The sequence below is a fragment of the Geodermatophilus sp. CPCC 205761 genome, from assembly GCF_051383655.1.
Lineage (GTDB): Bacteria > Actinomycetota > Actinomycetes > Mycobacteriales > Geodermatophilaceae > Geodermatophilus.
Map to the genome: position 1 here is coordinate 225,979 of NZ_JALPKQ010000001.1, position 55,386 is coordinate 281,364.

The 55,386-nt window shown below is 74.3% G+C and carries 56 protein-coding genes, 1 tRNA gene and 1 pseudogene (2 of these 58 cut by a window edge); 31 read left to right on the forward strand and 27 right to left on the reverse strand.

Translation table 11 applies throughout. The features are described 5' to 3' along the window. The 3 genes and pseudogenes from MY526_RS01160 to MY526_RS01170 all read left to right on the forward strand — a co-directional run. Positions 1-145, forward strand: the end of a protein-coding gene (locus MY526_RS01160) for an FAD-dependent oxidoreductase (protein ID WP_436703036.1). It extends 1,430 nt beyond the left edge of the window; 145 of the gene's 1,575 nt are visible here — the last part of the coding sequence; its start codon lies off the left edge, out of view; its stop codon occupies positions 143-145. A 91-nt stretch (positions 146-236) separates the two neighbouring features. Continuing rightward, positions 237-455: pseudogene (locus MY526_RS01165) on the forward strand (DUF6221 family protein); the annotation flags it as partial. A gap of 20 nt (positions 456-475) precedes the next feature. Continuing rightward, on the forward strand, positions 476-622 hold the full coding sequence (locus MY526_RS01170) for a DUF6221 family protein (RefSeq protein ID WP_436703037.1): 147 nt from the start codon (positions 476-478) through the stop codon (positions 620-622). 61 nt (positions 623-683) lie between these two features. Here the strand turns inward: MY526_RS01170 and MY526_RS01175 are convergent, their stop codons facing one another. From MY526_RS01175 to MY526_RS01210, 8 genes are all read right to left on the reverse strand, one after another. Beyond that, positions 684-2,147: an aldehyde dehydrogenase family protein gene (locus tag MY526_RS01175; protein WP_436691369.1), complete on the reverse strand. Its 1,464-nt coding sequence runs from the start codon at positions 2,145-2,147 to the stop codon at positions 684-686. Continuing rightward, positions 2,144-3,391: a fumarylacetoacetase gene (fahA, locus tag MY526_RS01180; protein WP_436691370.1), complete on the reverse strand. Its 1,248-nt coding sequence runs from the start codon at positions 3,389-3,391 to the stop codon at positions 2,144-2,146. Before fahA ends, MY526_RS01175 begins: the two co-directional genes overlap by 4 nt. Beyond that, positions 3,388-4,593 (reverse strand): homogentisate 1,2-dioxygenase, encoded by a 1,206-nt coding sequence (locus tag MY526_RS01185; RefSeq protein WP_436691371.1) that lies wholly within the window; start codon positions 4,591-4,593, stop codon positions 3,388-3,390. Before MY526_RS01185 ends, fahA begins: the two co-directional genes overlap by 4 nt. 57 nt (positions 4,594-4,650) lie before the next feature. Then, a complete protein-coding gene (locus MY526_RS01190) occupies positions 4,651-6,237 on the reverse strand; it encodes an FAD-dependent monooxygenase (protein WP_436703038.1) in 1,587 nt (528 codons plus the stop codon). Positions 6,238-6,245: 8 nt separating this feature from the next. Next, on the reverse strand, positions 6,246-7,208 hold the full coding sequence (locus tag MY526_RS01195; protein ID WP_436691373.1) for an MBL fold metallo-hydrolase: 963 nt from the start codon (positions 7,206-7,208) through the stop codon (positions 6,246-6,248). Between the two features lie 179 nt (positions 7,209-7,387). Continuing rightward, positions 7,388-8,878, reverse strand: coding sequence for a glucose-6-phosphate dehydrogenase (zwf, locus tag MY526_RS01200; protein ID WP_436691374.1), 1,491 nt, complete (start codon positions 8,876-8,878; stop codon positions 7,388-7,390). Positions 8,879-8,948: 70 nt separating this feature from the next. Further along, complete coding sequence (locus tag MY526_RS01205; protein WP_436703039.1) at positions 8,949-10,061, reverse strand: alpha/beta hydrolase fold domain-containing protein; 1,113 nt, start codon at positions 10,059-10,061, stop codon at positions 8,949-8,951. Positions 10,062-10,133: 72 nt separating this feature from the next. Beyond that, positions 10,134-11,114 carry an ornithine cyclodeaminase family protein gene (locus MY526_RS01210; protein ID WP_436691376.1) on the reverse strand — a complete coding sequence of 327 codons (981 nt, stop codon included), beginning with the start codon at positions 11,112-11,114 and terminating at the stop codon, positions 10,134-10,136. A gap of 129 nt (positions 11,115-11,243) precedes the next feature. On the opposite strand from MY526_RS01210, the gene MY526_RS01215 reads away from it, so the two are divergent. Further along, positions 11,244-11,408 carry a hypothetical protein gene (locus MY526_RS01215; RefSeq protein ID WP_436691377.1) on the forward strand — a complete coding sequence of 55 codons (165 nt, stop codon included), beginning with the start codon at positions 11,244-11,246 and terminating at the stop codon, positions 11,406-11,408. A 75-nt stretch (positions 11,409-11,483) separates the two neighbouring features. Continuing rightward, positions 11,484-11,930: an SRPBCC family protein gene (locus MY526_RS01220; RefSeq protein WP_436703040.1), complete on the forward strand. Its 447-nt coding sequence runs from the start codon at positions 11,484-11,486 to the stop codon at positions 11,928-11,930. Between the two features lies 1 nt (position 11,931). On the opposite strand, the gene MY526_RS01225 is transcribed toward MY526_RS01220, so the two are convergent. Further along, complete coding sequence (locus MY526_RS01225; protein ID WP_436691379.1) at positions 11,932-12,786, reverse strand: class I SAM-dependent methyltransferase; 855 nt, start codon at positions 12,784-12,786, stop codon at positions 11,932-11,934. Positions 12,787-12,859: 73 nt separating this feature from the next. Here MY526_RS01225 and MY526_RS01230 point away from each other — a divergent pair, with 73 nt between their 5' ends. Both MY526_RS01230 and MY526_RS01235 read left to right on the forward strand, forming a co-directional pair. Continuing rightward, entirely contained in the window at positions 12,860-13,483 is a 624-nt protein-coding gene (locus tag MY526_RS01230; protein WP_436691380.1) for a PadR family transcriptional regulator, read from the forward strand. Positions 13,484-13,514: 31 nt separating this feature from the next. After that, positions 13,515-15,026, forward strand: coding sequence for an adenylate/guanylate cyclase domain-containing protein (locus tag MY526_RS01235; RefSeq protein ID WP_436691381.1), 1,512 nt, complete (start codon positions 13,515-13,517; stop codon positions 15,024-15,026). A gap of 3 nt (positions 15,027-15,029) precedes the next feature. Here the strand turns inward: MY526_RS01235 and MY526_RS01240 are convergent, their stop codons facing one another. Both MY526_RS01240 and MY526_RS01245 read right to left on the reverse strand, forming a co-directional pair. Next, the gene (locus MY526_RS01240; protein ID WP_436691382.1) at positions 15,030-16,100 is read right to left on the reverse strand and encodes a potassium channel family protein; all 1,071 of its coding nucleotides are present in this window, start codon (positions 16,098-16,100) and stop codon (positions 15,030-15,032) included. A 70-nt stretch (positions 16,101-16,170) separates the two neighbouring features. Next, positions 16,171-17,916, reverse strand: a complete 1,746-nt coding sequence (locus MY526_RS01245) for a class I adenylate-forming enzyme family protein (RefSeq protein ID WP_436703041.1) — start codon at positions 17,914-17,916, stop codon at positions 16,171-16,173. Between the two features lie 82 nt (positions 17,917-17,998). On the opposite strand from MY526_RS01245, the gene MY526_RS01250 reads away from it, so the two are divergent. Next, positions 17,999-18,850 carry a patatin-like phospholipase family protein gene (locus MY526_RS01250; RefSeq protein WP_436691384.1) on the forward strand — a complete coding sequence of 284 codons (852 nt, stop codon included), beginning with the start codon at positions 17,999-18,001 and terminating at the stop codon, positions 18,848-18,850. Between the two features lie 45 nt (positions 18,851-18,895). Here the strand turns inward: MY526_RS01250 and MY526_RS01255 are convergent, their stop codons facing one another. Both MY526_RS01255 and MY526_RS01260 read right to left on the reverse strand, forming a co-directional pair. Then, on the reverse strand, positions 18,896-20,467 hold the full coding sequence (locus MY526_RS01255; protein ID WP_436703042.1) for a long-chain-fatty-acid--CoA ligase: 1,572 nt from the start codon (positions 20,465-20,467) through the stop codon (positions 18,896-18,898). Between the two features lie 56 nt (positions 20,468-20,523). Next, on the reverse strand, positions 20,524-21,168 hold the full coding sequence (locus MY526_RS01260) for a TetR/AcrR family transcriptional regulator (RefSeq protein WP_436691386.1): 645 nt from the start codon (positions 21,166-21,168) through the stop codon (positions 20,524-20,526). A 106-nt stretch (positions 21,169-21,274) separates the two neighbouring features. Here MY526_RS01260 and MY526_RS01265 point away from each other — a divergent pair, with 106 nt between their 5' ends. Genes MY526_RS01265 through MY526_RS01275 form a run of 3 tightly spaced genes read left to right on the forward strand, consistent with a single transcriptional unit; the run spans position 21,275 to position 24,356 of the window. Further along, on the forward strand, positions 21,275-22,495 hold the full coding sequence (locus MY526_RS01265) for an acyl-CoA dehydrogenase family protein (RefSeq protein WP_436703043.1): 1,221 nt from the start codon (positions 21,275-21,277) through the stop codon (positions 22,493-22,495). Beyond that, complete coding sequence (locus tag MY526_RS01270) at positions 22,492-23,481, forward strand: acyl-CoA dehydrogenase family protein (protein ID WP_436691388.1); 990 nt, start codon at positions 22,492-22,494, stop codon at positions 23,479-23,481. The genes MY526_RS01265 and MY526_RS01270 overlap by 4 nt, the downstream gene beginning before the upstream one ends. After that, complete coding sequence (locus MY526_RS01275; protein ID WP_436691389.1) at positions 23,478-24,356, forward strand: enoyl-CoA hydratase-related protein; 879 nt, start codon at positions 23,478-23,480, stop codon at positions 24,354-24,356. Before MY526_RS01270 ends, MY526_RS01275 begins: the two co-directional genes overlap by 4 nt. Positions 24,357-24,410: 54 nt before the next feature. Here MY526_RS01275 and MY526_RS01280 read toward each other — a convergent pair whose 3' ends face one another. Further along, positions 24,411-24,926, reverse strand: coding sequence for a MarR family winged helix-turn-helix transcriptional regulator (locus MY526_RS01280; protein WP_436703044.1), 516 nt, complete (start codon positions 24,924-24,926; stop codon positions 24,411-24,413). Positions 24,927-25,014: 88 nt separating this feature from the next. On the opposite strand from MY526_RS01280, the gene MY526_RS01285 reads away from it, so the two are divergent. The 6 genes from MY526_RS01285 (at position 25,015) to MY526_RS01310 (ending at position 31,263) form a co-directional block, all read left to right on the forward strand. Next, positions 25,015-25,575: a YceI family protein gene (locus tag MY526_RS01285; protein ID WP_436691391.1), complete on the forward strand. Its 561-nt coding sequence runs from the start codon at positions 25,015-25,017 to the stop codon at positions 25,573-25,575. A 125-nt stretch (positions 25,576-25,700) separates the two neighbouring features. Beyond that, positions 25,701-26,054: a hypothetical protein gene (locus tag MY526_RS01290; protein WP_436691392.1), complete on the forward strand. Its 354-nt coding sequence runs from the start codon at positions 25,701-25,703 to the stop codon at positions 26,052-26,054. A 101-nt stretch (positions 26,055-26,155) separates the two neighbouring features. Then, positions 26,156-28,048: a translational GTPase TypA gene (gene typA / locus MY526_RS01295; protein ID WP_436691393.1), complete on the forward strand. Its 1,893-nt coding sequence runs from the start codon at positions 26,156-26,158 to the stop codon at positions 28,046-28,048. Positions 28,049-28,266: 218 nt separating this feature from the next. After that, on the forward strand, positions 28,267-29,481 hold the full coding sequence (locus tag MY526_RS01300) for an aldose epimerase family protein (protein WP_436703045.1): 1,215 nt from the start codon (positions 28,267-28,269) through the stop codon (positions 29,479-29,481). Positions 29,482-29,721: 240 nt separating this feature from the next. Further along, positions 29,722-30,219 carry a DUF5994 family protein gene (locus MY526_RS01305; RefSeq protein WP_436691395.1) on the forward strand — a complete coding sequence of 166 codons (498 nt, stop codon included), beginning with the start codon at positions 29,722-29,724 and terminating at the stop codon, positions 30,217-30,219. A gap of 63 nt (positions 30,220-30,282) precedes the next feature. Next, positions 30,283-31,263 carry an NAD-dependent epimerase/dehydratase family protein gene (locus MY526_RS01310; RefSeq protein WP_436703046.1) on the forward strand — a complete coding sequence of 327 codons (981 nt, stop codon included), beginning with the start codon at positions 30,283-30,285 and terminating at the stop codon, positions 31,261-31,263. A 13-nt stretch (positions 31,264-31,276) separates the two neighbouring features. Here the strand turns inward: MY526_RS01310 and MY526_RS01315 are convergent, their stop codons facing one another. From MY526_RS01315 to MY526_RS01340, 6 genes are all read right to left on the reverse strand, one after another. After that, on the reverse strand, positions 31,277-32,209 hold the full coding sequence (locus tag MY526_RS01315) for a sulfite exporter TauE/SafE family protein (protein WP_436691397.1): 933 nt from the start codon (positions 32,207-32,209) through the stop codon (positions 31,277-31,279). Positions 32,210-32,498: 289 nt separating this feature from the next. Beyond that, entirely contained in the window at positions 32,499-33,503 is a 1,005-nt protein-coding gene (locus MY526_RS01320) for a sulfite exporter TauE/SafE family protein (protein WP_436691398.1), read from the reverse strand. A gap of 251 nt (positions 33,504-33,754) precedes the next feature. Continuing rightward, a complete protein-coding gene (locus MY526_RS01325) occupies positions 33,755-35,170 on the reverse strand; it encodes a DHA2 family efflux MFS transporter permease subunit (protein WP_436691399.1) in 1,416 nt (471 codons plus the stop codon). 6 nt (positions 35,171-35,176) lie between these two features. Further along, positions 35,177-36,178, reverse strand: coding sequence for an anion permease (locus tag MY526_RS01330; RefSeq protein WP_436691400.1), 1,002 nt, complete (start codon positions 36,176-36,178; stop codon positions 35,177-35,179). A gap of 6 nt (positions 36,179-36,184) precedes the next feature. Further along, positions 36,185-36,802 carry a DUF47 domain-containing protein gene (locus MY526_RS01335; protein ID WP_436691401.1) on the reverse strand — a complete coding sequence of 206 codons (618 nt, stop codon included), beginning with the start codon at positions 36,800-36,802 and terminating at the stop codon, positions 36,185-36,187. Between the two features lie 105 nt (positions 36,803-36,907). Next, entirely contained in the window at positions 36,908-37,456 is a 549-nt protein-coding gene (locus MY526_RS01340; RefSeq protein WP_436691402.1) for a sigma-70 family RNA polymerase sigma factor, read from the reverse strand. Positions 37,457-37,539: 83 nt separating this feature from the next. Between MY526_RS01340 and MY526_RS01345 the strand changes: the two genes are divergently transcribed. Genes MY526_RS01345 through MY526_RS01365 form a run of 5 tightly spaced genes read left to right on the forward strand, consistent with a single transcriptional unit; the run spans position 37,540 to position 42,511 of the window. After that, a complete protein-coding gene (locus MY526_RS01345) occupies positions 37,540-38,184 on the forward strand; it encodes a zf-HC2 domain-containing protein (protein WP_436691403.1) in 645 nt (214 codons plus the stop codon). Then, positions 38,181-39,965 carry a copper resistance CopC/CopD family protein gene (locus MY526_RS01350; protein WP_436703047.1) on the forward strand — a complete coding sequence of 595 codons (1,785 nt, stop codon included), beginning with the start codon at positions 38,181-38,183 and terminating at the stop codon, positions 39,963-39,965. The genes MY526_RS01345 and MY526_RS01350 overlap by 4 nt, the downstream gene beginning before the upstream one ends. A 31-nt stretch (positions 39,966-39,996) precedes the next feature. Further along, the gene (locus MY526_RS01355) at positions 39,997-40,794 is read left to right on the forward strand and encodes a YcnI family protein (protein ID WP_436703048.1); all 798 of its coding nucleotides are present in this window, start codon (positions 39,997-39,999) and stop codon (positions 40,792-40,794) included. Further along, positions 40,791-41,444, forward strand: coding sequence for an SCO family protein (locus MY526_RS01360; protein WP_436703049.1), 654 nt, complete (start codon positions 40,791-40,793; stop codon positions 41,442-41,444). Before MY526_RS01355 ends, MY526_RS01360 begins: the two co-directional genes overlap by 4 nt. Then, complete coding sequence (locus tag MY526_RS01365; protein WP_436691407.1) at positions 41,441-42,511, forward strand: hypothetical protein; 1,071 nt, start codon at positions 41,441-41,443, stop codon at positions 42,509-42,511. Before MY526_RS01360 ends, MY526_RS01365 begins: the two co-directional genes overlap by 4 nt. An 18-nt stretch (positions 42,512-42,529) precedes the next feature. Here MY526_RS01365 and MY526_RS01370 read toward each other — a convergent pair whose 3' ends face one another. The 4 genes from MY526_RS01370 to MY526_RS01385 are packed head-to-tail and all read right to left on the reverse strand — an operon-like array spanning position 42,530 to position 46,779. After that, complete coding sequence (locus tag MY526_RS01370) at positions 42,530-43,339, reverse strand: NTP transferase domain-containing protein (protein ID WP_436691408.1); 810 nt, start codon at positions 43,337-43,339, stop codon at positions 42,530-42,532. Beyond that, positions 43,329-44,450 (reverse strand): CDP-glycerol glycerophosphotransferase family protein, encoded by a 1,122-nt coding sequence (locus tag MY526_RS01375; protein ID WP_436703050.1) that lies wholly within the window; start codon positions 44,448-44,450, stop codon positions 43,329-43,331. The genes MY526_RS01370 and MY526_RS01375 overlap by 11 nt, the downstream gene beginning before the upstream one ends. After that, positions 44,447-45,229, reverse strand: coding sequence for an HAD family hydrolase (locus tag MY526_RS01380; protein ID WP_436703051.1), 783 nt, complete (start codon positions 45,227-45,229; stop codon positions 44,447-44,449). Before MY526_RS01380 ends, MY526_RS01375 begins: the two co-directional genes overlap by 4 nt. Positions 45,230-45,258: 29 nt before the next feature. Beyond that, positions 45,259-46,779 carry a mannitol dehydrogenase family protein gene (locus MY526_RS01385; RefSeq protein WP_436691411.1) on the reverse strand — a complete coding sequence of 507 codons (1,521 nt, stop codon included), beginning with the start codon at positions 46,777-46,779 and terminating at the stop codon, positions 45,259-45,261. A 629-nt stretch (positions 46,780-47,408) separates the two neighbouring features. Between MY526_RS01385 and MY526_RS01390 the strand changes: the two genes are divergently transcribed. The 4 genes from MY526_RS01390 (at position 47,409) to MY526_RS01405 (ending at position 49,113) form a co-directional block, all read left to right on the forward strand. Beyond that, positions 47,409-48,086, forward strand: coding sequence for a M23 family metallopeptidase (locus tag MY526_RS01390; protein ID WP_436691412.1), 678 nt, complete (start codon positions 47,409-47,411; stop codon positions 48,084-48,086). Between the two features lie 24 nt (positions 48,087-48,110). After that, positions 48,111-48,524 (forward strand): helix-turn-helix domain-containing protein, encoded by a 414-nt coding sequence (locus MY526_RS01395; RefSeq protein WP_436691413.1) that lies wholly within the window; start codon positions 48,111-48,113, stop codon positions 48,522-48,524. Positions 48,525-48,544: 20 nt separating this feature from the next. Beyond that, entirely contained in the window at positions 48,545-48,958 is a 414-nt protein-coding gene (locus MY526_RS01400; RefSeq protein ID WP_436703052.1) for a VOC family protein, read from the forward strand. Positions 48,959-49,040: 82 nt separating this feature from the next. Further along, a tRNA-Ala gene (locus tag MY526_RS01405) sits at positions 49,041-49,113 on the forward strand. 237 nt (positions 49,114-49,350) lie between these two features. On the opposite strand, the gene MY526_RS01410 is transcribed toward MY526_RS01405, so the two are convergent. Further along, positions 49,351-50,391, reverse strand: coding sequence for a response regulator transcription factor (locus MY526_RS01410; RefSeq protein ID WP_436691415.1), 1,041 nt, complete (start codon positions 50,389-50,391; stop codon positions 49,351-49,353). Positions 50,392-50,584: 193 nt separating this feature from the next. Here MY526_RS01410 and MY526_RS01415 point away from each other — a divergent pair, with 193 nt between their 5' ends. After that, on the forward strand, positions 50,585-51,583 hold the full coding sequence (locus tag MY526_RS01415; protein ID WP_436691416.1) for a LysR family transcriptional regulator: 999 nt from the start codon (positions 50,585-50,587) through the stop codon (positions 51,581-51,583). Here the strand turns inward: MY526_RS01415 and MY526_RS01420 are convergent. After that, on the reverse strand, positions 51,526-51,909 hold the full coding sequence (locus MY526_RS01420) for a hypothetical protein (RefSeq protein ID WP_436703053.1): 384 nt from the start codon (positions 51,907-51,909) through the stop codon (positions 51,526-51,528). The two genes, MY526_RS01415 and MY526_RS01420, sit on opposite strands and share 58 nt — an antisense overlap. 78 nt (positions 51,910-51,987) lie before the next feature. Then, entirely contained in the window at positions 51,988-52,410 is a 423-nt protein-coding gene (locus tag MY526_RS01425) for a hypothetical protein (protein ID WP_436703054.1), read from the reverse strand. 169 nt (positions 52,411-52,579) lie between these two features. On the opposite strand from MY526_RS01425, the gene MY526_RS01430 reads away from it, so the two are divergent. The 4 genes in view from MY526_RS01430 to MY526_RS01445 are tightly spaced (at most 1 nt apart) and all read left to right on the forward strand, a layout consistent with a single transcriptional unit that may run on beyond the window. Beyond that, positions 52,580-53,728 carry a glutathione-independent formaldehyde dehydrogenase gene (locus MY526_RS01430; protein ID WP_436691418.1) on the forward strand — a complete coding sequence of 383 codons (1,149 nt, stop codon included), beginning with the start codon at positions 52,580-52,582 and terminating at the stop codon, positions 53,726-53,728. A 1-nt stretch (position 53,729) separates the two neighbouring features. Then, on the forward strand, positions 53,730-54,305 hold the full coding sequence (locus MY526_RS01435; protein ID WP_436691419.1) for a type 1 glutamine amidotransferase domain-containing protein: 576 nt from the start codon (positions 53,730-53,732) through the stop codon (positions 54,303-54,305). Further along, positions 54,302-54,790 carry a hypothetical protein gene (locus tag MY526_RS01440; protein ID WP_436691420.1) on the forward strand — a complete coding sequence of 163 codons (489 nt, stop codon included), beginning with the start codon at positions 54,302-54,304 and terminating at the stop codon, positions 54,788-54,790. Before MY526_RS01435 ends, MY526_RS01440 begins: the two co-directional genes overlap by 4 nt. Beyond that, a protein-coding gene (locus tag MY526_RS01445; RefSeq protein WP_436703055.1) for a zinc-dependent alcohol dehydrogenase crosses the window boundary here: on the forward strand, positions 54,787-55,386 show its 5' portion. The gene runs 576 nt beyond the window's last position; only the first 600 of its 1,176 coding nucleotides appear in the window; the start codon lies at positions 54,787-54,789; its stop codon lies off the right edge, out of view. The genes MY526_RS01440 and MY526_RS01445 overlap by 4 nt, the downstream gene beginning before the upstream one ends.

The window sequence follows — 55,386 nt, forward strand, 5'->3', positions numbered from 1 at the left end:
GGGTGCGGTCCTCGTCCGTCCTGACGGGTTCGTGGCGTGGCAGGCCCCCGTCCCGTCGGGCAGTCGGGCGAGGTCGCTCGGCGCCGCGGTCTCGCTGGCCACGGGTCGGGCGGAGGCAACCGACGTCGCCGGCCTGTCGGCCTGAGTTCCGCCGGCTCACGCAGCTCCATCACGGAGGGCCCGGTCACCCGACCGGGCCCTCCGTGCGTCTGCGCCCGTGGCGGCAGGATGAGCACGTGAGCGCCCTCGCCGACTTCCTGCTGGCCCGCATCGCCGAGGACGAAGCGATCGCAGTCCAGCTCGCCGAGCTCTGGGCCAAGGTCACCGACGCCGACCGCGCCACGCTCGACCCCGGGGTGCGCGAGGGCATCGACTCGGTCTTCGCCGTCGCCGACGGGGCACCGGCCGACGGTGTACCGGACCGCCTCCTGGCCGAGTGCGACGCCAAGCGGCGCATCGTGGCCGGGTACCGAGGGTGGGAGGAGCGGCTGTCGGCCACCCCGGGAGCGACCCGCTCCGTCGCGAGCTGCACGCAGCCTGGGCCGCGACCGGCGACGTCCTGCGCCTGCTGGCTCTGCCGTACGCCGCGCACTCGCGGTACCGCGAGGAGTGGCGGCCCTGAGGCACCGGGCGCACCGGCGCGTGACGACGTCGACCGTCGCGCCGCTCCACGCCGTCGTCGGTCAGCCGTTGATCACCTGCGGCACGGCCACCGACTTGAGGCCCTCCGCGCCGAACTCCAGCCCGTAGCCGGACTTCTTGACCCCGCCGAAGGGGATCATCGGGTGCACGCCGCCGTGGGAGTTGATCCACACGGTGCCGGCCTCGAGCCGGGCGGCCACGGCGCGGGCCGCCTCGCGGTCACTGCTCCACACCGAGGCCCCGAGGCCGACGTCCAGCGCGTTGGCCATGGCGACGGCGTGGTCGAGGTCCTCGTAGCGGACGATCGGCAGCGCGGGGCCGAACTGCTCCTCGGCCACCAGCGGGTTGTCGTCGTCCACGTCGCTCACGATCGTGGCCGGGTAGAAGTGGCCGGGGGCGTCGGGGTCGGGGTCGCCGCCGAGGAGGACCTTGGCGCCGGCCTCGCGCGCGGCGTCGACCAGCCGGGCGACGATCTCGTACTGCGCGCGGTTCTGCAGCGGGCCGAGCACGTTCTGCTCCTCCAGCCCGCGGCCCATCGGCATCTCCCGCGCGGTCTCGACGAGGGCCTCGCAGACCTCGTCGTAGACGTCGGCGTGCACGTACAGCCGCTTGAGCGCGGCACACGTCTGGCCGGTGTTGATGAAGGCGCCCCAGAACAGGTCCTGCGCGATCGCCCGCGGGTCGACGTCGGGCAGCACGATGCCGGCGTCGTTGCCACCGAGCTCGAGGGTCAGCCGCTTCACGGTGTCGGCCGAGCTCCTGATGATCGCCTGGCCGGTGGCGGTGGAGCCGGTGAACACCAGCTTGTCGACGCCGGGGTGCGCCGACAGCCGCGCGCCCACGTCGCCGCCGCCGGCGACGGCCGTGAGCACGTCGTCGGGCAGCACGCCGTTCAGCACGTCCACCAGCGCCAGCACGCTCAGCGGGGTGTACTCCGACGGTTTGACCACGACGGTGTTGCCCATCCGCAGGGCGGGGGCGACCTGCCAGATGGTGATCATCATCGGCCAGTTCCACGGTCCGATGGCGCCCACGACGCCGACCGGCCGGTAGCGCAGCTCGGCGTGGGTGTCGGCGTCGTCGAGCACGGTCTCGACCGGCAGCTCGGTGGCCGCGGTGGCGCGCAGCCAGGCGGCGCAGGCGCCGACCTCGAAGCGGGCGTTGGGGCCGTTGAGGGGCTTGCCCTGCTCACGGGACAGCAGCTCGGCGAGGGGTTCGGCCGCCGCCTCGACCGCGTCCGCCGCGCGCAGCAGCAGGTCGATCCGGTCGGCGTCGGTGCGGGCGGCCCACGCCGGCTGGGCGGCGCGGGCGCGGGCGACGGCGCCGTCGAGGTCCTCGACCGAGTGGCCGGGCGCGCGGCCGACGACCTCGCCGGTCGCCGGGTCGAGGATCTCGCGGCCGTCGGGGTCGGTGACGCCGGCCAGCAGGGTCTCGTAGGTGGTCATCGTGCCCTTCGGTGTGGTGGGGGAGGCGTGCTGCGCTTCGGGAACGGCGGGCAGGCTCACCGCGCCGCCTGCACGCGTCCGGTGACCTCGCCGAACGACAGCCGGGTGCCGTCCGGCCCGGGGGCGGTGGCGCTGATGACCACCTCGTCGCCGTCGGCGAGGAACGTGCGGGTGGAGCCGTCGGCGAGGGTCAGCGGTTCCTTGCCGCCCCAGGACAGCTCGATGAACGACCCGCGCTGGTCGCGCTCGGGGCCGGAGACGGTGCCCGAGGCGTAGAGGTCGCCGGTGCGCAGGGAGGCGCCGTTGACCGTCATGTGCGCGAGCTGCTGGGCCGGCGTCCAGTACAGCTGCCCGAACGGCGGGCAGCTGATCAGCTCGCCGTTGAGCCGGACCTCGAGGGTGAGGTCCAGGCCCCAGGGGGAGTCGGTGTCGTCGAGGTAGGGCAGCAGCGGCACGTCGCGGGCCGGTGCCGCGACCCGGGCGGCTTCCAGCGCGGCCAGCGGCACCACCCAGGGCGAGACCGAGGTGAGGAAGGACTTGCCGAGGAACGGCCCCAGCGGCACGTACTCCCAGGCCTGGATGTCGCGGGCGGACCAGTCGTTCACCAGGCAGACGCCGAAGACGTGCTGCGGGAAGTCGGCCACGGGCACCGGCCGGCCGAGCTCCGACGGCGTGCCGACGACGAAGCCGACCTCGGCCTCGATGTCCAGCCGCTGGGAGGGGCCGAACGTCGGGGCGTCGTCGGCCGCGCCCTTGCGCTGCCCGCTGGGCCGGACGACGGGGGTGCCCGAGACCTGCACGGTGCCGGAGCGGCCGTGGTAGCCGATCGGCAGGTGCTTCCAGTTCGGCGTCAGCGCCGCGGAGTCGGGCCGGAACATCGTCCCGAGGTTCTCCGCGTGGTGCTGCGAGCTGTAGAAGTCGACGTAGTCGGCCACCTCCACCGGCAGGTGCATCGTCGTCTCGGTCCGCGGCACCAGGTGCGGCTGCACCGTCGCCCGGTGCGCCTCGCCGGTGAACCACTCCGTCAGCTGCGCCCGGAGGTCCGCCCACGCCTGCGGGCCGCGGGCCATGAAGGCGTTGAGCGAGCCGGTGGCGTGCACGCCGTCCCCGGTGGCGGCGGCGAGGTCGAGGACCGAGTCCCCGATCGCGACGCCGGTCCGCGGCGCGCTGCCGGGTGTGGAGAAGACGCCGTAGGGCAGGTTGCCGAGCCCGAAGCCGGTGCCGGGAGGGAGGTCCAGCCACGGCCTCGGGGTCCCCGCGGAGACGTGGAGCGCCGGCGGAGCGTCTTCGTGGGGGTTGCTCATGCCGAAGGCCCCCGCCCCGACCACGTCCAGGCGTAGCTGCCGTCGTCTGCGGCGGTGCCGGCCTCGCCGAGGTCCAGCGGGCGGAAGGTGTCGACCATGACCGCGGTCTCGTCGAAGAACTCCACCCCGAGGGACTTCTCCACCGCACCCGGCTGCGGGCCGTGGGCGTGCCCGCCGGGGTGCAGGCTGATGGAGCCCTTGCCGATGCCCGAGCCCTTGCGCGCCTCGTAGTCGCCGTCGACGTAGAACATGACCTCGTCGGAGTCGACGTTGGAGTGGTAGTAGGGCACCGGCACCGCGAGCGGGTGGTAGTCGACCTTGCGCGGCACGAAGTTGCAGACCACGAAGTTGGCGCCCTCGAAGACCTGGTGCACCGGCGGCGGCTGGTGCACCCGGCCGGTGATCGGCTCGTAGTCGGCGATGTTGAACGCGTAGGGATAGAGGCAGCCGTCCCAGCCGACCACGTCGAACGGGTGCTCCGGGATGACGTGGACGGTGCCGGCGAGCCCGCCGGGGCCGGGCCCGCGGTGCTTGACGTACACCTCGACGTCGCTGCCCTCGGCGGTCAGCGGCTGCACCGGTGCCCGCAGGTCGCGCTCGCAGAACGGGGCGTGCTCGAGGAACTGACCGTAGCGGGACAGGTAGCGCTTGGGCGGGGCGATGTGGGAGTTGGCCTCGATCGCGTAGGTGCGCAGCGGCTCGGCGCCGGTGGGGATCCAGCGGTGGGTGGTGGCCCGCGGCAGGATCACGTAGTCGCCCTGGCCCACGTCCAGGGCGCCGAACACCGTCTCCACGGTCGCGGCGCCGCGCTCGACGTACACGCACTCGTCGCCGGTGGCGTTGCGGTAGTACGGCGAGGTGGCCGAGGACACCGCGTAGGAGATGCGGACGTCGGCGTTGCCCAGCACCAGCCGCCGGCCGGTGACCGGGTCGGTGGCCTTGTGCTCCTGGTCGGGGAACAGGTCGTGCAGCTTCAGGTGCCGGGGCACCAGCGGGCTGTTGGCGGTCAGGGTCTGGTCGGGCAGCTCCCACGGCCGGGCGTCGACGATCGCCGAGGGGATCCCGCGGTGGTAGAGCAGGGAGGAGTCCGAGGAGAAGCCCTCCTCGCCGATCAGCTCCTCGGAGTACAGGCCGCCGTCGGGACGGCGGTGCTGGGTGTGCCGCTTCGGCGGGACGCTGCCCACCTGTCGGTAGAACGCCATGGGGTGCCTCCTGCGGAGAGGGCAGAAATGGCCATTTCTGCCCCTGGGTCGGTCGGGTTACGCGGGGACGGGGCTGGGGACGGGACGGGCGAGCAGCCGGGACACCGCGGGGGCGACGTCGGCGGCGCGGGTCAGGACGGCGGCCACGTGGCCGTCGGGGCGCAGCACCCAGATCTCGTCCGGGCGGACGTCGAGGGCCTCCCGGAGCGTGGGGCCGGGATCGAGGTCGCGAACGCGGTGCACCGCAACGGGCACGTCGCCGAGCGGGACCTCGGGCAGCGGCGCGTCGTCCCCCACGAGCACGGTGACGCCGGACCGGGCGAGCTGGCGCAGCCGGACGACGTCCGGCCGGCCGGGCACGGTGACCGGGCAGTCGGGCACCAGGACGCCCGGCGCGGGCACCGGGACGTCGCCGCGGGCGGGCCGGCCGGGGAAGGGGCGGCGCTCGTCGGGCGTGGTCAGCGGGGAGTCGACGTACCAGAAGGGCTCGGCCAGCCGGCCGGAGTCGACCTCGGCCCGGGCGGCGGGATCGGTCGCGGCCCGTTCCAGGACGTCGAGCCGGTGCCGGGCGTCGGCCTCGCTGCCGGGCACCAGGAACCGCATCGTCGCCCCGGTGACCTCGATGTTCTCCAGCGCCGCCGCGTGCCGCTCGTCGTGGTAGCTGTCCAGGAGCGACTCGGGCGCCCAGCCGCGGAGGACGAAGGCGATCTTCCAGGCGGCGTTCTCGGCGTCGAGCACCCCGGAGTTCAGCCCGCGGGCGCCGAAGGGGGAGACCAGGTGCGCCGCGTCGCCGGCGACCAGCACCCGGCCGACCCGCATCCGGTCGACCACCCGGGAGTGGAACCGGTAGACCGACTTCCACACGATCGCGTGGTCGCGGTCGCCGATCACCTGCCGGATCCGCCGGTCCAGGCCGCCGGAGGCCTCCTCGGCGGCCAGGTCGAAGTCCGGCGGCACCTGCCAGTCGATGCGGAAGGTGGAGTCCGGGCAGGGGTGGATGAGCACCTGGCGGCCGGGGTTCCACTCCGGGTCGAAGTAGAAGCGGCGCTCGGTCTCCCAGCCGGGGAGATCGGTGCGGATGTCGCAGATGAGGAAGTAGTCCTCGAACGTCTCGCCCTCGAAGGAGAGGCCGAGTGCGGCCCGCACCTCGTCGCTGCGCGGCCCGGAGCAGGCGACGGCGTAGGACCCGCGCACGGACTGCCCGTCCGCGCAGGTCACCGTCACGCCGGTGTCGTCCTGCCGGATGCCGGTGACCCGGTGCCCCCAGCGGACGTCGATCAGCGGCTCGGCCGCGATCCGCTCGTCGAGCAGCCGCTCGGTCTCGCACTGCGAGATGTTCACGAACGGCGGGAACGGGGACTTCCCGCGGTCGGCGAACTGGAAGTTGAACAGCTCGCGGTCGTGGTGGAAGGTCCGCGCCGTGGTCCAGGTGACGCCGCGGCGGGCCACCTCCGCGCCCACGCCGACGGCGTCCCACACGTCGATCACGTCGCGCTGCTGGCAGATCGCCTTGCTGCCGATCATGTCCCGTTCGGGGCGGCCGTCGAGGACCACGACCGGCAGGCCCCACCGGGCCAGCAGCAGCGCGGTGGTCTGGCCGACCGGACCGGCGCCGATGACCAGCACGGGGGAGGTGGGGGTCATCGAGGGCCTCATCCCTGCAGCTCGTCCCAGACCTGGCGGTCGCGCTCGGCGGTCCAGATGACCGGCCGCTCGATGCCGGAGTACTCGTCCCAGAGCCGCTGCACGTCGAAGGGCAGGCAGTGCTCGAAGATCGGCCAGTTGCCGTACTTGGGGGCGAGGGCCTCGTGGGTGGCGGCGAAGGCGTCCTTGAGGGTGCCGCCGGAGCGGTGCGCGTCGCCGACGGTGCGCTGCATGGTGAGCAGGAAGTCGCGGGTCTGCTCGATGGCGGCGTCCACCTGGTCGCGGCCGCGGGCGATGGCGCCCCGGCCGCCGATGAGCGTGCGCGCGCCGAGGGCCTTGACCCGGTCGAGGGTGCCGGCGGCCCAGTCGAAGTGGAACGCGTCGCCGGTGTAGAGGGCCGCCTGGGACTCCACCAGGTCGCCGGCGAAGACGATCTCCTGCTTGGGCAGCCAGGCGACGATGTCGCCCTCGGTGTGCCCGCGGCCCAGGAACTCCAGCACCAGCTCGCCGCGGTCGCCGCCGAGCTCGATGGTCAGCTTGTCGCGGAAGGTCATCGTCGGCCAGGTCAGGCCGGGGATGGACTCCGGCTCCTCGAACAGCCGCGGCATCCGGCCGTACTCGCTCTCCCAGTCCTGCTGGCCGCGCTCCGCGATCAGGTCGCGGGTCTGCTCGGAGCTGACGATGATCTCGGCGTCGAAGGCGCTCGCGCCCAGCACGCGGACGGCGTGGTAGTGGGACAGCACCAGGTAGCGCACCGGCTTGTCGGTGTGCTCGCGCAGCTTGGCCAGCCAGCGGCGGGCGGCGACCGGCGTGGCCAGCGCCTCGAAGCAGACGAGGAAGTCCTCGCCCTCGATGGCGCCCAGGTTCGGGTCGCCCTCCGCGGTCAGCGCGTACACGCCGTCGGCGAGCACCTCGAGGGTCTGCTCCTTCACGCCCAGGTCGGCGGAGGAGGCGAAGGGCTTGGCGGCCATGGAGGCTCCTGATCCGGTGTCGTTCGATAAACGAGCGGTACGTTCTCTTACAGGTACAACGGTACGCAGGGGTGGTGCGCGACACAAGGGGCGGTGTCGACTGTTTGTGGCTGGGACGCCGACGCCCGGGCCGCCGAGGGATCTCGGCGGCCCGGGCGTCGCTGTGAGCGTCTCCGGCGTCAGGTCGAGTGCCGCCAGCGGCGGCCGGAGCGGGAGATCAGTGAGTTGGCTTCCGGCGGACCCCACGTGGCCGCCTGGTACAGCGGGATGGGCCGCTCGTCGCGGGCCCAGTACTGCATCACGGGGTCGACGATCCGCCAGGACCGGGCGACCTCGTCGGCGCGGATGAAGAGGGTGGGGTCGCCGATCAGGGCGTCGAGGATGACCCGCTCGTAGGCGTCGGGCGACTCCTCCTCGAAGCTCTGGTAGGAGAAGTCCATCGACGCCTTCTGCACCCGGAAGGCGTGCCCGGGCACCTTCGCGCCGAAGCGCAGGCTCAGTCCCTCGTCGGGTTGCACGCGCACGACGAGGGCGTCGGGCTCCAGCCCCTCGGCCGTGCCGGGGAACAGCGGGAGCTGCGGGGGGCGGTGGAACTCCATGGCGACCTCGGTGATCCGCGCGGGCAGCCGCTTGCCGGTCCGCACGTAGACCGGCACCCCGGTCCAACGCCAGTTGTGCACCTCCAGCCGCATCGCCACGAACGTCTCGGTCGCGCTCAGCGGGTCGACCCCGGGCTCGTCGCGGTACCCGGGCATGAGGTCCTCGCGGGTGCCGCCTCGGGTGTACTGCCCGCGCACCGCGTTCGCCGCGATCTCGGCCTCGTCGTCCAGCGGCTGGATCGCCCGCAGCAGCTTCACCTTCTCGTCGCGGATCGCCTCGGCGTGGAACGAGGTGGGCGGTTCCATGAGGAAGAGCGAGAGGACCTGCAGGACGTGGTTCTGGACGATGTCGCGCATCGCGCCCGTGGTCTCGTAGAAGCCGCCCCGCTCGCCGACGCCCAGGGTCTCGGCGACGGTGATCTGCACGTTGTCGACCCAGGTCCGGTTCCAGATCGGCTCGAAGATCGAGTTCGCGAAGCGCAGCGCGAGCAGGTTCTGCACGGTCTCCTTGGCCAGGTAGTGGTCGATCCGGAAGATCTGCTCCTCGACGAAGGCCGACGAGAGGTCCGCGTAGAGCTCCCGGGCACTGGTCTCGTCCCAGCCGAACGGCTTCTCGACGACCGCGCGGACGAAGCTGTCGCCCTCCGGCACGGACAGGCCGGCCTTGCCCAGGCTCAGCGCGATCGGCCCGAACAGGCGGGGTGGCGTGGCGAAGTAGTGGACCCGGTTGCCGGCGGTCCCGTGCCGGGCGTCGCACTCGGCCAGGACCTCGGCCAGCCGCGAGTAGGTGGCCGGGTCGTCGTAGCCGCCGTGGACGTAGCGGGCTGCCGCGGTCAGGGCCTGCCACCTCGGGTGCCCCTCGCCGGCCGCGCTGCGACGGCAGAGGTCGCCGAACTCCTCGTCGGTCATGGGCGTGCGGGCGACGCCGACCAGCGCGACCTCCGGAGGGAGGGCCCCGTAGCCGGCCAGCCGTTCGAGCGCGGGCAGGAGCTTCCGGGCGGTGAGGTCCCCCGAGGCGCCGAAGATCACCAGGACACAGGGTGGCGAGCGGCGATCCGCATCGACGTTCATGTGCGGGGAGCATGCCGCGATCGGCACACCACGGACAGGCCCTGCTCCCCGGCCGGCTGCGGAGGCCGGGTCAGAGGCTGCCGGCGAAGCCGCGGATGTCGCGGACCGCCCCCTTGTAGGCCTCGACCACCGCCTGGCGGAAGGACATGTCGGCGGCGTGGGTCAGGCCGAGGTTGACCCGGCCGACGACCGGCACACCGGCCCGCTGGAGCGTGCGGAAGTAGGCGATGCCCTCGTCGCGCAACGGGTCGAGTTCGTTGACCGTGATGACGTGCGGCGGCAGCCCCTCGACGTCGGCCTCGGTGGCGAAGTACGGCCAGCAGAGCGGGTTCTCGGCGTTCTCCCCGGTCGGGTCGTAGACCGCGACCAGCAGGTCCATCATCGCGCAGTTGAGGTAGTGCCCGTCGTTCTCCACCATCGACGGCAGCTCACGCAGCTTGCGCCCGTGGTCCCAGCCGTAGCCGCCACTGATGTACGGCACCATCGCGTAGACGCCGTCGAAGCGGTCCAGCCGGCCGTCCCTCTTGGCCTTGAGCGCGGTGGCCAGCGCGAGGTTCGCCCCACCGGACTCGCCCTGCAGCACGATCGAGGTGACGCCCAGCTGCTCGCGGTGCTCGTGGATCCAGTCCAGCGCAGTGCTGCAGTCGTCGAGCCCGGCCGGGAACGGGTGTGCCCCCTCGGGGGTCCAGGCGTTGCGGAAGCCGACGGTCACCACGACCATGCCGCTCGCGGCGAGGTCCTCGCTCCACTGCCGGTGTACCCGGTTGTGCGCGTCGAGGATCGTCATCCCGCCGCCGTGGATGTAGACGGTGCACGGCAGCGGCTCCTCCGTGCCGGCCGGGCGGCGGACGTGCAGAGGGATCTCGTTGCCGTCCACACCCCGCACCGTCTCGATCCGGTGGGCGACACCGGAGGGCGTTTCGCCGGGCCACTCGTTCGGCAGGGCCGCGTACAGCCCCTCGAACGCCGCGTGCGACTGGCCGACGAACTCGGCGACGGCGTCCGGCGCGGCGCCCCGGTCGAAGGGTGGGGGAGCCGCGTGACCGTCGAGGCCGAATGCCGCCAGTGCCGCCCGCAACCGCGGGTGCAGCCGGGGATCGGACCGGAGGTCGATGCCGGTGTCGGCCAGCCGGCCTTCCTGCCGGGCCTGCACCGTCGACCGTTGGTGCGTCAGGTCGCTCATCCGTCCTCCTCGGTGGCCACGTCGGGCGATCGCGCTGTGGTCACCCGGACGTCGCGGTGCCCGCAGTTCAGGTCACAGCGTGATCCGGTGCCCCACGCCCCGGCGGCGGGCCGCGGCGTAGACCAGGCCGGCGGCCGCCGCGTCCTGGACGGCGACGCCCACCGACTTGTAGAGCGTGAGCTGGCCGGGGGAGGTCCGCCCCGGACGCCGTCCCTCCACCAGCTCACCGATCTCGGCGACCTCGTCCGGGGCGATCAGCCCCCGCGCGGCCGGCTCGGTGAGGTCGTTGCTGCCCACCGGGTACGGCGTGAAGGCGGTGTGCCGGTGCTCGACGACCACGAGCGCGTCGGCGACGGTGTCGTCGTCCACCTCCCGGCCGGTGGCGGTGTACCCGACCGAGGTGACGTGCGCGCCGGCGTCGAGCCACTCGCGCCGGACCACCGGCTCCTCGGCCGCCGTCGTGGCGCAGACGATCGAGGCGCCGCGCACCGCCTCCTCGCCCGTCGGCACCGCCCGCGCCGGCACCCCGCGGCCCTGAAGCTCGGCCGCGAGCGCCTCGGCCCGCTCGGGGCGCCGACCGGCGATGCGCACGTCCTCGAGGTCGCGGACCGCGCCGGCGGCGAGCGCGTGCGCGCGGGCCTGGACGCCGGTGCCGAGGACGGCGAGGACCGATGCCTCGGGCCGGGCGAGCAGCCGGATGGACAGCGCGGAGCAGGCGGCGGTCCGCGCCGCGGTGATCGTGTTCCCGTCCATGATCGCCCGGGGCGTCCCGTTCTCCGGGTCGAGGAGCACCACCAGCGCCTGGTGGGTGGGGGCCTCCTGCGTCGGGTTGCGGGGGAAGACGGAGAGCACCTTGACCGTCAGCGCGCCCAGGGCAGGGCTGTAGCCGGGCATCGCGGCCAGCACGGCGTCGTGGTCCGGCACGCGCGCGGCGACCCGCGGTGGCACGGACGCACGGCCGGTGGAGAGCTCGACCATGACCGTCGCGAGGGCGTCGATCAGCTCGGTGACGTCGAGGAGCCCCTCGACGTCCTGGTGTCGGAGGAGCAGCACCGCCCGATGCTGCGCGCGCACACCGGGCCCGGTCAACGTCTGACTCCTGCGGATGACGTTCTCGTTTCGCGACTGCAGCCGCCCGCCGCCCCCGCCGATGCCCTGGGTACCCGACGGAAGGAGCTCGTCATGAGGAACATGGCGTGCAGGGCCATCGCCCAGGCCTCGCTCAGCGCGGCGACGGCGTCGCTGGACGACGAGCAGCCGTGGCCGCTGCTCCTGGTCGCCGGCTGGCTCACCACCGCGACCGACCTCGTGCTCCAGGCCGACGCCATGGACGCCGTCCTGGTCTGACGACGCCGGACGCCGGCGCTGCGGCCTGGACCGGGGGAAGCCGCGCGCGGGACCATCTGCCCCGCGGAGGTGGGCATGGCCAGGGACGTCGACGTGGTGACCGGGACGGTGATCCGCCGTCCGGTCGACGTGGTGGCCGGCTACGCCGGGGACCCGGTCCACGCCCCGGAGTGGTACGTCAACATCTCCTCGGTCGAGTGGCGCACGCCGCCGCCGGTCGCGGTCGGCTCGCAGATGGACTTCGTCGCCGCGTTCCTCGGCCGGCGGCTGGCCTACACCTACGAGGTCACCGAGTTCGAGCCCGGCCGGCGGATGGTCATGCGGACGGCCGACGGCCCGTTCCCCATGGAGACCACCTACACCTGGGAGCCGCTGGACGACGGCAGCACCCGCATGACGCTGCGCAACCGCGGCCGCCCGAGCGGCTTCTCCCGGGTCGCCGGCCCGGTCATGGCGACGGCGATGCGGCGGGCCAACCGCAAGGACCTCGCCCGTCTGCGGGAGCTCCTCGAGCGGGCGTGAGTCAGGCCGGCCGGCGGGCCCGCACCAGCCAGGCCGCCGAACCGTAGGTCACGCCGTCCGGCGTCTCGTGCGCGGCGAGGGAGGCCCGCAACGCCGCCATCGCCTGCTCCCGCCGCGCAGTGTCCAGGTCCGCCAGGAGCCAGCCGAGCTGGGTGAGCACGAAGCCCTCGGCGTCGGCGGCGTCCCGCCCGAAGCGCATCGGCCGCTCGAGCGGCTCGACGCGCAGGTCGGCGAAGCCGGCGGCGGAGAGGACGGCGCGGATCCGCGCCGGGTCGCTGAGCGCGAAGGGACCCGGGCGGCCGGGCGGTGGCGACGGGAGGGTCCGGCCCGCGGCCAGTGCGGTGGTGAGGGACGTGAACCACTGGTTGAGCACGGCGGGCTGCCAGGTCAGCAGGACCAGACGGCCGTGCGGGCGCAAGGCCCGGCCCACGTTGCGGAGCCCGGCCACCGGATCGGCGAGGAACATGGCGGCCGTCCGGCCGAGCGCGACGTCGTGGGCGCCCGCCGGAAAGGGGTGGATCTGGGCGTCGGCCTGCTCGAAGGTGACGTTGGTCAGCCCCTCCGCCCGGGCGCGCGCCCGGGCCACCTCCAGCATCCGCGCCGACAGGTCGACCCCGAGCGCGGACCCTCCGAGCCGCGCGGCGTCGAGGGTCGTGCGGCCGGTGCCGCAGCCGATGTCGAGCACGGCGTCGGAGGCGGTGATGCCCGCCGCGGCCATGAACACCGGGTGGTGCGCGCCCAGGGCGTCGTCGTACCGGTCGGCGGAGGCGGCCCAGCGGGCGCCCTCCTCGCCGTCCCACGCCCGAGCCTGCTCGACGTTGCCGGGGTCGATCCGGAGCGTCGTCGTCTCCGCCATGGTCTCCACCTTCTCGGCGGTAGTCTGCTCCCTTGGGGACTATGTCGAATGGCATACTCCCATAGGGAGGAAAATGTCAAGCCCGGGTGCGCTGACCACCACCTCGTACGCCATCCTCAGCCTGCTGGCGGTGCGACCGTGGAGCACCTACGAGCTCACGCGCCAGATGGACCGCAGCGTGGGCCGGATGTGGCCCCGCGCGCAGAGCAAGCTGTACGAGGAGCCGAAGAAGCTCGTCGCCCACGGGCTGGCCACGGCCCGCTCGGAGGCGGTCGGCCAGCGTTCGCGCACCGTCTACGCGATCACCGCCGAGGGCCGCGAGGCCCTCGCCGCGTGGCACCGGGAACCCGGCAGCGGGCCGGTGCTCGAGTTCGAGCAGCTGCTGAAGCTCAGCTTCGCCGAGCACGGGACGACGGCCGATGCCCTGGCCACGCTCGCCGCCGCCCGGCGCTGGGCGGAGGAGCGCAACGTGGAGAACCGTGCCGCCGCCGCGGCCGCCGCCTCCGGCGACGGGCGGTTCCCGGAGCGGCTGCCCGAGCAGATGCTGGTCGGGCGGTTCCTCACCGACTTCTACCGGCTCGTCGCCGACTGGGCCGACTGGGCGACCGCGCTGGTCGAGCAGTGGCCGGAGGACGCCGCGCGCGCGGAGGCCGACCGGGCGCAGGTGGCCGAGACCGCCGCCCGGGCCGATTGGTGACCGGCCGGCGCGTGGGCCCGTCGGGGGAGCGGTGAGCGGCCGCGTCCTCGGCCGGGTCCAGCTGTGGCTCGGGTCGGCGCCGCCCGACCCCCGCGCCATGGCCGTCGTCGCCCGGCACGTCCTGGTCTTCAACCTGCTCGGGCTGGCCGTCCTCGGACTGCTGCTGCTCGGTCTCTCGGCGGGCGCCCGCGACCCGAGCGGCCGCGTGGCCATCGTCCTGAGCACGGTCGGCTACCTCGCCCTGGCCCTGCCGCTCGGCGTCCGGGCGGTCCTGCGCCGCCAGCGGCTGACCGTGGCCTGGCTGCGCGCCGAGCGGCCCCCCACCCCCGAGGAGGCCGCCCAGGCACTGCGGCTGCCGGTCGACGTCGCCAGCGTGGTGGGGGTCGGCTGGATCGGGGGCGGCCTGGTCGTCGGGGTGGTCGGCGCGCTCGCCTCGCAGCTCTCGCTGGTCGGGCTCCGCGTCGGGCTGGCCGCGCTGCTCGGCGGGGTCGCGGCGGTCGGCCACAGCTACCTGCTCGCCCTCCGGCTGTCCGGCCGGATCACCGCCGAGGCCCTCGCCGCCCACCCGCCGGCCGGGACGCCGGTGCTCGGCGTCCGGCTGCGGTTGCTGCTCACCTGGGTGCTGACCAGCGGCGTCCCCCTGCTCGGGCTGGCGCTGCTGTTCCTCGATCCCAGCAACCCCCAGGGGCCGAACGAGGAGGCGGTGGTGTTCCTCGTCCTCGCCACGCTCGTGATCGGCGTCGTGGCCACGCAGCTGACCGCCCGCTCGGTCGGCGGACCGCTGCACGACCTGCGCCGGGCCGTGCAGCGGATCGGGGAGGGCGACCACGACGTCCGCGTCCCGGTCGACGACGCCGGCGAGATCGGACTCCTGCAGGAGGGCGTCAACACGATGGCCGCCGGCCTGGCCGAGCGGGAGCGGCTGCGCGACCTGTTCGGCCGGCACGTCGGGACGACGGTCGCCCAGCGGGCCCTGGCGACCGGGGCCTCGCTGGGCGGCGAGGTGCGCACGGTCGCCGCGCTCTTCGTCGACATCGCCGGCTCCACCTCGCTGGTGCGCCGCACCGGGCCGGAGGAGATGGTCGGCCTGCTCAACCGCTTCTTCGCCGTCGTCGTCGACACGGTGGAGGACGAGGGCGGGCTGGTGAACAAGTTCGAGGGCGACGCCGCGCTGTGCGTCTTCGGCGCCCCGGCCGAGCACCCCGACCCGGCCGGTGCGGCGCTGCGCGCGGCCCGCCGGATCTGCACCGCCGTCGCTGCGGCCGGCGAGGTCGACGTCGGCCTCGGGGTGGCCTGCGGGCCGGTGTGGGCCGGTCAGGTGGGAGCGGCCCGCCGGCTGGAGTACACGGTGATCGGCGACCCGGTGAACGAGGCGGCGCGGCTCACCGACCTCGCCAAGGACCACCCCGGCCGGGCCGTGGTCAGTGAGGCCGTGGTCCGGGCCGCCGGTGGGGACGAGGCGGTCTACTGGGCGCCCGGCCCGGTGGTCGAGCTGCGCGGCCGGGACGAGCCGACGCAGACGTGGGTGCTGACGATCGGCTGAGGTTCAGACCGCGGCGGCCTGGCCGCCGGCCGGCATCTGTCCCGGGTTGGCGTGCGACTTGACCACCACGAGCACGTCGTCGGGCTGCAGGGTGCCGATCAGGGGGTCGTCGAACCGCAGCGTCCGCCCTCCGCGGGTCACCGACAGCACGACGTCGCGCAGCTGGCGCGGACCCAGCCCGACCTCTCCCGCGGTGACCCGGCGCTGCTGCAGGTCGAGCCCCTGCCCGCCGGTCACGAGGTCCTCGACGACGGCGACGACCCTCGGGGCGTCGGTGGAGAGCCCGAGCAGCCGGCCCGAGGTGGCCGACGTGGTGATGACCGTGTCCGCCCCCGACTGGCGCAGCAGGTTGGCGTTCTCCTCCTCGCGCACCGACGTGGTGATCGGGACGCTCGGGTTGAGCTGTCGGACGGTGAGGGTGATGAGCACCGACGCGTCGTCCCGGTTGGCCGCGACGATGACCGCCCGCGCCCGCTCCACCGAGGCCCGCCGGAGCACCTCGGTGCGCCCGGCGTCGCCGACGATGCCGGTCAGGCCGACGGAGTTGGCCTCGTCGATCGCCCTCGGCTCGGGGTCGACGACGACGATCTGCTCCAGCGGGGTGCCGTTGGCCAGCAGCGACTTGATCGCGCTGCGCCCCTTGGTGCCGTAGCCGCACACGATGACGTGCTGGCGCACGCGGGACCTCCAGCGACGGATGCGGAACTCCTCCCGGGAGCGCGCGGTCAGCGCCTCCAGGGTGGTTCCGATGAGGACGATGAGGAACATGATCCGCAGCGGCGTGATGAACAGGATGTTCACCAGCCGGGCGGACTCGGTGACCGGCGTGATGTCGCCGTAGCCGGTGGTCGAGAGGGTGACCGTCGCGTAGTAGACGGCGTCGAGCAGGCCGATGCCGACCACGTCGCCGTCGCGGTAGGAGTTGCGGTCCAGCCAGACGATGAGGACGGTCAGCCCGAGGAAGAACGCGGCGAGGATGACCCGGCGCCAGACCTGGCGCACGGGGGACTCCTCGACGTGCGCGATCTGGACGCCGGTGTGCGGGTCCTCGGGCACGCCGGTCTCGCGGATCACCCAGCGGACGATAGTGAGCCGCGGCCGGTCCGCGTGCGCGCCGCACCCGTCCGGGTGAGGGCTGCGCCGGTCAGCCGCCCGCGACGGCCGCCCGTTCGCGCGCGGCCAGCTCCCGCTTGAGCACCTTGCCGGCGGCCGAGACGGGGATCGCGTCGATGAAGACGACGTCGCGCAGCCGCTTGTAGGGGGTCACCCGCTCGTTGACCGCGGCCATCACCGCCCCGGCGGTCAGCGCCGCCCCCGCCTCGTCCCCGCGGCGGACGACGTAGGCGACCGGCAGCTCCCCGGCCTCGTCGTCGGGGCGGCCGACCACCGCGGCACCGGCCACCCCCGGCAGGCCGAACAGGATCTCCTCGAGCTCGCGCGGGAACACGTTGTAGCCCTTGTAGAGCAGCATGTCCTTGGTCCGGTCGACGATCGACAGGTAGCCGTCCTCGTCGAGGACGCCGACGTCGCCGGAGTGGAACCAGCCCTCGGCGTCGATCGCCTCGGCGGTGGCCTCGGGGCGGCGGGCGTAGCCGCGCATGACCTGCGGCCCGCGGATGCAGACCTCGCCGCGCTCGCCGGGCGGCAGCGGCGACCCGCCGCCGAGCGGCCGGATGCTGACCTCGGTGTCGAAGACCGGGACGCCGACCGTGCCCGGCTTGCGGGTGCCGGAGCGGAACGACGGGTTGCCGGTGGCCTGCATGGTCACCTCGGTGAGGCCGTAGCCCTCGCCGATGACGGCGCCCGGCAGCAGCGTCCGCAGCCGCTCGATCAGCGGCACCGGCAGCGGGGCGGCGCCGCTGGACACGCCGCGGACGGCGGACAGGTCGGCGTCCCCGATGCCGGGCACCTGCAGCAGCGCGACGAACACCGGGGGCGCGCCGCCGATGCTGGTGACGCGGTACCGGACGGCGTCCTCGAGGTAGCGCACGGGGTCGAAGCGCCGGTGGACCACCGTCGTCGTCCCGGCCAGGACCAGCCCGTTGAGGTAGCCGATCGCGCCCATCGCGTGGAACCACGGCGTGAGGTTGATCAACCGGCCCTCGCCGAGCCGGATCGGGTGCTCCTCCGCGCCGAGCACCTGGCGCAGGGTGACGTCGCCGGCCGCGTCGAGCTCCGGCAGCGCGCCGTGCACCCAGCAGGCCGACTGCAGCACGTTGGTGACGACGTTGCGGTGCACCAGCTCCACGCCCTTGCTGACCCCGGTCGTGCCGCCGGTGTAGGCCAGGTGCGCGAGGTCGCCGGCCGGGTCGAGGCCGGCGTCCAGGTGCCGGTCGGTGGGGTCGGCGGCGAGCAGGTGGGCGAGGTCGACCTCGCCGGGAGCCAGGCCGTCGAGGCGGGTGCCGAGGTCGGCGACGTGCGCCTGCCCGGTGACGACGACGGTCTCGACGGACGTGCCGGCCAGCGCCGTCCGCACGAGGGGGAGGACCTGGTCCCAGGTGACGAGCACGCGGGCGCCGGCGTCGGTGAGCTGCGCGGCGAGGTCGGCCGCGGGCAGCAGCGGGTTGGTGGGGGAGAAGGTCGCCCCGGCCAGGAGGACCCCGTAGTAGACGGCCGGGTACTGGCGGCAGTTGGGGAGGTGCACGGCGACGACGTCACCGCGGCCGACCCCGGAGTCGGCCAGCCAGTTCGCCACCGCGTGCGCCCGGGCGCCGAGCTCGCCGAAGGTCAGCGGGACGTCGTCCTCGACGAACGCCGGCCGGTCGCCCCAGCGGCGCACCGCCGCCCGCAGGATCGAGCCGACCGGGACCGCCGGGTAGTCCAGCGAGCGTGGCAGGCCGGGCGGCCGGCTGGTCGCGGCGGGGATCGACGGGGCCTGTGGTGCGGTCATGCGGGTCCTCTCGTCTCGGAAGCCTCAGCGTGGCGCACGTCACAACGGGTGTCGAGAGGCCACCGTGGGTGAGGATGGCGGCATGAGTGACCAGCGCGCGGCCCTCGTCCTCGGCGGCGGCGGGATCACCGGCATCGCGTGGGAGATCGGCCTCCTCGCCGGGCTGGCCGAGGCGGGCGTCGACCTGACCGGCGCGGACCTCGTCGTCGGCACCTCGGCCGGGTCCGTCGTCGGTGCCCAGGTCACCTGCGGAGCCGACCTCGAGACGCTGTTCGCCCGCCAGCTCGAGCCGCCCACCGGCGAGCAGGCCGCCCGCATGACCCGCGCCGCGCTGGCCCGGTACGGCTGGGCCATGCTGCGCAGCCGCGGTAAGGACGTCGACTTCCGCCGGCGGGTCGGCGCGCTCGCGCTGGCCGCGGAGAAGGCGGGCCTGACGCCGTCGGAGCAGGAGCGACTGGACGTGATCGGCAGCCGGCTGGGAAGCCGTACGTGGCCCGACCGCCCGCTCACGGTCACCGCGGTCGACGCGCACACCGGGGAGTTCCGCCCCCTCGACCGGGAGTCCGGTGTCCCGCTGCTCCAGGCGGTGGCGGCCAGCTGCGCGGTGCCCGGGGTCTATCCGCCGGTGACCATCGACGGCCGCCGCTACGTCGACGGCGGCATGCGCTCGGCGGCCAACGCCGACCTCGCCGAGGGCTGCGACCGGGTCGTCGTCCTCGCGCCGATCCCGCGGGGCGTGGGCCCGATGGCCAGCGTCGATGCCCAGGTGACCGGGATGGTGGCGCGGGTCGCCGTCGTCGCCCCGGACGAGGACAGCCGCCGGGCGATCGGCCGCAACGTGCTCGACCCCGCCGCGCGGGCCGGGTCGGCGCGGGCCGGCCGGGCGCAGGCGGCGAGCGTGGTGGAGCAGGTCGCCGAGGCCTGGCGCGGCTGAAGCGGAGTCGCCCGGTGCCGGTTCCCGGCACCGGGCGACTCCGCTTCACACGACGGGTTCGGCGACCAGGGAACCGGCGGAGTGCTCCTCGCGCAGCCGGGTCTTGAGCACCTTCCCGCTGGGGTTGCGCGGCAGTGCGGCGACGATCGAGTACTCCCTCGGGTTCTTGTAGTGCGCCAGCCGTTCCCGGCACCAGGCGGTGAGCTCGGCCGGCGTGGGCGGGTCGGCCGGGTCCCGCGGCGCGACGACGGCCAGCGGGGCCTCGCCGAAGCGGGTGTCCGGGACGCCGATCAGCGCGACCTCGCCGACCTTCGGGTGCCCGGCCAGCACGTCCTCGACCTCGGCGCAGTACACGTTCTCGCCGCCGGTGATGATCATGTCCTTCTTGCGGTCGACGACGTAGACGTAGCCCTCCTCGTCCTGCCGGACCAGGTCGCCGGAGTGGAACCACCCGCCGGCGAACGCCTCGGCGGTGGCCTCCGGCTTGCCCCAGTACTCCTTCATCACTAGCGGGCCGCGGTAGACGATCTCGCCCACCCCGCCCTGCGGGACGTCGCGCATCGCCTCGTCCACGACCCGGATCTCGACGTTGAGCATCGGCGTGCCGACCGAGCCGATCTTGCGCACCGAGTCCTCGCCGCGCAGCAGGCAGGTCACCGGGCTGCACTCGGTCTGGCCGAAGGCGGTGACCACCTCGGCCTGCGGAAAGGTGTCGATCATCGTGCGCAGCAGCGTGGTGGACGCCGGTGCCGCGCCCCAGGAGATCCGGCGCAGCGAGGAGAGGTCGCGGTCGGCGATGCCCGGGACGGCGCACACCGCGGCCCACATCGCCGGCACCAGGAAGATGCTGCTGACGCGTTCCCGCTCGATGAGGTCGAGGGTCGCCACCGGGTCGAAGCCGCCGGAGCGCAGGACGACGTGGGTGCCGCCCAGCAGCAGCGGCGGCAGCCCCCCGGCCAGCCCGGCGATGTGGAACAGCGGCGCACCCGGGACCGCGACCCGGTCGGCCGGGCCGGTGCCGAGGTGCGCGACCTGGCTGAAGGCGTGCAGCAGCAGGTTGCGGTGCGTGAGGACGGCGCCCTTGGGCCGGCCCGTCGTGCCGGAGGTGTACATGATGAAGGCGCCGGCGTCCTCGTCGACGTCGACGTCCAGCGGCTCGGCGCCCGCCGCGGCCAGCGCCGCCTCGTAGTCCGCGCCGATGGTCAGCACCGTGCGCACGCCGGGCGCCTGCTCGCGCGCCTTGGCCGCCAGCTCGGCCATCGCTGCGTCGACCACCATCGCGGTCGTACCGCTGTCGGTGAGCACGTAGGCGACCTCGTCGGCGACCAGCCGGAAGTTGACCGGGACGACGACGGCGCCCAGCCGCACCCCCGCCAGGTAGGTCTCCCAGACCTCGGTCGCGTTGAGCGCGAGCACGGCCACCCGGTCGCCGGCGGACACCCCGCGGTCGGCCAGCGCGCGGGCCAGCCGGGTGACCCGCTCGTCGAGCTCGGCGTAGGTGCGGCCGGTGCCGTCGAAGCGGAGCGCGACCGTCTCCGGCGTCTTCCGCGCCCAGCGGGCCAGCTGGTCGGCCATGGTCATGCCGAGGCCGAGCAGCCGGGGGATCTCGACACTCACGGGCGCCTCCTGCCTCGGTGTGATCCGCGTCATGCTGGCCGCGCCGGGGCGCGGTGTCACCCCTCGGCGCGCTCGAACAGCATCCGGGCGGCCAGCCGCTTCCACAGCGCCAGGTGCGGGTCGGTGGCGGCGGGGCGGTCCTCGAAGGCGTAGACGATGGCGACACCGCGCATGCTGGTGAACAGCAGCTCGCACAGCTCCGCGTAGAGCTCGGCCGCGGCGACCTCCGGGCCCCAGATGCCGTCGGCCACCGCACGGATCGCCGCCCGCAGGCGCCGCTCCTCGGCCCGCAGCGCCGCCCGGAGGTCGGGGTCGGTGCGGGCCGCCGTCCAGAGCTCGACCGCCGCCCAGAACGGCGGCTCCTGGAAGGTCGCCCACATGAGGTCGATCGCGCGGTCCACCCGCTCGCGGCCGGCCGGCTGGTCGGCCATGAGCGCCGCCGCCCGCCGCTGGACGTCGGCCAGCACGGTGGTGGACAGGTGCTCGGCGGCGGCCACCAGCAGCTCGGCGCGGGAGGGGAAGTGGTGCAGCAGCCGCCCGCGCGAGACGCCGGCCCGGGCCTGCACGGCGAGGGTGGAGGCGCCGGCGTACCCGTCCTCGACCAGGCAGGCGACGGCCGCGTCGAGGATCAGCGCGCGGCTGTCGGCGGTCCGCTCGGAGCGGGAGCGCGTCCCGGCCGGCGCGGCGGGGTCGGCGGTCACCGCGCGAGCGTAGGGCCGGGCGCGTCGCCCGAACAGTCACCGTTGACCGGTCCGGGTGACCGCTGTCACGCTGCCGCCGTCCCACCGACGAGGGAAGGCGCCGCCCGTGGACTTCGACGACACCTCCGACGAGGCGGCCTACCGCGCCTCGGTCCGCGCGCTGCTCGAGGAGCACGCCGCCGACCTGCTGCACGTGGTCCCGGGCGAGGAGGCGGTCGACGCGCGCACGCACGAGGCCGGGCTGCGCCGCACGCAGCGGGTGCTCGCCGAGGCCGGGCTGGTCGGCGTGACCTGGCCCCGCGAGTACGGCGGGCAGGGCGGCACCCTCGTGCAGCAGGCCATCGTCGCGCAGGAGCTGGCCCGTGCCCGCGTGCCGGTGCTGATCAACCACATCGGCCTGGGCATGTGCGGGCCGACGGTCATCGCGCACGGCAGTGACGACCAGAAGCGGCGCTACCTCGCCCGCCTGTTGCGGGCCGAGGACGTCTGGTGCCAGCTGTTCAGCGAGCCGGCGGCCGGCTCCGACCTCGCCGCGCTGCGCACCACCGCCGTCCGCGACGGCGACGACTGGGTGGTCAACGGCCAGAAGGTGTGGACGACGCTGGCGCACGTCGCCGACCACGGCATCCTGCTCACCCGCACCGACCCCGACCGGCCCAAGCACGCCGGCCTCACGATGTTCGTCGTCGACATGCACGCCCCCGGGGTGACCGTCCGGCCGCTGCGGCAGATGGTCGGCTCAGCCGGCTTCAACGAGGTCTTCTTCGACGACGTCCGCATCCCCGACGCCGAGCGGCTGGGCGAGCCCGGTGAGGGCTGGCGGGTCGCGCTCACCACCCTGATGAACGAGCGGGTGGCCATCGGCGGGGCCGGCGGCGACCTCGGCGTCCCGGTGGAGACCCTCGTGGCGCACGCCCGCGACCGGCTGCCGCGCCTGGACGCCGAGCGGCAGGTGCTCGCCCGGCAGGCCCTGGGCCGCGCGGTCGTGGCGTCGCTGGCCACCCGCTACACCGGCTACCGGCGGTTCACCGTGCTCAGCCAGGGCGGCCTGCCCGGGGCCGAGGCGAGCGCCGGAAAGCTGGCCGGCACGGCGGCGGCGCGGCTGGTGGCCGACGCCGGCGTCCGGCTCCTGGGCGACGACGCCGTGTACGCCGCGGCCGCCGACGGCGACGACACCTGGCAGCGCAGCCAGGGGTACCTGCCCGGCCTGGCGATCGCCGGGGGCACCGACCAGGTGCTGCGCAACATCCTCGGCGAGCGGGTGCTCGGGCTGCCGCCGGAACCGCGCAGCGACAAGGACGCGCCGTTCGCGGGGGGCCGGCGGTGAACTTCGACCTCGGACCGGACCAGCGCGCCGCCGCCGACGGCGCCCGCGACTTCTACCGCGGCTCGGCGTCCCCGGCCGCGGCCCGCGCGGCGCTCGAGGGCGGCGCAGTCGCCCCGGGCTCCGACGCGCTGGCCGCGATCGGCTTCCTCGGCATCACGGTGCCCGAGTCCGCGGGCGGGGCGGGGAGCAGCCTGCTCGACCTGGCCGTCGTCGCCGAGCAGGGCGGGGCGGTGCTGGCCGGGCCGTCGCTGGTCACCGCGGCGCGGGCGGCGGTGCTGCTGGCCGGTGCGCCCGAGCTCGCGGCCCAGCTGGCCGACGGGTCGGCGCGCTTCGCCGTCCTCGACGGGCCGGTGACCGGGTCGGCGCCGTCCCTCGACGCCGCCGCGGCGACGCTCTTCCTCGGCCTCGACGACGGCGCGCTGGTCGTCGGCGAGGGGGAGGCGACGGCCGGCCCGCCGATGGACGCCACCCGCGGGCTGGCCTCGGTGCGGCTCACCTCCCGCCGGGTCCTGGCCGAGGACGCCGCCGCGCTCTGGGCGCACGCCCGCCGGGTGGCCGCCGTGGTGCTGGCCGCCGAGGACCTCGGTGCCGCCGACCGCGCGGTGCAGCTGGCGGTGGAGTACGCGCAGCAGCGCGAGGCGTTCGGCCGCCGGATCGGCTCCTACCAGGCGGTCAAGCACATGCTGGTCGACGCCTGGGTCGGCGTGGACCAGCTGCGCTCGCTGGTCTGGTGGGCGGCGTGGGCCGCCGACGCCGCGCCCGGGGAACTGCCGCTGGCCGCCGCGGCCGCCAAGGCGCACGCGGCCGAGGTGCTGGAGCGGGCCGCCGAGACCTGCATCCAGGTGCACGGCGGGATCGGGTTCACCTGGGAGCACGACGCGCACCTGTACTGGCGGCGGGCGAAGGTCGACCGGCTGCTGCTGGGCGATGCGGCCGAGCACCTGGACGCCGTCGCCCGGCTGGCGGTCGCCGGCGCCCTCGGATGACCCCCACCCAGCTGCGGTACGAGGTGGCCGACCGGGTCGCCACCATCACCCTCGACCGCCCCGACCGGCTCAACGCCTTCACCACGGTCATGGCCGGCGAGCTGGCCGCGGCCGCGGCGGCGGCCGACGCCGACGACGCCGTCCGGGTGGTGGTGGTGACCGGCGCGGGCCGGGCCTTCTGCGCCGGTGCCGACCTCGGGGCCGGCCACGGGACCTTCGCCGACCGGTCGGCCCCCGACCCGGTCCCGCGCGGCACGGTGGACGGCGTCCCGCGGGACTGGGGCGGCATCGCGTCGCTGCCCTTCGCCGGGCTGCGCAAGCCGGTGATCGCCGCGGTCAACGGCCCGGCGGTCGGCATCGGCGCGACGATGACGCTGCCGATGGACGTCCGGATCGCGGGCGAGTCGGCCCGCTTCGGCTTCGTCTTCACCCGCCGCGGCATCGTGCCGGAGGCGGCGTCGACGTGGTTCCTGCCGCGGGTGGTCGGCATCAGCCAGGCGATGGAGTGGGTGGCCACCGGCCGGGTGTTCGACGCCGCCGAGGCCCTGCGCGGCCGGCTGGTCTCCCGCGTCGTCCCCGACGCCGAGCTGCTGCCCGCCGCGCTGGAGCTGGCGGGGGAGATCGCCGACCACACCTCCGGGGTGGCGGTCGGGGCAGCCCGGCAGCTGCTGTGGTCGATGCTCGGTGCGGCCTCCCCGTGGGACGCGCACCGGGCCGAGTCGCGGGCCCTGGCCGAGCTCGGCGCCGGCCCGGACGCCGCCGAGGGGGTCGCCTCGTTCCTGGAGCGGCGGCTCCCGCGGTTCGCCGCGCCGCTGGGCGACGGGCCGGTCGCCGGCGTCCCCCGCTGGCCGGCCCCGCCCCCCGACGTCCTCTGATGGAGTGGATCCGTGGGCGTCACACCCGCGGATCCACTCCATCGAGAGGGGAGGTCAGCGGGGGCCGAGGTGGCGCAGCAGCGTCTCGCCGAGGTCGCGCATCGCCTCGACCTGCTCGCGGCTGAGCTGGTCGAACAGGTGGGTGCGCACGCTCTCGACGTGGATGGGCGCGGCGGCCTCCAGCGAAGCGAACCCCTCGTCGGTCAGGACGGCGAGCTGCCCGCGCCCGTCCTCCGGGCAGACCTGCCGGCGCACCCAGCCGCGCTCCTCCAGCCGGGAGACCGCGTGCGACAGCCGGCTGCGGGAGGACAGGCAGGTGTCGGCGAGCTCGCTCATCCGCATCCGGCGCTCGGGGGTCTCCGACAGGGCGACGAGGATCTCGTAGTAGGCGTGGGAGATCCCGGTCTCGTGGGTGAGCTCGCGGTCGAGGCGGTCCTGGAGCAGCTGTGAGCTGTACAGCCACGCGCGCCAGGCCCGCTGCTCGTCTGCGTCGAGCCAGCGTGGCTCCCCGGCGGGGCGACCCGGCTCGGGGGCCGGGTCCTGGGGAGCGAGGGACACGTGCGCGGTCATGCCCCCAGCCTACTGGCGGAATAGATGAGCCCTCAACTACGCTGTCGACGGGCAGAACGTCAAACGCTCAATCACTTGGAGACTGATCATGACCAGCACCGTCACCCAGATCCCGGGCTACGTCGTCGGCACGTGGGACATCGACGCCGCACACTCCACCGTCGGCTTCTCCGTCCGCCACATGATGGTGAGCAAGGTCCGCGGCTACTTCCGCGAGTTCTCCGGCGAGATCGTCACCGCCGAGGACCCGACGCAGTCCAGCGTCACCGCCACGGTGAACATGGACTCGATCGACACCCGTCAGGAGCAGCGTGACGCGCACATCCGCTCCGCCGACTTCTTCGACGTGGGCAACCACACCGAGATGACCTTCCGCTCGACCTCCGTCCGCACCGACGGTGCCGACTGGACCATCGAGGGCGACCTGACGATCAAGGGCACCACCAAGCCCGTCACCCTGGAGCTCGAGCTCAACGGCTTCGGGCCGGACGCCTACGGCGGCACGCGCGCCGGCTTCAGCGCCACGACCGAGATCTCCCGCAAGGCCTACGGCGTCGACATCGACATGCCGATGGACGGCGGCGGTGTCGTCGTCGGCGACAAGATCACCGTCGAGCTCGAGATCGAGGCCGTGCTCCGCACCGCCTGAAAGAGGACCCCTCTGCCCCCCACGCCTCGCAAGCTCGGCGCGGGACCCTGCAGAGGGGCCGCGCCGAGGGCCCTGGACGCCGCGCGCGTCCGGGGCCCTCGCGCGGATCGGGGAGACTGGACGTCATGACGACGTCCACGCTCACCCGTGCCCGCACCCGCTTCCCGTCCGCACTCCTCGTCGCCGTCGGGCTGGCGGCCGGCTTCGGTGTCGCGCAGGGCACCGGCGTCCGGGCGCTGGGCGGCGCGGTCTTCGCCCTCGGCGGGCTGGCCGCGGCCTGGCTGTGGGTGCAGCGGCGCGGCTGGGCGGTGGCCCTGGGCCTCGGGGCGCTCTACGTGGGCGCCTTCGTGCTGGCCCACGTGCTCGCCCTCGGGGTGGGGATGGCCGCCTGGCTGGCGGTGAGTCTGGTCACGATCGCCGCCGCGGGGGTGGCGTTCGCCGTGGCCGACCGCCCGCAGCCGGACGCCGTCGCACGCTGAGCGCCTAGAGTGGGAAGGTCGCCGGGCCGGCGGCCGTTACCCCTGGTGTCTGGGCGCGTGGACGCGCCGAACCCCTGAGCTCTCCCGAGGTGCCTCTCCGCATGCCCACCCGCGACGACCTGCGCAACGTGGCGATCATCGCCCACGTCGACCACGGCAAGACCACCCTGGTCGACGCCCTCCTCCGCCAGGCAGGTGCCCTCGGGCGCGCCAAGGGCGAGGGGACGGACAACGACTCCACGCAGGACCGCGTCATGGACTCGATGGACCTCGAGCGCGAGCGCGGCATCACCATCCTGGCCAAGAACACCGCGATCCACCTGGCCGACGAGAACGGCAACCCCGTCGTCGTCAACATCGTCGACACCCCCGGGCACGCCGACTTCGGTGGCGAGGTCGAGCGCGGCCTGTCGATGGTCGACGGCGTCGTGCTGCTGGTCGACTCCTCCGAGGGTCCGCTGCCGCAGACCCGCTTCGTGCTGCGCAAGGCGCTGGCCAAGCGGCTGCCGGTGATCCTCGTGGTCAACAAGACCGACCGCTCCGACGCCCGCATCGCCGAGGTCGTCGACGAGACCTACGAGCTGTTCATGGAGCTGCTCGAGGACTCCGGCATGGACGTCGACAACCTCGACTTCCCGATCGTCTACAGCAACGGCAAGACCGGGCAGGCCTCGCTCACCCGGCCGGCCGACGGCACCAGCCCGGACAGCCCGGACCTCTCGCCGCTGGTGAAGACCCTGCTCGACACCATCCCCCCGCCGGAGTACGACGCCGAGGAGCCGCTGCGCGCGCAGGTCACCAACCTCGACGCCTCGCCCTACCTCGGCCGGCTGGCGCTGCTGCGCATCCACTCCGGCACGATGAAGAACGGCCAGCAGGTCGCCTGGTGCCGGACCGACGGCTCCATCAAGAACGTCAAGATCACCGAGCTGCTGGTCACCGAGGGGCTCACCCGCACCCCGGCCGACAGCGCCGGGCCCGGCGAGCTCGTGGCCATCGCCGGCATCGAGGACATCATGATCGGCGACACCCTCGCCGACCCGAACGACCCGCGCCCGCTGCCGCCGCTGACCGTCGACGAGCCGTCCATCTCGATCACCATCGGGATCAACACCTCGCCGCTGTCGGGCCGCTCCGGCAAGAAGCTCACCGCCCGGCTGATCAAGAACCGTCTCGACCAGGAGCTGGTCGGCAACGTCTCGGTGCGGATGCTGCCCACCGAGCGCCCGGACACCTGGGAGATGCAGGGCCGCGGCGAGCTGGCGCTGGCCATCCTCGTCGAGCAGCTGCGCCGCGAGGAGTTCGAGCTCACCGTCGGCCGCCCGACCGTCGTCACCAAGACCATCGACGGCAAGCTCCACGAGCCGGTCGAGCGGGTCACCATCGACACCCCGGGCGAGTACGTCGGCACCCTCACCCAGGCGCTCGCGGTCCGTCGCGGGCGGCTGGAGAACCTGGTGCACCACGACACCGGCTGGGCGCGGATGGAGTACATCGTCCCGTCCCGCGGACTGATCGGGTTCCGCACCGAGTTCCTCACCGAGACCCGCGGCACCGGCGTCCTCAACCACAACCTGGAGGGCTACGAGCCGTGGCTGGGCGACATGCGCGCCCGGCCGACCGGCTCGCTGGTCGCCGACCGGCAGGGCCTGGCGACGACGTACTCGATGTTCTCGCTGCAGGAGCGGGGCTCGATGATGGTCCAGCCCGGCACCGACGTGTACGAGGGCATGATCGTCGGTGAGAACTCGCGTCCCGACGACATGGACGTGAACATCACCAAGGAGAAGAAGCTCACCAACATGCGCAAGTCCACCTCCGAGGAGCTGGAGCGGCTGATCCCGCCGCGCATCCTGAACCTGGAGCAGGCGCTGGAGTTCTGTGCCGAGGACGAGTGCGTCGAGGTCACCCCGGCCACCGTGCGCATCCGCAAGGTGGTCCTGGACCAGACCGAGCGCGGCAAGGCGAAGAACCGCAAGCCCAAGCCCGTCTGAGGGAGGACCCTCCTCCCCGCCCCGGGCGGGATCAGGGTCGGGGCGCGATGATCGTCCGGAGGTCGCCGTTGACACCTGTCCGGCGACCTCCCTACGGTTCCTGATCGTCCTAGGACCGCTTCTCGGGGCACTCGCCTCCCATCCCCTCTCCAGGTTCCTGCGGTGCCCCTGCCACCGCGCGACGACGCCGGTGGACCGCCACGGACATCGGAGCCCCCATGCCTGGACAGCCCACCCCGACCCACCCGGCCACCGGCGGACGACGGCGCCGCGGGACCCTCGTGGCCGCGCTCGGCGCCGGCCTGCTCGCCGCCGGTCTCGCGTCCCCGGCCGGCGCGGCCGCCGCCCCGAGCACGAGCGTCGAGCCCTTCGGCAGCACTCCCGACGGCACCGCCGTCGAGCGCTGGACCCTGGCCAACGGCGAGATGACGCTGCGCGTGCTCACCTACGGCGGCGTCATCCAGACGCTGGAGGTGCCCGACGCCTCCGGCGACGTGGAGAACGTCGTCCTCGGCTTCCCCGACCTGGCGGGGTACGTCTCCGACGACGACCCCTACTTCGGCTCCCTCATCGGCCGCTACGGCAACCGCATCGCCGGCGGCTCGTTCACCCTCGACGGCGAGACGTACCAGCTCCCGCTCAACAACGGCCCGAACACGCTGCACGGCGGCCCCGACGGATTCGACGACCGGGTCTGGGAGGCGACCGACGTCAGCGAGGGCGACGTCGCGGCGCTGCAGTTGCGGCTGGTCAGCCCCGACGGCGACCAGGGCTTCCCCGGCACCCTCACCACGACCGTCACCTACAGCCTGGACGCCGAGTCGCGCCTGACGGTGCACTACGAGGCCACCACCGACGCCCCGACCGTCGTCAACCTGACCCAGCACACCTACTGGAACCTGGCCGGCGAGGGCTCGGGGTCGATCTACGACCACGAGCTGCAGCTGAACGCGAGCGGGTTCACGCCCGTCGACGAGACGCTCATCCCGACCGGCGAGATCGCGCCGGTGGCCGGCACCCCGTTCGACTTCCGCGAGCCCACCGCCATCGGCGCGCGGATCCGCCAGAACGACCAGCAGCTGCTGTTCGGGCAGGGCTACGACCACAACTGGGCGCTCGACCGCACCGACGACGGCGACCGGGAGGGCTCCGACGCCGAGGAAGCGCTCGAGGAGGCCGCCGTGCTGCACGACCCGGACAGCGGCCGGACCCTGACGATCTCGACCACCGAGCCGGGCATCCAGTTCTACTCGGGCAACTTCCTCGACGGGACGCTGGTGGGCACCGGCGGGTCGATCTACCGGCAGGGCGACGGGCTCGCGCTGGAGACCCAGCACTTCCCGGACTCGCCGAACCAGCCGGACTTCCCGTCGACCGAGCTGCGGCCGGGGGAGGTCTACGACAGCACCACGGTGTTCGCCCTCACCCACTGAGGCGCGACGCCCGTTGATCATCGCCGGGTGGTGGGTGCCGACGGCGTGTCGGACAGCCACCCGGCGATGATCATCAACGGCGGGGCGTCGTGATCAGCCCGTGACCTGCGGTGATGACCGGCCGGTGGACGGCGACCCGCCCACCGGCCGCTCGGCCCGGCGCGCGCCCCCCACCTCCTACGTTCTCCTCGGGCCCGTGTGCGGTGGGCCCGGAGGTCGACGACGAGAGGCGTGACGCTGATGAGGACCACCCTGCAGACGCTGGCGGCCGAGGGGCACCGGGGCGGGATCGACGTCCGGGTGAGCCTCCGCAGCGATGTGGGGTCCGGCGAGCACCCCTTCGACGGCGCATGGTTCCCCCGCAGCCGGGACCTCGCCGTCGAGCTGCCCGAGCTGATCGCGGCGCTCGACCGGCGCGGCCTGCGGGTCGAGCGGTTCACCTACCCGCTGGAGGCCTGGTCCCCGGTCGCCCGCAAGGTCGTCGTCGGTGGCCGGGTGGTGCGCACCGGCGGGTTCCGCAGCATGGACTCCGGCGTCGTCTGCCTGACCTGGCACGGCGGCACGCGGCGGGCGGACCTGCTCGTCGTCCCGCCCGAGACCGACGTCATCACCGGCGCCCGCGCGCTGCGGCTGTGCACCCGCCGCGGGCTGCCCAGCTCGCCGCAGATGGTCATGGCGGCCGCGCGGTCCACGCCGTTGCCCCAGGTGCCCGGCGAGCCCTACACGCGGGCGGTCTAGCGATCCCTACGCCGGTCGCGAACCGGCTGGACGGCGGGGGAGCGGCTGCAGTGGGCTGGCCGCATGCGACTCCTGGTCCTGGGCGGCACCCACTTCCTCGGCCGGCACGTGGCGACGGCGGCGCTGGCCGGCGGGCACGAGGTGGCCGCGTTCACCCGCGGCGTGTCCGGGGCGCCGCCGGAGGGGGTGCGGTCCCTGCGCGGCGACCGGGACGACCCGGCCGCGCTGCCGGCGGCGCTCGACGGCTGGGCGCCGGAGCTGGTGGTCGACACCTCGTGTCAGTCCCGGGCCGCGGCCCGCAACGCCGCCGCCGTCCTCGGGAACGTCCGCGGCTACGCCTTCGTCAGCAGCCTCAACGCCTACGCGAACTGGCCGCCCGGCCCCATCGGGCCGGAGGACCGCGAGCCCACCTGGACCACCGACGACGACGAGTACGGCCCCGTCAAGGCCTGCGCCGAGCGTGAGCTCGGCGCCGCCCTCGGGAACCGGTTCCTCACCGCGCGGGCGGGGCTGATCGTCGGGCCGCACGACCGCGTGCACCGGCTGGGCTGGTGGCTGCAGCGGATCGCGCGCGGAGGACCGGTCGTCGTCCCCGATGCGCTGGACCAGCCGATCGCCGCGGTCGACGCGCGCGACCTGGCCGGCTGGCTGGTCGGGATGGCCGAGCGCGGGGTCCCCGGGGCGGTCAACGCCACCGGACCGGCCGGCATGGCCACCCTCGGTGGGCTGCTCGAGCTGTGCCGCGAGGTGACCGGGGGCGACGCGGAGTGGGTGCCGGTGCCCGAGGCGGACCTGGTCGCCGCGGGGGTGGAGCCCTGGCTGCACCTGCCCCTGTGGCTGCCGGCCGGGATCGCCCGCACCGCGTGGGACGTCGACACGACCCGGGCCCGTGAGCTCGGCCTGCCGAGCCGCCCGCTGCGGGAGTCCGTCGCCGACACGTGGGCCTGGCTGCGGACCGTCGAGGAGCTCCCGCCGCCCCCGCACGGCCTGCCTCGCCCGGGCCTGCCCGCCGAGCTGGAGGCGGCCCTGCTCGCCGCCCGCTGAGTTGCGGCCGGCGTCAGCGGGCGGCGACGGTGCGCTGCAGCTCGGCGGCCTCGGTGGCCAGGGTGTCGGCCGACTCCAGCGCGCGGTCCTTGCGGTACTCGCGGAAGGAGTGGACGACCGCGGCGGCCCAGATGGCGTAGATGACGGCGTAGACGGCGTAGCGGACGGGGTCGGGGGCGTCGATCCAGTCGCTGCGCAGCAGGGTGCGGGTGTTGGTCAGCACGATGACGCCGCCGACCAGCGAGCCGAGCATCCGCGGCGGGACGTGCCGGACCAGCCAGGCCGCGATCGGTGCGGCGACCAGCCCGCCGCCGAGCAGGCCCAGGACCCACAGCAGGCTGATGCCCTGGGAGCCGAGGGCGAGGAGGAAGCCGAGGCTGGCGGCGAGCGCGACGAGGAACTCGGAGGTGTCGATCGAGCCGATCACCTTGCGCGGCTCCATGCGGCCGCTGGCCAGGATCGCCGGGGTGCCGACCGGACCCCAGCCGCCGCCACCGGTGGCGTCGACGAAGCCGGCCACCAGGCCCAGCGGGCCGAGGAAGCGCTTGCGCATCGGCTTGCCCAGGTGCCGGCGGTCCACCCCGCGGAGGGTGAAGCGGACCAGCAGGTAGATGCCGAGGGTGAGCAGGATCAGCGACATGACCGGGGCGGCGACCTCGGTCGACAGGCTGGACAGGACCGTCGCCCCGAGGAAGGCGCCGACCGCGCCGGGGACACCGATCTTGGCGACGACCTTCCAGTCGACGTTGCCGAACTTCCAGTGCGAGAGGCCCGACGCGAGCGTCGTGCCGATCTCGGCGAGGTGGATGGTGGCCGACGCGGCGGCCGGGTTGGTGCCGAGGGCCAGCAGCAGGGTCGTGGAGGTGACGCCGTAGGCCATGCCGAGGCTGCCGTCGACCAGCTGCGCGCCGAGGCCGACCAGTGCGAGCAGGGTCAGGGTCCTCACCGGCCGGCTCCTCGGTGCGCGCCGCGTCCCCGCGGGGACGTCGTCATCTCTGCCACACGACCATGTGTACGGACCGGCGCAGGCGGGAGGAACGCCCCAACCAGGGGGGATGGGCCACCGCGAGCTGGGGAGCACGACAGCGAGAGGCCCCGCCCGGCGGGTGCCGGGCGGGGCCTCTCGCGGCCCCCTGCAGGGTCCCGCCGTGGCCCCGTCCAGAGGCTCGCCGCGAGCCTGCGAGCGCGGTGAGGAGGACGGGGTCCTTCCACGGTGGGGGGCAGGGGGTCCTTGCTCAGTCGGTCGGGGCGCTGGGGCGACCGCCCGCGGAGAGGTTGCGGCCCAGGTCGGCGGCGTCCGCCGCGTCGGCCGGCAGCTCGATCTCGTCCCGCAGCCTGGCGGCCTCGGCGGCGAGGGCGTCGGCCGACTCCTGCACGCGGTCCTTGCGGTACTCGCGGAAGGAGTGGACGACCGCGGCGGCCCAGATGGCGTAGATGACGGCGTAGACGGCGTAGCGGACGGGGTCGGGGGCGTCGATCCAGTCGCTGCGCAGCAGGGTGCGGGTGTTGGTCAGCACGATGACGCCGCCGACCAGCGAGCCGAGCATCCGCGGCGGGACGTGCCGGACCAGCCAGGCCGCGATCGGTGCGGCGACCAGCCCGCCGCCGAGCAGGCCCAGGACCCACAGCAGGCTGATGCCCTGGGAGCCGAGGGCGAGGAGGAAGCCGAGGCTGGCGGCGAGCGCGACGAGGAACTCGGAGGTGTCGATCGAGCCGATCACCTTGCGCGGCTCCATGCGGCCGCTGGCCAGGATCGCCGGGGTGCCGACCGGACCCCAGCCGCCGCCACCGGTGGCGTCGACGAAGCCGGCCACCAGGCCCAGCGGGCCGAGGAAGCGCTTGCGCATCGGCTTGCCCAGGTGCCGGCGGTCCACCCCGCGGAGGGTGAAGCGGACCAGCAGGTAGATGCCGAGGGTGAGCAGGATCAGCGACATGACCGGGGCGGCGACCTCGGTCGACAGGCTGGACAGGACCGTCGCCCCGAGGAAGGCGCCGACCGCGCCGGGGACACCGATCTTGGCGACGACCTTCCAGTCGACGTTGCCGAACTTCCAGTGCGAGAGGCCCGACGCGAGCGTCGTGCCGATCTCGGCGAGGTGCACGGTGGCCGACGCGGCGGCCGGGTTGGTGCCGATGGCGAGCAGCAGCGTGGTCGACGTGACGCCGTAGGCCATGCCGAGGCTGCCGTCCACGAGCTGGGCACCGAGGCCCACCAGGGCGAGCAGGATGAGGGTCTTCACGGGGCTGGACTCCGGATCCGGGGAGTGGTTCGCGGGCGCGCAGGACGGCGCGACACGGCGCGGGGAACGGGGAGGTCGTGCGGGGTGCGCCTCAAGCAGGCGCGAGGGTCAGCAGCCCGGACAGCAGGCGGTGCAGACACGCAGCAGGTCGACGTGGATCCGCCCCACGAGGAGCACCGTCGTCGCCGCCACGAGGGTATGTCTACCAGATCGATGGACATAACCGTCAATAGGCGTCCCAAACACCGGGATCAGGTCCGAAGGGCGCCGGCGTGCACCGTGGCCGCCGAGACCGCGGCGCCCAGCAGGAACAGGCCCGCGCAGGCCGTCATCGCCACCGGGTAGCCGGCCCCGAACACCTCCGGACGGGCGTAGTCGGCGCCCGAGAGCCCGACGGCGACCGGCAGGGCGGCCACCGCGAGCAGCTGTGCGGCGCGGGCGACGGCGTTGTTCACCCCGCTGGCCACCCCGACCAGCGCGTCGGGCGCGGCGGCCAGCACCGTGGCGGTCAGCGGCGCCACCGTCGTCGCCATGCCGAGCCCCTGCAGGAGCGAGCCGGGCAGGACGGCGGTGGCGTAGGACGAACCGGCGTCCACCCCGGCCAGCCACAGCGTGCCCGCCGCGGTGATCAGGGGGCCGACGGTCATCGGCAGCCGCGGGCCGATCCGCGTGGCCAGCGCACCGGCGCTCGGGGAGAGCAGGGTGATCAGCAGGATCGACGGGAGCATCGCCGCTCCGGCGGCGGTGGCGTCCCAGCCGAGCACGGTCTGCAGCTGGAGGACGAGGAACAGCGACGAGCCCCCGAGCCCCCCGTAGACGGCGAACGTGGCCAGGTTGGCGCCGGTGAACGTCCGGCGGGCGAACAGGCTCGGGGGCAGCAGGGGGTCCGGCGTCCGCCGCTCCCGGAGCACGAAGCCGACCCCCGCGAGCAGCCCCAGGACGGCGCCGGCGACGACGTCGGCGCGCACCGGGTCCGCACCGGCCGCGATGAGCGCGTAGGTCACCGCCCCGAGCGCCAGCGCGCCCAGGGCGGCCCCCGGGAGGTCGAACCGCCCGGGGGGCCCGTCGGCGCGGCTCTCCGGGATGCGCCGGCCGGCCACCGCGAGCACCAGCGCGGCGAGCGGGACGTTGAGCAGGAACACCAGCCGCCAGGAGCCCGCGTCGACCAGCACGCCGCCGAGGAACGGCCCGACCAGGCCGGCGATCCCGCCGAGCGCCGACCACAGCCCGATCGCCCGGCCGCGGTCGGCCGGGCGGAACGAGGCCTGGATGAGCGCCAGGCTGCCCGGGGTCAGCAGAGCGCCGCCGGCGCCCTGCAGGACCCGGGCGGCGACCAGCTGCCCCGGTGAGACCGCCAGCCCGCACAGCAGGGACGCCGCGGCGAACCAGCCGACTCCCACGAGGAAGACCCGCCGGCGGCCGTAGCGGTCGCCCAGGGAACCGCCGAGCAGCACCAGCGCGGCCAGCGCCAGCGTGTACCCGGTGACCGTCCACTGCAGCGCCGCCAGCGAGGCGTCGAGGTCCGCGCCGATGGCCGGAAGGGCGACGTTCACCGCGGTGGCGTCGAGGAACGCCATCCCGGAGGCGAGCACGGTGGCCAGCAGCAGCCAGCGGCCGCCCGCCGTCCCCAGTGCGAGCGGCGGCGCGGGGGAGCTGCCGCCGGCCACGTCGGCTCAGCCGACGACGAGGTGGGTGAGGAAGTAGGCCACCGCGGCCACCGCACCGGCAGCCGGGAGGGTGACCACCCAGGCGACCACGATGTTGCCCGCGACGCCCCAGCGGACCGCCGACAGCCGCCGGGTCGAGCCCACGCCCATGATCGACGTGGTCGTGATGTGGGTCGTGGAGACCGGCACGGCGAAGACCGTCGCCGTGGTCACCATGACGCCGGAGGCGACCGTCTGGGCGGCGAAGCCGCCGGCGGGGGTGAGCTGGATGATCCGCCGCCCGAGGGTGCGCATGATCCGGAAACCGCCGGCGTAGGTGCCGGCGCTCAGTGCGATGGCCGCGGCGAGGACCACCCACAGCGGAACGGTGAAGTCGTCGATCTCGCCGGCCGTGAACAGCGCCAGGGTGATGACGCCCATGGTCTTCTGCGCGTCCTGCAGGCCGTGGCCGAGCGCCATGGTCGCCGAGCTGACGATCTGCGCGTAGCGGAAGCCGCGGTTGGCGCGGGAGACGTTCGCGCCCCGGAAGGTCCACAGGATGGCCAGCATGAACAGGTAGCCCAGGCCGAACCCGACCAGCGGCGAGACGACCATCGGGACGACGACCTTCTCGAGGACGCCGTCCCACTGGACCGAGTGGGCAGCGGCCACCGCGGCGCCGACCAGCCCACCGATGAGCGCGTGCGACGACGACGACGGCAGCCCGAACCACCAGGTGATCAGGTTCCAGACGATCGCGCCGATCAACGCGGCGAACACGATCATCAGCCCGTCGGCGCCCTCGGGCGGGTCGATGATCCCGGCGCCGACCGTCTTGGCCACCTCGGTGGAGAGCAGGGCGCCCACCAGGTTCATGACCGCCGCCAGCGCGAGGGCCACCCGGGGGGTGAGGGCCTTGGTGGAGACGGCGACGGCGATCGCGTTGGCGGCGTCGTGGAATCCGTTGGTGTAGTCGAAGGCGAGGGCGACCAGGACGATGACGACGAGGGCGACGAAGGCCGCGTCCATGCCGGGTCAGGACTCCTTGACGGTGATCGTCTCGACGACGTTGGCCACGTGCTCGAAGGCGTCGGCGGCCTCCTCGAGCTGGTCGGCCACCTCCTTGAGCTTGAGGATCTCCAGCGCGTCGAACTCCCCGCTGTAGAGCCGGGAGAGCAGTCGCCGGTAGAGCTTGTCGGCCTCGTTCTCGATCCGGTTGACCTCGATCCAGTACTCGGAGAGGTCCTTCATCGTGCGCAGCCGCGGCATCGCCTCGGCGGTGGTCTGGGCGGCCCGCTGGAGCAGCGCGGTCTGCTGGCTCATCTCGGCCGGCAGGGTGCCCAGGCCGGTGAGGATGACCAGGTCGGCGGCGGCCTCGACGAAGTCCATGACGTCGTCCAGGTCGCTGGCCAGGTTGTAGATGTCCTCGCGGTCGAACGGGGTCACGAAGCTGGAGTTGAGCTGCCGGAAGATCGCGTGCGTGGACTGGTCGCCCACGTGCTCGAGCTCGCGGAGCTTGTCGGCGAGCTCGGCGCGGCGGGCGTGGTCGTGGATGAACTCGCTCAGCACGTCCGTCGCCGCCACCAGGTTCTGGGCGGAGGCGGTGAACAGCGGGTAGAAGCTCGAGTCCTTGGGGGTCAGGCTGAAGGGCACGCGTTGGCTCCGGTTTGGGTGGGGATGTCCGGTCGCCCGCCGCCTGGGCGGTCGCACGGCCGTCGGGCAGCATAGGTGCCCGTTCACGCACCGTTCATCCAGGCGTCACGCGTGTGCGGCGTCGCCTTCCTCACCTGCGAGCGCGTCGACGAGGTCGGCGCGGGCCCGGGCGACCCGGGAGCGGATGGTGCCGACCGGGCAGCCGGCGACCTCCGCCGCCTCGGCGTAGGGCAGCCCCAGCAGCTGGGTGAGCACGAACGCCTCCCGGCGGTCGGCCTCCAGCCGGGCCAGCAGGTCACTCACGACGGCGCCCTCGCCCACCCGGTCCGCGACGTCGGCGCGGTCGAGCACCTCCAGGTCGGCGTCGTCGCGCACGAGGGTGAGCCGGCGGCGCCGGCGGGAGCGGACGGCGTCGGCGCAGACCCGCCGGGCGATCGACAGCAGCCAGGTGCGCAGCGAGGACCGGCCCTCGAAGCGGTGCAGGGCGCCGAACGCCCGCAGGTAGGTCTCCTGCGTCAGGTCGTCGGCGGACTGGCGGTCACCGAGTGCGGCGCACAGCCGCCACACGTCGGTCTGCGTGGCGCGCACCAGCGCCGCCGCGGCGAGGGGGTCGCCGTCGACGGCGGCCGCGGCCAGCCGCTCCAGTTCCTCCACGTGCCCATCCTCCCGGGGACCGCCGTCCGGACCGATCCCGAAAAGAGGGGAACCAACGGGGCCCGGGCGACGACTACCCCATCATGCAGTGCACCCCCTATCGCGAGGCGTTGTCCGCGCGACTCGACGGCGAGTCGCCCGGGATGCCCGCCGCCGAGCTCGACGAGCACCTGGCCGCGTGCCCGGCGTGCGCGGGCTGGGAACGGACGGCGGAGCTGGTCACCCGGCGCGCCCGCCTCGCCCCGGCGCCGGTGGTGCCCGACCTCACCGCCACCGTCCTCGGGGCGCTGCCCCGGGAGCTGCCCGGCACCGCCGCGGCCGCCCGGGCCCGGCTGACCGCCTCGGCGCTGCGGCTGGCGCTGCTGGCCCTCGGCGTCGCGCAGGTCACCCTCGCCTGGCCGTCGCTGACCACCGGCGCCGCCGCGATGAGCGCGCCGACGCACATGGCGCACGAGACCGGCGCGTGGAGCCTGGGCGTCGCGGCCGCCTTCCTCGCCGTCGCGGCGGCACCGCGCCTGGCCGCCGGCGCGCTGCCGTTCCTCGGCACCTTCGTCGGGCTGCTCACCGTCCTGACCGTGGCCGACCTCAGCGCCGGCCGCGTGCACGCCGACCGCGCGGTCACCCACGCCCTGCTGCTCGCCGGCGTCGCGTTGGTCGGCACCGTGGCGTGGCGCGGCCGCCGGCGGCGGACCGTGCCCGCCGTCGCCCGCGAGCGGGTGCCGGCGTGAGCCGCCGCACCGCGTGGCCGCTGCTGCTGCTCCTGCTCGGCGCCTGGCTGGTCGCCGGCGTGGGCACGGCCTCGCCGGCCGCCGCCCACGCCGAGCTGGTCAGCACCGACCCGGGGGAGGGGGCCCGGCTGGAGCAGGCGCCGGCCGAGGTCACGCTCACCTTCACCGAGGGGGTCTCCCTGGGGGCCGGCTACGCCCGCGTGCTCGACGCCGCGGGCGAGCGGGTGGACGCCGGCACCGCGACCGTCGAGGGCGCCGCGGTGGTCATCCCGCTGCGCTCGGACCTCGGCGACGACGGCTACCTCGTCACCTACCGCGTGGTCTCGGCCGACTCGCACCCGATCTCCGGGGCCTTCTCGTTCGTGGTCGGCGACGGCGAGCTGGTGCCCGCGGGCACGGCCGGCGACGGCGCCGACACCGACCCGGTCGTCGCCTCGCTGCTCCCGGCCGCCCGCTGGCTGGGCTACGCCGGGCTCGCGCTCGGCGTCGGCGTGCCCGTGCTCCTGGTGGTCGGCTGGCCGGCCGGCTGGCGCTCGCCGCGACTGCACCGCCTGGTCGCCGGGGGGCTGGTCGCGGTCGCCGCCGGCGCGGTGCTCACCTTCGTCCTGCAGGGGCCGTACGCGGCCGGCAGCGGCCTGGGCTCGGTGGCCGACCCGACACTGCTGGGCGCCACGGCGTCCACGGGCAACGGCGCCACCCTGCTGCTGCGGGCCGCGCTCGCCGTCGCGCTGCTGCTGGAGCTGCGGCCCGCCTGGCGCCGGGGGGAGGCGCCCCGCCCGTACCCCCTGGCGGTCGCCGGGGTCCTCGCGCTGGCGCTGGTGCTGGCCACCGCGGCGGTCGGGCACCCCGTGGCCGGACCCTGGCCCGCGCTGGCCGTCGTCGCGGCGACGGTGCACACCGCGGCGATGGCGGTGTGGCTGGGCGGGCTGGTCGGGCTGCTGGCCGGCGTCCTCCGCGAGGACGCGCCGGCCGACGAGCTGGCCCGCGTGCTGCCGCCGTTCTCCCGGCTGGCCGCCGGCTCGGTGACCGCCCTGGTGGTCAGCGGTGTCGTGCAGGCGGTCCGGGAGGTCGGCGCGCCGACCACCCTGGTGACGACGACCTACGGCTGGGTGCTGGTGGCCAAGCTCGCGCTGGTGCTGCTCCTGCTCGCCGCGGCCGGCATCTCGCGGGTGTGGGTGCAGCAGCACCTGGGCCTGACCCGCCCGCGCCCGGCCGGACACCGCCGGGTCACCGCGCACGCCTTCGCGGCCGGCGCCGGCCCGGCCGAGGACCCCGCCGTCGAGTCGGCGGCCGGTGCCCGCGCCGAGGTGCAGGCCGCGGCCGCCGGCGCCGAACGGCCCGCGCTGCGCCGGTCGGTGCTGGCCGAGTTCGTGCTCGCGCTCGTCGTCCTCGGGCTGTCCTCGGTGCTGGTCGGCACTCCGCCGGCGCGGGCCGCGGTGGCCCAGCCGGTGGACGTGACCGAGCCGCTGGAGACCGCCACCGGGACCGAGGGCAGTGTCCAGATCTCGGTCGACCCGGCCACCGCGGGCCCGAACACCCTGCACGTCTACTACTTCGACGAGGCCGGGCAGCTCGCCCAGCCGCTGGACATCCGGGTGTCGGTCACCGAGCCCGCCCAGGAGATCGGCCCCATCGAGGTGGGCCTCGAACCCGCTGGGCCCGGCCACTACGTCGGCGACGGCATGGCCGTCCCCGGCCCCGGCACCTGGACCCTCGCGGTCACCGTCCGGGTCGACGAGTTCACCGCCAGTACAGCCAGCACCACCTTCCCCGTCCGCTGACCCCGCACGACCCCGATCCGACAGGAGACCTGTGTCCACATCCCTGCCCCGGCCGCTCGCCCGGCTGGGCGTCGTCGTCCCGGCCGTGCTCGTCGCACTCGCCGCCGCCGTCGCCGGAGCCGGCGTCGCCTCGGCCCACGTCACCGTCTCCTCGGCCGACGCCGCCCCGGGCGGGTTCGGCAAGCTGACCTTCCGGGTGCCCAACGAGAGCGACACCGCCAGCACCGTGGCGCTGCGCATCTCCGTTCCGGAGGAGTCGGCGCTCGCCTCGCTCCGGGTGCAGCCGATCGCCGGCTGGACGGTCACCATGACCACGTCGGACCTCGCGACGCCGCTGGAGAGCCACGGCGAGCAGATCACCTCCTACGTGTCGGTCATCGAGTTCCGCGCGGTGGACGGCGGCGGCATCCGGCCCGGCGAGTTCCAGGAGTTCGCGCTGTCCGGCGGGCCGTTCCCCGAGAGCGGCGAGCTGACGTTCCCGGCGGTGCAGACCTACAGCGACGGCACCGAGGCCGCCTGGATCGAGCCGACCGTCGACGGCCGGCCCGAGCCCGAGCGCCCCGCCCCGGTGCTCGCCCTGGGCGGTGGCACGTCCGGCAGCGCCGGCGCCACCGAGCCGGCATCGAGCGGCGGCGACACCGCCACCTCCAGCGACGGTGACACCGCCACCTCGAGCGACGGCGACACCGCGTCCTCGACCGAGTCGGTGGCCGACGAGGGCTCGAGCACGGGCACCGTGGCGCTCGTCCTCTCGATCGTCGCCCTGCTGCTGGGCCTCGGCGGCGTCGCCCTCGGGCTGCGGGCGGGGCGTCGTACCGTGTCCTCGTGACCCCGTACCGTCGCAGCCGGCTGGCCGCCCTGGTCGTCTCGACCGGGCTCGCGCTGGCCGGCTGCGGCGGCGCCGCGGCGGAGGAGTCCGGGGGGCACGAGCACACGGCCGGCGCCGCGACCGTCGAGGGCCCCGAGGACCGCTACGCCGGGATCGACCTGGTCGATCCCTACCAGCGGCCCTCGTTCACCCTCACCGACACCGACGGCCGGGCCTACGACTTCGCCGCCGCGACCGCCGGCACGCCGACGCTGCTGTTCTTCGGCTACACCTCCTGCCCCGACATCTGCCCGGCCACGATGGCCGACGTCGCGGTCGCGCTGCGCGGCCTGGACCCGGCGGTCGCCGAGCGGGTGCAGGTGGTCTTCGTCACCACCGACCCGGCGTTCGACACCCCCGCGGTGCTCGGCGAGTACCTCGGGCGCTTCGACGCCGACCTGCCGAACCGATTCGTCGGCCTGACCGGCGACCAGGCCGCCGTCGACCAGGCCCAGCTGGCCGCGGGCGTGCCGCTCGCCGAGGACGCCGGCCGGCTGCACTCCTCGCTGCTCCTGCTCTACGGCGCCGATGACCGCGCGCACGTGGCCTTCGACGCCGGCAACACCAGCCGCGACATCGCCGGCGACCTCACCCAGGTGGTCGGGGCGTGAGCCGGGCGCTCGCCCGGTCGCTGGTCGTCGTCCTCGGGGTGCTGGCCACCCTGCTGGTCGCCGGGCCCGCGGTGGCGCACGTGGGCGGCGGGGCCGCGGGCAGTGACTTCGACGCGCGCGTGCTGGCGGTCGAGCCGGCGGTGCCGGGCGTCGAGGTGCGGGTGCTCTCCTTCGGCGACGAGTTCGAGGTGGTCAACACCACCGCGGCCGACGTCGAGGTGCCCGGCTACTCCGAGGAGCCGTACCTGCGGATCGGGCCGGACGGCGTGTGGCGCAACGCCCACAGCCCGGCCACCTACATCAACCTCGACCGCTACGGGCGGACGGCGCTGCCCGCGCACGCCGACCCCGCGGCCGAGCCGGAGTGGGTGCAGGTCTCCACCGAGCCGCAGTACGTCTGGCACGACCACCGCACGCACTGGATGACCGAGGGCGCGCTGCCCCCGGCGGTGGCGGCCGCGCCCGACCGCGCGCACGTCGTCTCCGAGTGGGTGGTGCCGCTGGCCCACGGCGGTACGGAGGTGGCGGTGCGCGGCGAGCTCACCTGGAGCCCGCCGCCGTCACCGTGGCTGGTGTGGCCGCTCTACGCCGCCCTGGTGCTGGCCGCCGTCGCCGCGGGGCTGCTCGCCCGGGGACCGCGGCCGCTGGGCGCCCTGCTGCTGGTCGGAGGGGCCGCCGCGCTGTGGCACGCCGCGGCCACGCCGGAGCCGGCCGCCAGCGTCTCCTCGCACGCCGGCGCGATCGTCTCGGCGCTGCTGCCGGGGCTGACCGCCGTGCTCGTGGCCGGAATCGGGTTCCGCGCCGCCCGCCGGGGCCGCGGCGCCATGACCGGGCTGCTGGCCGTCGTCCTCGGCTGGCTCATGCTGGTGCAGGGGCTGCCCGACGTCGACGTGCTGTGGACCGCCCACGTGGTCTCCGCCGGTCCGGACCTCCTCGCCCGGGCCGCGGTCGCGGTGCTCGTGGCGCTCGGCGCCGGCTGCGTGGTCGGCGGGGTCGCCGCGACCCGCCGGTTCCGCGAGGACCGGCATCCGCACCGACCGGCCGGCGCCTCGCTGCCGGTCGGCTGAGCCGGCGGCCGCCCCCCTTCAGCTGCGGTTGCCCGGTACCGGGTGCAGGTGGCCGCGCGCGGCGAACAGCTCGTTGGCCCGCTCCAGGTCGGCCTCGAAGTCGACCTCCACGGCGGGGAAGCGGGAGATGTCCAGCGGCCGGATCCGCAGACCCTCGGTGAGGATGGCCGTCTCCATGCCGCGCTCGAAGTAGTCCTGCGCGGCGCAGGCGGCCAGGTGCTCGATCAGCACCGGCTTGTCGGCGGCCGACACGTAGTTGATGCCCACCGCCTCGCCCAGGCCGCCGACGACGGTCTTGGACAGTTCGGCGATGCAGCCGTCGGCGTCGAGGGTGTACTTGACCTCCTCGTCGGCGACGGTCGAGGTGTCCACGCACACGAAGCTCTCGTCGGCCCGCAGCGCCGGCAGCGCCATGTCCAGCACCGCCGGGTCGAAGACGACGTCGCCGTTCAGCCAGAGCACCCCGCCGTCGCGGGTCGCGCGCAGGGCACGCAGCAGGCTCTGCGAGGTGTTGGTGACGGCGTAGTCGGGGTTGTAGGCGAACCGGACGTCGGTCGCCGCGGCCATCACCCGGGTGGCCTCGAACCCGACGACGACGGTGACGTCGACCGCCGGGCCGAGGACCGAGCGCAGCCCGTCCAGCTGGCGCTGGAGGATGCTGCGGCCGTCGTGCAGCGGGGTCAGCGGCTTGGGCCAGGGGCGGCCCAGGCGGGTCCCCATCCCCGCGGCGAGGATGACCACCTGCACCGGCTCGGTCCGGGCCCGCGGGGCCGGGACGGCGGGCAGCGTGCGGGTCAGGCCTCCGGTCGCGGCGCGGTCAGCGAGCACGGTCGTCCCCTCCTCGGGTCGTGGTGACGGTCCCCGGGGCGGACGCCGGGACGATCAGGTCGAGGACGCGCTCGGTGGCGGCGCCGTCCTCGAGGTGGCAGAAGGTCTCGCGGAACCGGGCGTAGCGCTCCGCGTACCGGGCGCTGACCGAGTCGAGGTCGGCGAGCGCGTCGACGAGTTCCGTGCTGGTCGACAGCAGCGGCCCGGGGGCGACGTCCTCCAGGTCGAAGTAGAACCCGCGCAGCTCGTCGCGGAAGTACTCCAGATCGTAGGTGAGGAAGAGGATCGGCCGGCCGGTGATGGCGAAGTCGAACATGGTCGACGAGTAGTCGGTGACCAGGACGTCGGCGCCGAGGTAGAGGTCCCGGATGTCGGGGTGGCTGCAGACGTCGCGGACCGGGGAGCCGTCCACGATCTCCAGCCGGTCCATGACCATGTTGTGCAGGCGCAGCAGCAGCACGTGGTCCCCGCCGAGCCGGGTGGTGAAGTCCTCGAGGTCGACGGGGAACTCGAAGTCCTGCGGCCCGGTCTTCTGGAACACCAGGTCGTCGCGCCACGTCGGCGTGTAGAGGACGACGGTCTGGTCGTCGGTGACGCCGAGGTCGGCCCGGACGGCGGCCCGCACCCGGTCCCGCTCGGGGCTGCTGAGCAGGTCGTTGCGCGGGTAGCCGGTCTCGTGGATCACGCCCCGGTAGCCGAACGCCCGCCGCAGCCGCTCGGTGCTGGCCGCGTTCGGCGACAGCAGCAGGTCCCAGCGGGCGATGTCCTGCTCCAGGTAGGCCAGCCGGCCCTCCGGCGCCCAGCGGACGTCGTTGTGGATGCGCTTGAGCGGCGTGCCGTGCCAGGTCTGCAGGTAGGTGGTGCCCGGCCGCTTCTCCCAGTCCAGCGGGATGTGGTCGTTGGAGATGACGAGGTCGGCCTGCTCCAGCGCGGCGATCGACTCCGGGCTGCCGAAGGGGACGGTCGTCACGTCGGCGGGGAAGGTCGCCTGCGTGTGCGGCGCGGACAGCCAGGTGTGGGTGGCGTCGGTCCCGCGCGCGAGCAGGGCCTCGTAGAGGGCCCGTGGGCTGTCGGAGAAGTGGCCGCGGAAGGCCACGTAGACGATCTTCACTTCGCACCGCCCGTGGGGAGCAGGTCGCCGGCCGACCGGCGGGTGAGGACCGGCAGCAGCAGGTCGGCCAGCTGCGTCCAGGAGTCGACGACGACGAGCACGCCGGCGTCGGTGAGGGCAGCGGCGCGCTCGGCCCGCTCCGCCTCGGGGACGAACAGCAGGTTGCCGACCGTGGGACAGCCCGCACGCACCGCGGAGAGGGCGCCGGGCACGGAGTCCTCGACGGCGAGGCCGACCTCGGGCGCGATGCCCAGCTGCTCGCAGGCGTGCAGGTAGACGGCGGGGTCGGGTTTGCCGGTGGGCACCGGGAGGGAGTCCTCGGCGCTGAACCGGACCGCCGGCGGGATCAGCTCGTCCAGACCGGTGGCGGTGAAGCAGGCGGCCAGCCGGGTGAGCGCGCTGGAGCTGACGGCGGCCGGCCGCAGGTGGGCCGCCAGGGCCGTGAGGGCCTCGGTCGTCGGCCCGTGCGGGGTGAGCGTGGCGCCCAGGTGGGCGGTGACCGCGCGCTTCTCCTCGGCGACCCACGGCTCGACGTCGACGTCCGGGCGCCCCGCCTCGGCGGCCAGCCGGCGGGACGTCGTCCGGAAGTTCATGCCCGTCGTCGCCAGCCGCAGCTCCTCGGCGGTGAAGCGCAGGTCCACGCCCAGGGAGGCCAGGAACGCGTTGGTGACCTCCGCCGAGGCGACGAAGGCCGGTTCCTCCGAGGGGAACAGGTTGCCGTCGGCATCGCAGAGCAGGGCCTCGAGGCGCGCGACGAGCGGCTCGGGGAGGGCGGGCATCGAGGGAGTTCCTCCGTGCGGGTGCGGGGTCATCGGGCCAGCGGGACGGTACGGGCCGGTGGCGTGTCGGCGAGGGCGGCGGCCAGGGTGACCCGGACGCCGAGCCGGTCGAGGCGGGCCAGCGCCCGCTCCAGGTCGGTGACGAAACCGGGCACGTCGCCGAGGTCGCCGAACACCGGCCGGACGGACAGCAGCGGCCGCGGGTCGGTGCCGCCCGACCGCGCGAGCGCCTGCAGCTCGTCGGCGCGGGGGTCCTCCATGGGCAGCGGCCGGCCGTCGTCGTCCGTGCCGCGCAGATAGCGGCACCAGCCGGCGACGGCGAGGGTGAGCAACGTCGTCGGCCGGCCGTCGGCCAGCGCCTGGCGCAGCGAGGGCAGCAGGTGGTGCGGCAGCTTGGTGGAGCCGCGCCGGCACAGGCGGGGCAGCCCGTCGGCGATCGCGGGGTTGGCGAACCGCTGCAGGAGCGTGCGCTTGTAGTCGGTGAGGTCGACGCCGTCGGGCTGCGGCAGCAGCGGGGTGACCTCGTCGTCCATCAGCCGGGCGACGTACTCCGCGAAGACGGGGTCGACCATGAGCTCGTCCATGCGGGTGTGGCCGGCCAGCGAGCCGAGGTAGCCCAGCGCGGAGTGGCTGGCGTTGAGCAGCCGCGTCTTCATCAGCTCGTAGTCGCCGACGTCGGCGACGAAGCGGACGCCGACCTCGTCCAGCGGCGGGCGGCCGTTGCTGAAGGTGTCCTCGATGACCCACTGCGAGAACGGTTCGGTGATCACCGGCCAGCGGTCGTCCACGCCGTAGCGCTCCGCGACCGCCGCCCGCTCCTCGGGGGGCGTCTGCGGCGTGATCCGGTCGACCATGCTGCTGGGGAAGGCGACCCGGTCGGTGATCCAGCGGGCCAGCACCTCGTCGCGCAGCCGGGCCAGGCCGACGACGGCCCTGCGGGTGGCGTCGCCGTTGCGGTGCACGTTGTCGCAGGACACGACGGTGAACGCGGGCAGGCCGGCGCGGCGGCGGCGGTCGAGGGCCTCGACGAGGTAGCCGAAGACGGTGCTGGGGGAGTCCCACCCGGCGAGGTCGCGGACGACCTCGGGGTCGGCGGGGTCGAACTCGCCGGTGTGCGGGTCGAGCCGGTAGCCGGCGCCGGTGATCGTGAGGGTGACCATGCGGGTGCGCGGGTCGGCCAGCCGGTCCAGCACCGCAGACGGCGCGTCGGGGGCGAAGAGGTAGTCGACCATCACGCCGACGACGCGGGCGCGCTCACCGTCGGGGCTGCGCTCGATGACGGTGTAGAGGTGGTCCTGCGGGACGAGTGCCTCCTGCATGCCGCGGTGCCGCAGGCCGACCCCCACCACGCCCCAGTCCTGGGAGATGCGCCGCTCGGCGAGCTCGTCGAAGTAGAGGAGCTGGTGGGCGCGGGAGAAGCCGCCGACGCTGAGGTGCACGACGGCGGGGGTGAGGGCGGAGCGGTCGTAGGTCGGCACGGAGAGCCGGGCGCCGTGGCTGCGCAGGGTCTCCTGGCTCAGCGGGCGGATCCGGTGGGAGAGCGGGGGCACGGCGAGGGCCGGCGTGGGGGTGTCCGGGCGGGGCAGTGCTCGGGGACCCGGAAATCGCTGCGGCCTCGTCATGCAGCATCTGCCCTCTCTCGTGCGTGTGGTGCGGTCGCCCCCTCGCCAGCGGTCCCGGTCCGTCGCCTCCGCCGCCGTGGTGCGGGCGGGAGCTACCGGTGGTACAGCGTCGATCATCAGTACACGGGGAAGCCGCTCGTGGCCAATCTGGCTCCCCGTGCGGCGGACCGCAGCGGACGACGACGGGGCGTCGAGGCGCGAGCGGTTTCACGCCGGAGACGAGGAGTAGCCGGGAGCGCCGGGGCCCAAACCGGACGCTCGTCACACGACCGCGTGACGCGGACAGGTGTGGCGCGGGTCACTCGGCGTGTCGTGGCGGACGCGCCGAGCGGTGGGTCACGAACGGGTCACGGAGTGTTTCGATGGGCACAACCCCATCGGGCCCGGCGACGGGCTTTCTCCCCCTCGAGACGGGTAGGTGCATGGCCGGTCGGCGTCGTGCTGCGAGCTCCGGAGCGTCCACGGCTCCCCACGGCCTCCGGGTCGCGCCCACCACCGCGGAGCTCCCCCGCACGTCGGACGTCGCCGGTGGTGCGCGCCGCGCGGACGCGCCGCGGGTGTCCGGTCCCCGGCGCGGGCCGATGCTGCTGGCCGCGGTCGTCGCCGGCGGTCTGCTCGCCGGGGTCACCGGCATCACCGGTGCCTCGGCCGCCGACGGGCCGACGGCGGTGCTCGCCGCGCAGCACCTGCTGACCGGCGAGGAGGACGTCGAGCTCCTGCCCCAGGCCTCCATCTCGGTCGCCGAGGCCGAGGCCCGGCTGGCCGAGGTGGCCGCGTCGCGCGCGGCGCGCGCGGAGGCGGAGGCGGCAGCCGCCGAGGCGGCCCGGGAGGCGGCCCGCCCGAAGGCGGTGCTCCCGGTCGCCGGGGCCCGGTTCACCAGCGGCTTCGGCGGTCGCTGGGGCACCTTCCACTACGGCATCGACCTGGCCGCCCCGATGCGCACGCCGGAGTACGCCGCGATGGACGGCGTCGTCCTGCGGGCCGGCTCGGCCAGCGGGTTCGGCCTGGCCGTCTACATCCTGCACGAGAACGGCGACGTCACCGTCTACGGCCACATGGAGCAGATCCTGGTCGAGCCGGGCCAGTACGTGGAGGCGGGGGAGACCATCGCGCTGCTGGGCAACCGCGGCCAGTCGACCGGCCCGCACCTGCACTTCGAGGTGCACGAGGGCGGCATGGGCGGCGAGCGGGTCAACCCGGTCCCGTGGCTGGAGGAGCGCGGCGTCGAGCTCTGACCTGCGCGTGGTGGGATGCCGCCCGTGGGTTCTGCCGGTGAGGACGCGAACCGGCGGCTGCTGCGCGCCCGGGACGCCATGGACCGCGCCTACGCCGAGCCCCTCGACGTCCCCACCCTGGCCCGGATCGCGCACGTGTCGGAGGCGCACTTCATCCGGACCTTCCGGGCCACGTTCGGCGAGACGCCCAACCGGTACCTGCAGCGGCGCCGGGTGGAGCGGGCGATGTTCCTGCTCCGCTCGACCGACCGGAGCGTGACCGACATCTGCATGGACGTCGGCTTCTCGAGCCTGGGCACCTTCAGCCGGGTGTTCCGGGACGTCGTCGGCGAGCCGCCGTCGCGGTACCGGCGGCGCGGACCGTTGCCGCCCGTGCCGTCCTGCTTCGCGATGGCGTGGCTGCGGCCGAGCAGTTTCGGAGAAGCGCCGGGGCAGTGATCGTCTCTAGCGTCGGACCCATGCTGACCGCGATCACCATCACCCAGATCTACGTCCCCGACCAGGACCAGGCGCTCGACTTCTACGTCGGGAAGCTCGGGTTCGAGGTCCAGTCCGACATGGACTTCGGGCCCATGCGCTGGCTCACCGTGAACCTGCCGGGCCAGCCCGACCGCGCCGTCCTCCTGGAGAAGCCCGGGCCGCCCTCGATGAGCGACAAGAGCGCCGCGCAGGTGCGCGACGCCATCAGCAAGGGCGTGGCCGGCGGGCACCTCTTCTTCGCCTGCGACGACGCCCACAAGACCCACGCCGAGCTCAAGGCCAAGGGGGTGGAGATCACCGAGGAGCCGGTCGACCAGCCCTACGGCATCGACTTCGGCCTGCGCGACCCCTTCGGCAACCACATCCGGATCGCCCAGATGAAGCAGGGCTGACCCGCCCCACCCCCTGCGCCGGAGCGCCGTCGCGGCCCTGTACAGTTGCTCACGGCTCGGACGCACCAGACCGGGCCGATCCGGGGCTGTGGCGCAGCTGGTAGCGCACCACACTGGCAGTGTGGGGGTCAGGGGTTCGAGTCCCCTCAGCTCCACCCCGATGACCAGGCCGTTCTCCCTCAGGGAGAGCGGCCTGCGTCGTTCCTGGTGTCAGCGTGGTGGCCACTGGAGTCAATGCAGTGCCTGTGCGCGACCGAGGTGCCGACGTGCAACCACGACGGCGTCCGGTGCGGGTCGAGCCATCGGTCGAGCGCCAGCATCCCGGCCGCCAGGGCCCGGCCCGGCCGCGACGGTGGTCTCCGTTCTCCGGTCCGCGGCAGGGTCGCTACGGCCTACCCCGGCTCTGGCGGCTCACGCCATGGCCGCCGGTGGGCCAAGGGGGGAACGTAGAGACCGTCCCGTTCTGCGCGGACCGCGGCGAGTGTCCTCGTCGGTGCCCCGAGCTTGACGAGGACGTGCTCCAGGTGGGCGGCCACGGTCCGGGGGGCCACGACGAGCCTGCGAGCGATCTCCTGGTTGGAGTGCCCCTCGACCAGGAGGCCCAGCACCTCCAGTTCCCGCGGGGTCAGTCCGTGCAGGTCTGTCGCCGGTGACAGCAGGGCGACAGCGGTCAGCCCCGGCGGCACGTCCGTGGGCGCCGCCAGGACGCTGACGCGCACATGCCCGCCGGGGGCGTGGGAGCCGCCCACCGGCCAGAGGAACGACGAGTAGACGGTCCCGTCGCCGATCCGCTGACGTGCGACGACCAGGACAGGGGAGGAGGGGACCAGTAGCGCGTCCGCCTGCATGCCAGGCAGCGCCTCGCAGACGCCGTCCGCGTGGAGCACCACGCCGGCCGTGGCGCCCCGGACCAGGCGTGCGGCAAAGAGCAGCGACCGCATCGGGTCGATGCCGTGTGCGAGCACCGGCGCCAGCGCGGCGAGGCGTCGGCGTACTGCAGGGGTGGCAGGTTCCGTGTTGCCGGACAGCAGTGCGACGAACCCGACGTGACGGCCTCCCGGAGCGAACAGCCCGACGGCCAGAGCCTCGTGGATGCCGGCCGGGACAAGGCAGTCCGACCACGTCGCGAGCTCCTGGACGGCGGGGGGCAGATCCGACCGGGTCACCGGCGGGCGGTCCCGATCACCACCCGCGACCTCCATGTCGTGTGCCGTCAGTGGTCCGCCGAGGAAGTCGAGGACGCGGTCGTCCAGGTCGGCACTGGCCAGCGACCAGTAGCTGCTGCTGAAGGGGTTGGGGAGGGCGATCCACGCGGCATCGAACGGGATTGCGCGGCGGAGGACCTCGAGCATGGCCTGCGCGCGCTCAGACGTCGTGCCGGCCGAGGTAGCGGTCTCGGCCAGCAGCAGTTCGCCTGCCCGGTACGACTGCATGTGCCCCCTAGCGAACTCCGCGGTCGCAGACCGATCCCGGTCACGACCGAGCCGACTGCTCGCAAGGCCACAGACCAGGTAGTCATACCGCGGGAAGCGGCATCTCCAGCGCGTGTGCCGTGACGTAGAACCACAGGCGTGTGAGCCGCGGCCTCACGCGCGCTCCTGATGCGCGACGGCGATAGCGTGAGCCGTGGACCTGCGGCAGCTCCGGTACTTCCTCACCGTGGCCGAGGAGCGGCGCTTCGCCGCTGCCGCGCGCCGGTTGCACATCGCCGCTCCGTCGCTCTCGCAGCAGATCCGTGCGCTGGAGCGGGACCTGCGCGTCACGCTGTTCGACCGCACGTCCCGCGGAGCCGAGCTGACGCCCGCGGGACGCATCCTGGCGGAGCGGGCGCGGGTGATCCTGGCCGAGGTCGACCAGGCCCGCCGCGACGTGCGATCCGCGGAGCCGGACCGTAGGGAGCAGGTGGCCCTGCGGGTCTGCACCATGGCGGAGCGGGTGCTCGACGGCCCGCTGCGAACGCTGGGACTGGCGATCCCGGGCGTCGAGGTGTCCGTGATGTCCACCCCGGGGGACGACGCCGTCGAGGCGGTCCGGCAGGCGCGGGCCGACGCAGCGGTCGTCTGGAGCCGGCCCCAGGAGCACCGTGACCTCGACGGTGTCGTCCTCGGCTCGGTGCTGTTCGGGATCGTCCTGCCGCAGGGACATCCGCTCGCCGACCGGGCGGAGATCCCGGTCGCCGGTCTCGACCACGAATCCGCGGTGATGTTCCCGTGGTCGCCCTTCGCCGGCATCTGGCAGCGCACCGTCGACCACCTGCTGCCGAAGGGAGCGCAGCCCGGGCAGGTCGTCGTCGAGCCGGACCTCATCAACAGCCCCGAGGCGATGCTGCGGGCGGTCGCAGCCGGGTCCGGCGTCGCCCCGGGGATCCTCGGGGTCGCCGAGCACATGGACGTGAGCGGGATCGTCGTGCTGCCGCTCGATCCCCCCTTGCTCCTCGATCTGGAGGTCGTCTGGCGCCGCCCGGCCCGCCCCGCCGTCCGCAGCCTCGTCGACTTCCTGGTCGCGGCGGTGGACGACCCGGAGGTTCTCGTCTCGGCTCCCCGTCCTCGCCCCGGGGGCGGGGGCGGTCAGGGCTTCAGGACCACCTTCTCGCAGCCGTCCGCCTTGTTCTTGAAGATGTCGTAGCCGTGCGGTGCCTCGGCCAGGGGCAGCCGGTGGGTGATCACCCGGGTCGGGTCGATCTCGCCTCGCTCGATCCGGTCCAGCAGCGGGCGCATGTACCGCTGCACGTGGCACTGGCCGGTGCGCAGGGTGAGTGATCGGTTCATCCAGGCGCCGGCCGGGAACTTGTCGACCAGCCCGCCGTAGACGCCGATGACCGAGACGATCCCGCCGCTGCGGCCGGACAGGATCGCCTGGCGCAGGGCATGTGGCCGGTCCGTCTCCGAGCGGACCGCCTGCTTGAGCCGGTCGTAGAGGTGCACGTGGGCGGCTCCGTGCGTGGCCTCCATGCCGACGGCGTCGATGCACTTGTCCGGCCCACGCCCACCGGTCAGCTCCAGGAGCGCGGAGCGGACGTCGGTGTCGGATTAGTCGATCGTCCGGTAGCCCTGGGATGCGGCCATCTCGAGGCGGTAGGGGACGTCGTCGATGGCGATCACCATGGCCGCGCCGAGCACGCGGGCGCTGTCCATCGCGAACTGGCCCACGGGCCCGGCACCCCAGACGGCGACGACGTCGCCGTCCTGGATGTCGCACATCTCCGCGCCCATGTAGCCGGTGGGCAGGATGTCCGACAGGAACAGCACCTGCTCGTCGGCGAGGTCGCTCTCGATGCGGATCGGGCCGACATCGGCGAACGGCACCCGGGCGTACTCGGCCTGCCCGCCGGTGAGGTGCGAGTAACCGAAGATCCCGGCGACGGGGTGCCCGAACATCTTCTCGGCGACGCCGGCGTTGGGGTTGGTTTTCTCCTCCGGTGCCGGCTCGGGGCGGAGGGACGCGGCCGCCATGGCATCCATCGGGGACCACCGGCAGAGCGACCCATTCCGGATCGATCGAATTCCGGGGTCGCTCGGTATCGGCATGTCTGCCGATACCGGCCCCACGGTGGGCCGGGTGTGATCAGGGTCCCGGCCCGAGCACGGAACGGTGGGGCACATCCGCGACGAAGGAGTCAGCATGAAGGCAGTCGTCTACGAGGGCCCGCGGCAGGTCAGCGTCAAGGACGTACCGGACGCGCGGATCGAGCGGCCGACCGACGTCCTGGTGCGGATCACCTCGGCGAACATCTGCGGCTCGGACCTGCACATGTACGAGGGCCGGACCGATTTCGAGACCGGCCGCTGGTTCGGGCACGAGAACCTCGGCCAGGTGGTCGAGGTCGGCGACGGGATCGACAAGGTGCAGGTGGGCGACTGGGTGGTCCTGCCGTTCAACATCGCCTGTGGACACTGCAAGAACTGCGAGCGCCAGCTGACGAACTACTGCCTGACCGCGCAGCCGAAGCAGGAGTGGGCGGGCGCCGCGTACGGCTTCGCCGACATGGGCCCGTACGGCGGGGGACAGGCCGAACTGCTGCGCGTGCCCTGGGGCGACTTCAACTGCCTGCGGCTGGGCGAGGACGCCGAGCAGCGGCAGACCGACTACGTGATGCTCGCCGACATCTTCCCGACCGGCTACCACGCCACGGAGATGGCCGGCGTCAAGCCCGGCGACCAGACGGTCATCTACGGCGCCGGCCCGGTCGGCCTGATGGCGGCGCTCTCGGCGACCATCCGCGGGGCGAGCAAGGTGATGGTCGTCGACCGGCAGCCCGACCGGCTCAAGCTGGCCGAGTCGATCGGGGCGATCGCCATCGACGACTCGAAGGTCGACCCGGTCCAGGCCGTCCTGGAGCAGACGATGGGGCTGGGCGCGGACAACGGCTGCGAGTGCGTCGGCTACCAGGCGCACGAGCCCGACGGCCAGGAGCAGGCCAACCTCACGATGAACCGGCTGGTCGCCTCCGTGCGCTTCACCGGGACGATCGGCGTCGTCGGGGTGTTCATCCCCCAGGACCCCGGGGCCAGCGACGAGCTGGCCAAGCAGGGCAAGCTCGCCTTCGACTTCGGCATGTTCTGGTTCAAGGGCCAGAAGCTGGGCAGCGGGCAGGCGCCGGTCAAGAAGTACAACCGGCAGCTGCGCGACCTGATCGCCGGGGGCAAGGCCGAGCCGTCGTTCATCGTCAGCCACGAACTGCCGCTGGACCAGGCGCCGGAGGCCTACGAGCACTTCGACAAGCGGACCGACGGCTGGACCAAGGTCGTCCTGCACCCGGCGGGGAGCTGACATGGCCGGGGAGCTGAACGGACGGCGGGTGGCGATCCTGGCCGCCGACGGCGTGGAGCGGGTGGAGCTGGAGACGCCGCGGCAGGCCCTGGAGGACGCCGGTGCACGCACCGACGTCGTCTCGATCACGAGCGGCGAGATCCTGGCGCGCAACCAGGACCTCGAGGACGCCGGGACCTTCGGCGTCGACCGTCTCGTCGGGGCCGCCTCCGTCGACGACTACGACGCGCTGCTGCTGCCCGGGGGGACGGTGAACCCGGACAAGCTGCGGATGGAGCCGGCCGCCGTGGCCTTCGTCCGCGACTTCGTCCAGTCCGGCAAGCCGGTCGCCTCGATCTGCCACGGCCCGTGGAACTTCGTCGAGGCCGACGTCGCGCGCGGCCGCCGGCTGACGTCGTGGCCGAGCGTGCGCACCGACCTGCGCAACGCCGGGGCGGAGGTGGTCGACGAGGAGGTCGTCACCGACGGCAACATCACCACGAGCCGGTCGCCGGACGACCTGCCGGCCTTCTGCGAGCGCATCGTGCAGGAGTTCGCCCGCGCCCCGCAGCCCGCCGGGGCGGGGGGCCGGGCATGACGTCCTCGATCGGGAACGTGGCGTCCGTCGCCGCTCGCGCCGGGGGGACCGTCGTCCGCCAGGTGCGGTCGGTCATCGACCCGTCCGCCGCCCGGCCGGCGGGCGCGGGTCAGCCGGCCTCCGGGTGGCTCGCGGTGACCGTGTTCCGCGAGCCGTCCGACGTCGACGCCGCGGCGCTGCCCGCCCCCCTGGCCGAGTTCGGCGACCGGATCGAGGTCCGCGTCCGGCCGGCTGCCGGCGGCAAGGGCACCGAGCTGTCGGCCCGGCTGCGCGACCGGCCGTCGTCGGGCACCGCCGCGAGCCGGCTCAGCGGCAGCGACCCGCAGGCCGACCTGCGGTCTGCGCTGCGCCGGGCCAAGCAGCTCATCGAGGTGGGCGAGGTCCTCGTGGTCGACCCCGCACCGCACGGCAAGCGGACGGCGTCCCCCGGCGGCGTGCTCCTGGAGGCGTGGACCAGGGTGGCGCCCAAGGCGGGCGTGCGGTGAAGGCGGTCACCTGGCGCGGGGTCAACGAGATCGGCGTCGAGGACGTCCCCGAGCCGACGATCCTCAACGACCACGACATCATCCTCGAGGTCGGGCTGTCCGCGACCTGCGGCTCGGACCTGCACCTGATGGGCGGCTACATCCCCGCCATGCGGGCAGGGGACGTGCTCGGGCACGAGTTCATGGGCACGGTCGCCGAGGTCGGCCCCGGCGTCACGAAGCACCAGGTGGGTGATCGCGTGGTCGTGGTCTCCTTCACCAGCTGCGGGCAGTGCTGGTACTGCAAGCAGGGGCTGTGGTCGCTGTGCGACAACGGCAATCCCAACCCCGGCATCACAGAGGCGCTGTGGGGTCAGGCCATCGGCGGCTGCTACGGGTACTCCCACGCGCTGGGTGGTTGGGCGGGCAGTCACGCGCCCTACATCCGGGTTCCGTACGCCGACCAGGGGGCGTTCGCCATCCCCGACGGCGTCTCCGACGAGCGGGCGCTGTTCGCCTCCGACGCCGCACCCACGGGCTGGACCGGGGCGGACCAGGCCGGCGTGAAACCGGGCGACGTCGTCGCGGTCTGGGGAGCCGGGGGAGTGGGTCAGATG

Excerpts from the sequence above, each read along its gene's own strand:
- typA (WP_436691393.1), top strand. The coding sequence starts at position 26,156 with ATGCCCACCCGCGACGACCTGCGCAACGTGGCGATCATCGCCCACGTC.
- MY526_RS01440 (WP_436691420.1), top strand. The coding sequence starts at position 54,302 with ATGACGTCCTCGATCGGGAACGTGGCGTCCGTCGCCGCTCGCGCCGGG.
- MY526_RS01425 (WP_436703054.1), bottom strand. The coding sequence starts at position 52,410 with ATGGCGGCCGCGTCCCTCCGCCCCGAGCCGGCACCGGAGGAGAAAACC.
- MY526_RS01290 (WP_436691392.1), top strand. The coding sequence starts at position 25,701 with ATGACGACGTCCACGCTCACCCGTGCCCGCACCCGCTTCCCGTCCGCA.
- MY526_RS01225 (WP_436691379.1), bottom strand. The coding sequence starts at position 12,786 with ATGGCGGAGACGACGACGCTCCGGATCGACCCCGGCAACGTCGAGCAG.
- MY526_RS01285 (WP_436691391.1), top strand. The coding sequence starts at position 25,015 with ATGACCAGCACCGTCACCCAGATCCCGGGCTACGTCGTCGGCACGTGG.
- MY526_RS01305 (WP_436691395.1), top strand. The coding sequence starts at position 29,722 with ATGAGGACCACCCTGCAGACGCTGGCGGCCGAGGGGCACCGGGGCGGG.
- MY526_RS01205 (WP_436703039.1), bottom strand. The coding sequence starts at position 10,061 with ATGAGCGACCTGACGCACCAACGGTCGACGGTGCAGGCCCGGCAGGAA.
- MY526_RS01275 (WP_436691389.1), top strand. The coding sequence starts at position 23,478 with ATGACCCCCACCCAGCTGCGGTACGAGGTGGCCGACCGGGTCGCCACC.
- MY526_RS01420 (WP_436703053.1), bottom strand. The coding sequence starts at position 51,909 with ATGGAGGCCACGCACGGAGCCGCCCACGTGCACCTCTACGACCGGCTC.
- MY526_RS01300 (WP_436703045.1), top strand. The coding sequence starts at position 28,267 with ATGCCTGGACAGCCCACCCCGACCCACCCGGCCACCGGCGGACGACGG.
- MY526_RS01245 (WP_436703041.1), bottom strand. The coding sequence starts at position 17,916 with ATGACCGCACCACAGGCCCCGTCGATCCCCGCCGCGACCAGCCGGCCG.
- MY526_RS01220 (WP_436703040.1), top strand. The coding sequence starts at position 11,484 with ATGGCCAGGGACGTCGACGTGGTGACCGGGACGGTGATCCGCCGTCCG.
- zwf (WP_436691374.1), bottom strand. The coding sequence starts at position 8,878 with ATGAACGTCGATGCGGATCGCCGCTCGCCACCCTGTGTCCTGGTGATC.
- MY526_RS01230 (WP_436691380.1), top strand. The coding sequence starts at position 12,860 with ATGTCAAGCCCGGGTGCGCTGACCACCACCTCGTACGCCATCCTCAGC.
- MY526_RS01435 (WP_436691419.1), top strand. The coding sequence starts at position 53,730 with ATGGCCGGGGAGCTGAACGGACGGCGGGTGGCGATCCTGGCCGCCGAC.
- MY526_RS01400 (WP_436703052.1), top strand. The coding sequence starts at position 48,545 with ATGCTGACCGCGATCACCATCACCCAGATCTACGTCCCCGACCAGGAC.
- MY526_RS01345 (WP_436691403.1), top strand. The coding sequence starts at position 37,540 with ATGCAGTGCACCCCCTATCGCGAGGCGTTGTCCGCGCGACTCGACGGC.
- MY526_RS01250 (WP_436691384.1), top strand. The coding sequence starts at position 17,999 with ATGAGTGACCAGCGCGCGGCCCTCGTCCTCGGCGGCGGCGGGATCACC.
- MY526_RS01280 (WP_436703044.1), bottom strand. The coding sequence starts at position 24,926 with ATGACCGCGCACGTGTCCCTCGCTCCCCAGGACCCGGCCCCCGAGCCG.
- MY526_RS01185 (WP_436691371.1), bottom strand. The coding sequence starts at position 4,593 with ATGGCGTTCTACCGACAGGTGGGCAGCGTCCCGCCGAAGCGGCACACC.
- MY526_RS01310 (WP_436703046.1), top strand. The coding sequence starts at position 30,283 with ATGCGACTCCTGGTCCTGGGCGGCACCCACTTCCTCGGCCGGCACGTG.
- MY526_RS01330 (WP_436691400.1), bottom strand. The coding sequence starts at position 36,178 with ATGGACGCGGCCTTCGTCGCCCTCGTCGTCATCGTCCTGGTCGCCCTC.
- MY526_RS01215 (WP_436691377.1), top strand. The coding sequence starts at position 11,244 with ATGAGGAACATGGCGTGCAGGGCCATCGCCCAGGCCTCGCTCAGCGCG.
- MY526_RS01410 (WP_436691415.1), bottom strand. The coding sequence starts at position 50,391 with ATGCAGTCGTACCGGGCAGGCGAACTGCTGCTGGCCGAGACCGCTACC.
- fahA (WP_436691370.1), bottom strand. The coding sequence starts at position 3,391 with ATGAGCAACCCCCACGAAGACGCTCCGCCGGCGCTCCACGTCTCCGCG.
- MY526_RS01190 (WP_436703038.1), bottom strand. The coding sequence starts at position 6,237 with ATGACCCCCACCTCCCCCGTGCTGGTCATCGGCGCCGGTCCGGTCGGC.
- MY526_RS01380 (WP_436703051.1), bottom strand. The coding sequence starts at position 45,229 with ATGCCCGCCCTCCCCGAGCCGCTCGTCGCGCGCCTCGAGGCCCTGCTC.
- MY526_RS01195 (WP_436691373.1), bottom strand. The coding sequence starts at position 7,208 with ATGGCCGCCAAGCCCTTCGCCTCCTCCGCCGACCTGGGCGTGAAGGAG.
- MY526_RS01430 (WP_436691418.1), top strand. The coding sequence starts at position 52,580 with ATGAAGGCAGTCGTCTACGAGGGCCCGCGGCAGGTCAGCGTCAAGGAC.